Source organism: Listeria sp. Marseille-Q6474, assembly GCF_946902005.1.
GTDB classification, from domain to species: domain Bacteria; phylum Bacillota; class Bacilli; order Lactobacillales; family Listeriaceae; genus Listeria; species Listeria innocua.
Map to the genome: position 1 here is coordinate 1,095,757 of NZ_CAMPPS010000001.1, position 57,671 is coordinate 1,153,427.

Here is a 57,671-nt window from a genome sequence, read left to right on the forward strand (position 1 = left end):
CGCAACCATTTTTAACACAGTTTGGTTATATTCTCCTTCAAATTTACCGAAACCAAACTCGCGCATTTCAGCTAATTTTTCGAGTTTTAAATGATGGTTGTCGCTTTCTTTCATTACAATCCGAGCTGTTTCAATGGCACGTCCGCGGTCACTTGCGTAAGCGGCTACAAAATTAGTCCCTTTTAAACCACGACCTAAATCATGCGCAACAAGTGCTCCTTCTTCGGTGAGCGGCGAGTCAGCCCAGCCTTGCACCCGATCAAGTGTGTTTAAAATCGTCTTTCCATGTCGTGTTAAATAGATAACTACCCTGCTTGATGATTCCATGTATACACTCCTTTAAATTATCACTTCTCCCTTTAATAGTAGCAATCTTAAGAGTTAATGGCAAACTAATTTATTTTCCGCACACAAAAAACACTTCCTCTAAATAAAGAGAAAGTGTCTTTAAATCCTTTAATGAACGCCCTTCATGTATTTTTTCAAGAATGGCGCGAAAATGAATAATGCTATCGCAAAGCCTATAGCTACAAAACCAGTAATTCCAAAGTAAGCAATTTCAGTGTCAGCATTAAAGAATTGCGTTACTTGTGCGTTAAAAGCTTGTCCCATCGCATCTGACAAGAACCATAAGCTCATTGTTTGAGACGCAAAAGCTTTTGGTGCTAGTTTGGTTGTCGCGGATAGTCCTACTGGAGAGATAAACATTTCCCCGAAAATACAGATGAAGAAACTTAATACTAGCCAAAGCGGGCTTACAAGTGTAGTCGTATTTCCATGTAAAATACCAGGAAGCATCATTACAACAAATGATAAACCAGCAAAGAATAGTCCTAAAGCAAATTTCCGTGGTGTAGATGGTTGTCTATCGCCAAGTTTCGTCCAAATCCATGCAAAGATGGGCGATAAGGTAATTACAAATACGGGATTAAGTGATTGGAAATTCGCTGGGTTTAAATTGAAGCCCCAAATAGATAAATCCGTTCTTTCTGCTGCAAATAGCGCTAAAGTGGTTGATCCTTGTTCTTCAATCATCCAAAATAATACTGCGATTAAAAATAATGGTATGTATGCAGTTAAGCGTGATCTTTCGTCCGCCTCTGTTTTCTTGCTTGTCATCATCATAATAAAGTAAGCTAGCGGCACTCCAACTCCCATTACTGTTACAGCAAGGATAATTGTATTAATTGTTAAACTACCTGTAATAAGTGTTAACACAGCAATTAATAATCCGATTGCTAAAATAATACCGATAATTTTCATCGTAAAGATTTTAGCTTCTGATTTTTGAAGTGGATTTGGTGCTTTTTTGCCTGCTTCTTTTAAGTATCGTTTTCCTGTCAAAACGTAAACAACGAGTGCTATTGCCATCCCAACAGCTGCTACACCAAAACCAGCGTGGAAGCTTCCGGCATGGTCCGAAACATTCGAAACAATCGGTGGTGCGATAAATGCGCCTAAGTTAATCCCCATATAGAAAATACTAAAGCCAGCATCACGACGGTTGTCTCCAGCTGGGTACAAGTCCCCAACAACACTAGATACGTTTGGTTTAAGTAATCCAGTTCCTAAAATAATAAATGCCATAGAAACAAATAGCGCTGCTGCTCCCCCACTAGGAATCGCTAGTACTAAATGCCCTACCATAATTAATACGCCACCATAAAAAATGGTTTGTCTCGGTCCTAACACTCTATCAGCAAACCAGCCACCAATAACACCCGACATAAACACGAGTGAGCCATAAATAGACATAATGGCAGTGGCTGTAGATTGACTAAAACCAAGTCCACCTTTAGATACAGAATAATACATATAATATATTAATATTGCGCGCATTCCATAGTATGAGAATCGCTCCCAAAATTCTGTATTAAATAACGTAGCGAGTCCGCGCGGATGTCCAAAAAATGTCTTTTCCTTCTCGGTACTCAAGAAAATTCGCCTTCTTTCATATTTAAAAATTATTACTATAAAGCATTGGTATAGATTTTACGAGATATTTCTAAAGTTTGGTCACCGCGTTCAGAAATACTTGTTAAACCATGACGCTCTAATTGATCCACTAGTAAGTCTACCACTTCATCACCAAGACCATAATCGCTAAATCTAGTCCCTGCTCCTAAACTTTCAAAGAACTCACGTGTTTTAACAATTGCTGCATCTATTTTTTCATCATCAGTACCACTTGTAATTCCCCAAACACGTTCAGCATATTGTACTAATTTCTCATGTTTTTCCTCACGACGAACATTTAAAAGAGATGGTAATACAATCGCTAAAGTACGCGCATGATCTATTCCATATAATGCAGTAATTTCATGACCTAAACTGTGGCTTGCCCAATCTTGTGGGACGCCGCGAGATAGTGTGCCATTGAGCGCATTCGTAGCCGACCACATGAAAGTTGCCCGCGTATTGTAATCATGATTATCTTCCTCAATAACAGCTGGACCAATTTCAATTAACGTTTGTAATAAACTTTCAGCATAGCGATCTTGAAGTAACGCGCCTACTGGATAAGTCATATATTGTTCCATCACATGCACATACGCATCCATAATACCATTTGCTAGTTGACGTTTTGGCAAAGTATAGGTAAGCTCTGGGTCAAGTAAGGAGAAAACTGGATATGTAAACGCACTTCCAAAGCCAAGTTTTGCTTTCTTTTCAACAAAGGTAATAACCCCGCCACTATTCATTTCAGAACCTGTTGCCGGAAGAGTTAATACTGTTCCAAAAGGTAGTGCTTCTGTAATCGGACGTTTTTCGCCAATTCCGCTGCCAAAAATATCGATTGGATTTCCTTCAAATAAAGCGCCAGCAGCGACAAATTTCGTACCATCAATAACAGAACCGCCACCAACAGCTAGTAAAAAGTCATAGCCTTCTTCTTTCACAAGTTGAATTGCTTTGATTAACGTTTCATAGGTAGGGTTGGCTTCGATACCACCAAATTCACCAACTTCTCTAGATTTAAGGGCAGCTTTTACTTTATCAAGCGTTCCAAATCTTTTTACACTACCGCCGCCGTATAAAATCAATACTTTTTTATCTTGAGGAATAACTTCATTTAATTCTGCAAAACGGTCTTTACCAAAAATAATATGAGTAGGATTATAATAATCAAAATTCAAGATTTCTTTTTGCATTTTCATGTCCTTCTTTCTGTTTACAATTTTACATAGCATAGTTAATAATACACTTTTTCAAGAAAAATTAAACCTTTATACAAAAGTTTCCTTATATATATGATAAAAATTACACATTTTCATCCAAGTTATTGAGTTAACAGTGATTTTCTATACAAAAGACCTACTTTAAGTTAAAATGAAAGAGAAGAAGAATGGAGTGAATAACATGTTGATAAAAAACCTTTGTATCCCTAAAATAAATTTAACAACCGTTCCTGGAGATGCTACTTTACAAGAGGCTATCAATTTACTAGAAGAATCTGGTTATCGCTGTGTTCCTGTACTAGACGAAAAAGGCGAAAAATTCTTAGGTAATATTTATAAAATGCATATTTACAAACATGCAGCAAATGGTGGAAGCCTGAGCGATCCTGTAATGAGCTTAATCAAAAACGCAACGAAACACATTTGTGTGAATGCATCTTTCTTTGAAGTATTCTTTACAATTAAAGAACTACCATATATCGCTGTTTTAAACGAACAAGGTAATTTCTATGGTATTTTGACGCATGGTAAATTACTTGGTCTTTTACAAGACGGCTGGAACGTAAAAACTACTAGTTATGTACTTACGATTGCAACCGGTGAAGTACAAGGCGCCTTAACTAAAATCACTAAAATCATCGACCGTTATTCGAGCATCGCGAGTTTGATTACACTCGATAACCAAACGGAAGATTTCATTCGTCGTGTACTTGTTTCCTTACCAGTGGGAGTAACCGAAGATAAGAAAAACGAAATCATTTCTCACTTAGAGCGCAAAGGACTTCGTGTAGTAGAAACGGAGAAAATCGAAAAATAAAAATAAAGCTTGAAAACAAGAATCGAATCTCGTTTTCAAGCTTTTTTATTTTGCTTTTTACTGTGATTCCTCGTCTTTTTTCCTAGCTCGTTTTCCAATAAAATAAGCTGTTGCTATCACAAGGAATACGAGTAAAATACCACCTGTCACATACATCCAAGTGTAGTCTTTCTCAAGCCCTAGAGCCACCTTATTAGCCTTTTTAGCATCTTCCTCTGAAATGGTAAATTCTTTTACCCATTCCCACTTATCATCGGCTGTTTTAGCTACCAACTCCACTTTGTATTTACCGGGTTTTAATTCTTGATTTTCCCAGTCCACACTGTAATTAAAGTTGGAGTTTGGTGCCATAGAAAGGTCGGTTCGTTTTGATTCACGCAATACTTTCTTGCTACCGTCTTTATATATTTTTGCATCCACGGCCATCCCGCCAACTAAGGTCGCTTTTGTATTTTGCAAGTTTATTTCGACTACATTTCGGTAGTTTCGCGATGCCGGTTTAATTTCATTTAATTCCAAGTTCGGCTTTACGACCGTCGTTTTTTCTGTAAGCTTCACTCCGATTACATAGGCGTACTCATTTTTAATTTGGACTTCTTTTTTAGAGGTATCTTTTTCCTTTTCTTCATCTTTCTTTTCTTGGAAATGTAGCCCACCTAAAATAATGCCATCATAACTCTCTGCTGGCATATTAATATCGAGAGACCAAATTTTTGTTTCATTTGGTTTAAGCGTTACTTCTGATTCACTCGCTTTTACTATATCTGAAAATGGATACTTTAATGTTTTATCCGTTTTTGCTTTTGGAATCGAATAATCTACGTACCCCATTTCGTTAGTAACAGCTGTATTGGCCACACATTTAATCGTGATTTGTTCTTTCCCTTGGTTCATTAGTTCTACTTTTATAGTTTGTTTATCCTCTGGAGCCATTTGTAAATCAAAATAAGTAACACCAGACGCTTGGTTCTCAGGCAGGATTGCTTTGACAGAGAATTTCCCTTCCGCTTTCGCTGCTGCCACTGTTTGACCGTGAAAAAAAATAAAAGTAAAAAAACATACAAAGACAATAGCGAATATTTTTTTCAAGTCTAAATTTCCTCCTAATTCCTCAATTTAAAAAGAGAAAACAACATAAAAAGATGAAGTTTTCTCTTTTAAAAAATGTTAAATTGCTGGTGTGTCGCTTAACGTCCAAGTTAACTTACTTTGATAAGTTCCATCTTCAACAACGGTATTTTGCGGAATGGATAATTTAGGTTTTGTTGTTTGTGTTGCATTTTTTGCTGCTGAACCAAAACTATCTGTCCAAGTTCCCATACCTTCGTCATCGCTAAAGTTCGCCGGTGTCGCTGTTTGTTTATCTTTGGCTGCCATTACAGGAACCGTGCTGAGACCCGTCATCGGAATAGTTATATTATCATAACCAGTTGGGGCTTTCGCTGTCGAATTGACTGTTGCGACAGTAGATTTCGGAATCGTTAACTGAGCACCTTTAATTTTTTTAGCTGGGGTGGAATCATCTTTAAACTCACTAGCAGTAACAGAAAGCGTCCAACCAGTATTAGTACCACGTAAATCACTTATTTGTGCATACGGAGTGACTTTTTTTGATACGGATGCTTCTCCTGGTAAGTCTTGCTGTCCGTTGCCATTTGTATCTGTATAAGTAGAAAGAGTGTCATCTTCTGCATAAAAATCCAAAATTCCTGAAGATAAAGAAGCTACACTTTGAGTTCCGAAATCCCAGTTGGATATAGCAAGTATCCATAATCCGTCCGAACTCACGGGTGGATTGTCTGGACTTGGTACTACCGGGTCTGTTTCAGTTGGATCTGGAGTTACTGGTTCGGGAGTTGGTGTTGTGCTTTTATCAAATTTGATGGTTCCTTTTGTATCTTTATTGACTTTAGTTTCTGCAGACGCAAAATCTTCAGAAAGTACCGGTGTCACGATTAATCCTAGTGCTAATAAACTTGTTGAAATTACCTTTGTTGTTTTTCTTATCATTATTATTCTCCTTTTTCTGTTATGTTATTGTTTATTTAAGATTAGCTTTTTTTACTTCACCCCCTTAAATAAGTTCTTTTTGGCAATTAAAAGGAGGCTTACACCTAGTAAAATAAAGTAAACATCACTATTATCTCCGGTTTTAGGAAGCCGCTTAATTGGACCTTTGGAAGGAAAAGTACCGCTCCTGTCATCTGTTCCAAAAACCTGTGCAGGGCGGTTTTTATCTCTCACAAAAGTTACACCTGCCTTACTTATTGCTGTATCTGTATACGCGCTACTTTCTAATGGAAAAAGAAATAAAACAGTACAACCTATAACAATTAGAATATATTTTTTCACGCTTCGAAGTCTCCTTCTATTTGTTTTTTTATCTAGGTACATCCTCTAAAGTCCATGTGACCGTAGCTTCATAAATTCCCGTTACTAATGCATCATTTGGTAGAACTTCTAGAGTTAAGTTATTTTGCAAATTAAAAGTAGTTGTAATTTCTCCAGATTGGTCAGTTGGTTGTTTTATCTCAATTGGTTGATTAGTCGCATTCAAAAATATCGGACTACTTTCTGATGACTCTTTTTGATACTTAAGAGAAGTTTCTAATATGTCTCCTTTCTCGTTTTTAAAAGGGCTCATCATTCCAGTTATAGTCCATCCTTGTTTCGCCCTTCTTCTATCAAGGACTTCAATTTCAGCATCTCCCGCTTGAGCAAAACATTTTAGAGTTTGCTTATTATTAGAAATAGGAATGGGATCAGTATTTTCATCCACGTCCATCCGAAAATCATCTGAAATTTTCATCTCTAAGCCTTCCCTGACACGTACTAAAATTGTCACTGGTTTAGCAGCATCGGTTAACGGTGGCCAATCAGGGGTGGAAAGCTCGACGAAATAATCTCCTGCTTTATTTAAATCCACCTTCGAAGCAAAGTCATCTTTCAAATCATTAGGAACGCTCCCTGGGCCAGTTAAAGTCGCATTGATGTCTTGTCGAAATTGATTCGAGTCAACGTTTTCACCTACTAAATAAGTATATTCACTTTTTGCAGTGATGACTGGTTGCTTATTCTTAATAACAACCCTTATACCTATAGAAACTTCACCTTCTATATTAGACGCTGTGGCCGTTACAAAGTAGACACCAGCAACTGAAGTATTTTTTATTATCGAATTAAAGTTAGTAGTAATAGTTGTTTCCTGATCCGTAACAATCTTGGCATCTTCTAAAAATTTACTTTCCGTTAGCGGCGTATTTACTTCACATACAACGTCTTCTGATGAAATTATTTTTGGAGGACCGAGGTATTCAAGTGGTTGTTGAAAGGTCCCTGAGAAACCACTGCTCACACTGACAGTTCTTCCAAATGATATGTTATCCGGTTGCCAAACATACTCGACACCCTGAATAGATTTGTTGGTACGTGACTTTTTATCCCAAAAACTTATAGTAGGTTTTTTCAGCATTTCTTCTTTGGGCCAAGTGATGATTGATGTAGCTGCATTAAATGATGCCCTTGGTCGATAATACAAAATAGGAACAGTTCCACTCGTACCTATAAGAATAGTTTTATGGGTTAAAGAAAAAGGTTTTTTACTAGAAATGATTTTTTTAGGAAATACTATGCTCTGACCCTTTAAATCTATAATTTCAAGCCTTGGTTTAGAATTATCAGCTAAATTTTTTAAACTTGAAACGTCAGTAACCTTATTATTACTTAACCTTAAGTTCCAAATATACGGCATATTTATTTTTGGTATTACAGATACATCCGAGATATCATTCTGCTCAAGAAATAAACAGTCTAAAAGAGGAAAACCATTAGGCGCTTTTAAGAATGGCGATAAATCTTTAATATCATTACCATCTAAATCAATAGTATTTACCCCAGTAAGATATTGTATTCCTTCAATAGATTTAATTGTAGGGTTGTTAGGACTTCCTGCTTTAGGTTCGTATTTATTGTTATATATTAACCTATTTAACTTTTTCAACTCATCTTCAGTAACAATAGAATTCACACTGTAGTTATTAGAAGTATACTTGGTTAAACTAACAGCTACTGCATTAGCCATCCCCGGGTCTTTAAAAACATCCGAAATTTTGCTATTAGGCGGAATCGGCGGAAGGGTATTTTTTAGGTTTTTAAGTGGTGTTTGCACTTTTTTATTTGTTTGACTTTCTTTGGTTTTATTTTTGGTTTCTGAATTATTGTTTGCTTGTTTTTTTTCAGGGGTTAAGATTGTTTTATTTAAATTGTCGTTCGTTTTTGTTAATTCTGGCGTTTCAGTAGTTTTCGGTGCTAGTGCTTCTCTTGTTTCTTCCGCGAATGAATACACAGGAGAACAAAGCGCTAATAATAATATAAAAAGCAACAGTGGCTTCCAGTTCAGTTTCATCTTCTGTCTCCTTCTCGTTAGTTAGATTTCATAATAATTCGGCCATAATTCCATCTTGCACGATGAATGTCTTCCGGTTCCTTTTCAAAATATTCTTCTCTAGTAAAGACACTCTTTGCCGGTAAAATGCGGCTTTCGATAAAGTACTATATTCAATTAAGGCTTTTAAGGTTATTTCGGACGGTAAGGTAATATTTCCTTGTGCATCCTTGCTTCCGATAAGTTCACCCAAGTATTTTATTGCATAGTAAAGCTTATCCTTGTGCGCCTTATTGTTTAGTAAAGATCTATAAAATAAGTGGCGTTCAAATCTTTTTAAAAAGAAATACTGAAAACCAAAATTTTCCGGAAATAACGTGAGCGCATATTCAACATCTTGCTTCTTATATTCATAAATCTCACAAGTTTCTGATAATACAATGTGCTCTGTAGTTGGGGGAGATTCTTCCAAAATACAATATCTAAGAAAAATTCCAGGTTCAAAAATAGATAGTAATTTCTGAGGTGATTCCCGAGTATAGCTACTGATATATCCATCAATTAGTAAAATAACACTATCTAGTTTAGAAGACTCGCTTGTAATCTTTTCGCCGTGTTTGAATTTACGTTTTCTGTGTTTTATCCCATGTTTTTGCATCATGTTGATAAATTCTTTGTATGTAAATAATTCCTCCACTAAAAAAATTCACTCCTCTGTATTTATATAATTTATTTAGCGACACATGTTAGTCTTGGCGAGAACTAAACTTATATTACCATGCACAAACTGAATTATTTTCTCTATAGAGAAGGAATTTAGCACTTTTTTTGTTTTTTCTTTTTAAAAATTTTTTTAATCCTCCTGAAATTCATACAAAAGACGTTCGTTAATTTGTCACAACTAGTTAAAAGTCCCCTTGATTCATTCTCACATTAGACACTTGATTTTTTCATAAAAACACAGCGATATTTCAATCCAAATTACAAGCACAAAAAAAGCTTGAAAACAAGTGAGTTCCTCGTTTTCAAGCTTTTTATACATTTATTCTTCATCATCTTTTTTCTTTGCAGTACGTCTTCCAATTAAATAAGTGACAGTAATCAGAATTAGTAAGAGTAGAATTCCACCTGTGATGTACAACCAAGTGTAATCTTTCTCCAGTCCTAAAGCTTTGTCATTTGCTTTTTTAGCTTCATCTGATGTGATTGTAAAATCCTTTGTCCATTCCCATTTATCATCTTTATTTTTTGCGACTAAATGAAGTTTATACTTTCCTGGTTTTAACTCTTGGTTTTCCCAGTCCACACTGTAATTAAAATTGGAATTTGGTGCCATTGATAAGTCCGTTCGTTTTGCTTCATGTAGCACATTTTCGCTGCCTTGTTTATATATTTTGGCATCCACGGCCAGTCCACCAACTAAGGTCGCTTTTGTATTTTGCAAGTTTATTTCGACTACATTTCGGTAGTTCCTACTTCCTGCTTTAATTTGATTTAATGCTAGTTCCGGCTTTACTATAGTAGTTTTTTCGGTTAACTTTACACCAATTACATAAGCATATTCATTTTTAATTTGAACTTCTTTTTCTTGCTTTGTTTCTTTCTCTGTTTTTTCTTTAGTCTTTTCTTTAAAATGTAACCCGCCTAAAATAATTCCATCATAGCTTTCTTCAGGCATTTGGATATTTACCGACCAGATTTTAGTTTCATTAGGTTCAAGTGTAATCTCGGAGTCACTTACTTCTGTTATATCAGCAAATGGATATTTGAGCGTTTCATCCGGTTTTGTTTTTGGTATCGAGTAATCGACGTACCCCATCTCATTGGTAATAGCTGTGTTGGCGACGCAATTAATAGTCATTTGTTCTTTACTTTGATTGGTAATTTCGACATCTAATTTTTGCTTCTGCTTAGGTTCCATTTGTAAATCAAAATATGTCACGCTAGATGCCTGATTAGCTGGAAGAATTGCTTTTACGGAAAAACTATTACCTTCTGCTGCCTCGGCGTGTTGATTTGGCAAACAAATAATAGCAAATGTACAGGCAAAGATGATAGCGAATATTTTTTTCAAGTCTCTCTTTCCTCCTAATTACTCAATTTAAAAAGAGAAAACAACATCGAAAAATGCAGTTTTCTCTTTTTGAAAAATGTTAGACTGCTGGTGTATCGCTTAAAGTCCAAGTTAATGTACTTTGATAAGTGCCTTCTGCTACAGCCACGTTTTTAGGAATAGATAATTTCGGCTTAGATGTTTCTGTTGCAGATACTTCTGCTGAACCAAAGCTATCTGTCCAAGTTCCCATACCTTCATCATCACTGAAGTCTGTTGGTGTAGTAGCTTGCAAATCTTTAGCTGCCATTACAGGAACTGCTGCTCCGCCAGTCATAGAAATTGCTACGTTATCATATCCAGTTGGTGCTTTTGCGGTAGAATCTTTTGATTTAACTGTAGATTTTGGAATAGTTAACTCAGCACCAGCGATTTTTTTTGCAGGTGTAGAAGAATCTTTGAACTCACTACCTGTTACAGAAAGAGTCCAACCATTATTCGAACCACGTAAATCACTAACCTGAGCGAAAGGAGTTACATCTTTAGTTACAGAAACTTCTCCTGGTAAATCTTGCTTACCATTTCCGTTAGTATCTTCATACGTAGTAATTTTTCCATCTTTAGCATGGGCATTTATTGCACCTTTAGATAATTCGGATGAGTCAAGTGTACCAAAGTCCCAATTAGATACTGCTAAAATCCATAGACCATCACTACCTACTGGTGGATCAGTTGGATTTGGAACAACTGGATCTGGGTCAGTTGGATCTGGATCTACTGGAACTGGATCTGGAGTTGCGCTTTTATCAAATTTTACAATCCCTTTTGAATCTTGTGTTACGGAAGTTGCTGCTGAAGCAAAATCCCCAGAAAGTACTGGTGCTACAATCAGTCCTAGTGCTAATAAACTTGCTGTTGTTACTTTTACTGTTCTACTTGTCATTATTATTCTCCTCTTTCTGTTATCCTTTTTTTGTCGTGCTAAGCAATTAAATCTCTTCCCTCACCCCCTTAAAGTGTTTTTTACTTACAAATAAAATGAGGCTAATTCCGGCAATAATAAGTGGTAAATCGCCCGACTCCCCAGTTTTCGGAAGCTTTCTGGGGAACTTTGTAGGATACGTGCCTGTTCTATCATCTGTCCCACTTTTGGCCTTACGAGGGTCTTTCTTAATTACAACGCTTGCTTTACTAGTCGCTGTATCCGCCGTCTTTGCTTCTACATAAAATGGTGCTGCGAATAAGAATAAACAACAAAATATAATGAATCCTATTTTTTTCAAATCGAATAGCTCCTTTTAGTTAAGGCCTAGGCGCATCTTCTAGAGTCCATGTTACCTTAGATTCATAAGCATCCCCCACTAAAGCATCGTTAGGCTGGATTTCTATTGATAAACTATCCTCTAAGTCGAAAATAGTAGAGACAAAGCCTGTTTCTGTAGGAGTTGCTTGTTTTTGTTCAATAGGCTGATTTGCATTATTTAAGTAAACTGGGCTGCTACCTGATGATTTACTTTGATACTTTAGCGAACTTTGAATGATGTCACCGCTGCTATTTGTAAATGTTGTCATTGCTCCAGTTAGCGTCCAGCCTTGCTTTGATCTCCTTCTATCTGTCACCTTTAAATCTACTTTTCCGTCAGCCCCATAACATTTCAGGGTTTGTTTTCTATTTAATATCGGCACCGATTCTGAATTTTCATCTATACCCATCCGAAAATCATTAGGAATTTGGAGCTCCATACTTTCTCTGACGTGAACAACTACGGTTACAGGAATAGCTGTTTGAGAAGCTGGTGGATTTCCTGGAGACGACAGCGTTACAACATAATCACCAGCTTTCGTTAGGTCTACTACTGACTCAAAATCATCCACTAGCGAACCAACACCAGTCAAAGTCGCATTCACATCTAATCTAAATTGATTAGCATCAATAGCTTCACCAACTAAATAAGTATATTCTTCATCCGCAGTTATGATAGGTGGCTTTGGTTGAAATATAACATCCACATTTACCGACTCACCTCCATCTATATTAGAAGCTTCGATTGTCACTACATACTTAGTGGGATCTGGTGAACTCGGTATTTTGTCTTTAAAATTAGTTGTGATTTTTGATGGTTGGTCTGTTACGATTTTTGCATCTTTTAACAATTGTTCCTCTGTGAGTGGCGTGTCAATATCATAAATAAGTTGTTTTTCATATGATGTGATTTTTGGAGCCACTATATATACTAATGGTTGAAGAAATGTCCCAGTAAAGATTACCTTACCAACATTATCCTTAAGCGGAGTAGTTTCATCCCATCCATATTTAACGCCTTCTTGAAATAATCCACTTTTTTCTAAATATATTGTTGGTTTCTTTTCTATGACATTTTGCTTCCAAGTAATCATGGAAGTTGTATTATCAATTGTCGCAATTGGATCGAACACAGTTATAGGAATTGATTTGTTTACACCTTTAGCCTCTGCTGCCTTTAAAGTAAAATCATATTTTGCTGAAAGATCCATTGGTTCTAAATAAATTTGTTGGTAAGTACAAGTAATTTCTATTAACTTTGGCATAGAATTATTTTTAAAGCTCGATAAATCAGAGATATAATTGTTATCAAGAGCAAGAAACCTTAAACTAGCACTAGCATATTTAGTTAAGGGCTCTACATTTGAAATATTGTTAGACATAAGCATTATTTCCTCTATCTCAGGAAAATTGTTCGGCAGATTAGCAAATGGAGATAGATCACTAATCTCATTCTGGGATAAGTTTAGGAATGCTAACTTTGGTGCATTTATTTTTAGGATCGGTGAAATATCCGTAATTCCTCCTCTAAAAATAGTTAACTCCTGCAAGTTAGGATATCCATTTGGTGCTTTTAATAAAGCTGATATACCTTCTAAATTACCATCTGATCTGCAATTTATAGTCTTTAGATTAGTCATATACTGTATACCTTCCAGATTTTTTATAATTACTGTAGACAAATCAGTAAAAGAGTATAGTTTATCTAAATCTGCTTGTGTAATAACATCCGTCACAACCCAATCCTTTTTATATTGGATTTGATAATTTAAGTTTCGAACTACTGATTCTGCCATTACCGGATCCGGAAATAAATCTGCTATCGTACTATTCTCGGGTATTGATGAAGGGTTAGCTTTCAGTTTGCTAGGTTCGGTCGACGGTTTTTTTGGTTCAATCTCTTCTTTTTTTGGTGGCTCTGGCTCTTTCTTTGGTTCTGGTTCCGTTTCTTTTTTTTCTGGAGTTTCCTTTATAGCTTCCTCTACTACCGGCTCCACTGGTTGTTCTGGCGATATGCTTTGTTCCGTCTCTATAGCTTTCGAGTAAACAGGACTGATAAGCGCCAAAATCAAAACAAAAACCAGAACTTTCTTCCAATTTATTTTCATTGTTTTTTAAGCTCTCCTTTTTAAATACTAGTTAACTGTTCTTCATAGTGATTTATTACCTTCTTCGGGACTAAGAAAGTTTTTTTATGTGGCTTTAAAATTTCTTCTTCTATTAGACGGATACGCTGTCTATAAAAAGCCGCTTTTGATAATGTGCTATATTCAATTAAGATTTTGATTGTAATTTCTGATGGTAAGACTATATTGCCTTTTCCATCCTTTTCACCAATAAGTTTTCCTAAATACTTAATCGTATAATATAGTTTTTCTTGATGATCTTTGGCATTAAGTAAAGCCTTATAGTATAAATGACGTCCAATCTTTTTTAAAAAGAAATATTGAAAGCCAAAGTTTTCTGGAAAGAGCGATAATGCATATTCGATGTCTTCTTTTTCATACTCATACACGATGCACTCTTCTGAAAGTGCAATATTCGTTACAAGCGGTGGTAAATCTTCCAAAATCGAATAACTTAAAAATACACCTGGCTCAAAAACAGATAATAGTGTTTCAGGCGACTCGCATGTGTAACTGCATATATAGCCTTTTATTAATAAAATGACACTATTCGGACTTGAAGAATTGGTCATTACATCTTCATTACGTCTTAATTTGCGTTTTTTATGTCTAATTCCATAATTTTGCATCATTTTGATAAATTCTTTGTATGTAAATAATTCTTCCACTAAAATCCACTCCTCTTCTAAGATGAACTGTTTAATTAGCTTATTGTTGGGCTCGTTAAGAACTAAATTTATACTACCACCCATCAAATAATGGTGTTTCTCTATGGAGAACAAATTACACGCTTTCCACTCAAAAATTATTAAAAACGCTTGCAAAATTCCTCGTAAATCTCAAAATAAAATTGTTTGTTATTTTGTCACAAATTAGCAAAAACCATATAAAAATTCATTTTCTCTTTACTAAAGCACTATATATCCCTCCGATATCTTTCCAGACGGGCAATTCTATGATACTATTAGCATAAAAACATTTGTGACTACAGATAACTTTTGTTCCATTATTATGTAGAATGGAGGTAATAAAGATGAAATGGGAAGAAAAAAGAGATATGGTGAAAATCGCTACATGGTACTATCATTATGGTTGGACTCAAGCGCAAATCGCCAAAAAAATCGGGATTTCAAGATCAATTATTTCTAAAACTTTGCAACGTGCAAAAGACTTAGGTATTGTAGAAATTTTTATTAAAGATGAAACATACTATACGGTCGATTTAGAACAAAAACTAGAAGAAAAGTTTGGTTTAGAAGAAGCGATTGTCGTTGCAACACATGATATGTCCGAAGAAGAAGCCCTTAATTTTCTAGCCAAAGAAGCAGCATATACGCTTAGTAAAAGAATTGCCAAAGTGAATACGCTTGGGATTTCATGGGGGAAAACAATTCGTAAATTTGCCAATGAATTCCCGTATATCCCTCATAAAGACTTAACTATTATTCCGTTAATCGGCGGTATGGGATCAAGCGATATTGACCTCCATTCCAACCAAATTTGCTACGATTTAAAGAAAAAAATGCAGTGCCATAGTAAATATTTATATGCCCCTGCCCTTGTAGAAGATACGGAAATGAAAGCCGATCTCTCTAAAAACAAATACATTAATGAGGTCCTTGAAGAAGGTAAAACGGTTGATATGGCTATTGTTGGGGTATCAAGCCCTTATAATCAAAGTACAATGGAAGAAATTGGTTATATCACCCCCGAAGATATTGAAGAACTGCGATACAAAGATGTTGTCGGCGATATTAATTCACGGTTTTTCACGGCAAATGGCGAAGAAGCAAATACACAGATAAATACACATGTCATCGGGCTCAGTTTAGAAGAACTCAAAAAAATCCCAACAGTCGTAGCTTTAGCAAATGGACTACAAAAAAAAGACGCACTTGTTTCAGCACTTAATGCCGGATTGATAGATGTGATTGTGATTACTGATAGAATGGCTGAATACATCCTACAAAAAAACGATTAAGAAATATTCCACCACAAAAAATATAAAACCCCAAAAGCACTCTCCACCAATGGATTGGGCTTTTTTTATTTCTTTAAAATAAAAAACATTTAATATTTCATTGACGAAAAAAAGTTAAAATGTTATATTTGATTTGTGAAATACGACATTTGTCACTAGTGGTGACAAATGTTACACGATTCATTTATTAAGGTAAAATAGCTTTATCCGGAGTTTTATTTTTAATAAATGAAAACGATTACTAGGAGGAACTTGAAATGACTTTATATAGACAGTTACTTGCCCGTGAGAAAGAAAATAATCCTATTCGCGTCGGCGTTATTGGCGCAGGTCAAATGGGATTCGGCATGATTTCGCAAATTGCCGCTATTCCTGGAATGAGTGTAGTTGGTATAAGTGACATTCATGTGGACGCCGCAAAAAAAGCCGCAGATGCATACAACGCCACAGCAACAAAAAAAGAAAAAATTCTATTATCAAATGACTTTAAAGAAATTATTCATTCTGATCTTGTAGAAGTGATTGTCGATGCCACTGGCGTTCCAGAAGTCGGCGCTAAAATTTCCCTAGAAACTTTACTTGCAAAAAAACAACTTGTTTTACTAAATGTAGAAATTGATATTACTATCGGACCATTAATGAAAAAATTATATGATAGCGCTGGCCTCGTTTATACCGGATCTGATGGAGACGAACCTGCTGCGATAACTGAACTTTACGAATTTTCCAAATCAATGGGTATGGAAGTACTTGTTGCCGGTAAAGGAAAAAACAACAAACTAAAAATTAGCGCTAATCCAGATAGTTGCCAAGTAGAAGCAGACGGAAAAAATATGGCTTCTCACATGCTAGCAGCTTTCCAAGATGGAACGAAAACAATGGCAGAAATGAACTTACTTTCAAACGCTATTGGATATGTTCCCGATGTCGTTGGAATGCATGGTATCTCGGGTGACGTAGATTCCGTCATTAAAGACCTCGATTTAAAAGAGCAAGGCGGTATTTTAAACCAATTTGGTGTCGTAGAATATGTAGATGGCTTGGCGCCAGGTGTTTTCGTAATTGTTAAAGGCCAAAATGAAGGTGTTAGTCATGAACTTAGCTACTTAATGAAAAAAGGTGAACGCGATCATCATATTCTGTATCGTCCTTATCATTTAGCGAGCCTAGAAACTCCACTAACTATTGCGAAAGCTGTTCTGAATCACGATCACGCTATTGTTCCTATGGGAGCTCCCGTTTCCGAAACAGTTGCAGTTGCTAAAAAAGATATAGATGCTGGAGAAAGATTAGATGGGATTGGCGGTTTCTGTGTCCGCGGTGTGCTCGAAACTCACGTAGATATGGCGGCAGAAGGTCATATTCCAATCGGGCTAATTAGCGGTGAAGTAGTTGCACGCAGAAACATTAAAGCTGGCACATTTATTACCGACGAAGATGTTTCACTCGACGAATCAACTACTGTTTGGAAACTTAGAAAACTACAAGACGAAACATTTAGCAATTAAAGGTAACATGGTGGGAAGCTAGCCCTTCCCACCTATTATAAGGAGGAAAAGTGAATGAAAATTGTCCTTATTGCTTCCGTTATTTTCATCGCTCAGACATTTCTTGCTTTTTTTCAAGTGAGGTATTACCAACATCACATGAATAAAGTTGCAAATAAATATGCTGGAAAAATCGGTTACCATCTTTATTCTGAAATGGAGCGATTAAAGTTTCGAACAAGTGCCGTAGCTATCTTAGTTGTAAACGAAGAGCATATTGTTCATGAATGCCAAATTTTAACAGGAAAAACGATTTTTGCGAAGTTTAAAACATTCACTGACTATCACCAGAAAGATTTATCCGAAATACTACAAGAATTACATGAAAAGAAAAAGCATTCCATACAAGAAAAAGCCATTATCAAAACCGTCAACAGTTGTATGAAAGCGCTTTAAATAATTAAAAAGGAGTGTTTCCTAGTGAATTATATTGAATGGTTTGGAACCAACTTTATCGGTCTTTTTGAGGCTGGTGGAAAACAGTTCGTGAGCTTTATGACGGGAATTGTCCCGCTTTTAATTGTCCTTTTAACCTTTACGTACTCGATTATTGCATTTATCGGGGAAGAACGAGTCAATCGTGCAATTCAATTTTCAGCTAAAAACATGATTTTACGTTATTCACTTATGCCGATTTTATCTGTCTTAATGCTAACAAATCCAATGGCGTACACATTTGGACGATTCGTTAAAGAACATCAAAAACCTGCTTTTTATGATTCGGTTGTTTCATTTTTACATCCAGTCACAGGGTTGTTCCCTTATGCGAATGCTGGAGAATTATTTGTTTATTTAGGAATCGCTAATGGGGTTGTCGAAGCTGGTTATAGTATGTCTAGTCTTGCAGTTCGTTACTTCTTAGCAGGTATTGTTATCATTTTAATGCGCGGTGTGATTACGGAAACCATTACAAAATTCTTAATGCGAAAAGAAAAAGTCTGAAATAGATAGGAGGCAAATAAAATGTATCAATCAATTCATGTGAATAAAGGCCAAGGCGGTTGGGGAACTGGGCTAGACCTTACTCCAAGCGAACCAAGAACAAAAGTTGTTTCTATTACTGGCGGCGGTATCCACCCCGTAGCTTTGAAAATTGCTGAATTATCCGGTGCAGAAGCCGTCGATGGTTTTAAAAACTCCATTCCCGAAGAAGAAATGATGTGTGTTGTCATTGACTGCGGTGGTACAGCTCGAATTGGCGTCTATCCAATGAAACGTATTCCAACTGTTGATATTCTCCCTTCTTCTCCATCAGGTCCACTAGCAAAACATATTACAGAAGATATTTTTGTTTCGGGAGTGAAGCCAGAAGATATTATGGTTACCTCATCAGAAGCAGACCCCGGAAAACCTTTTGACAGAGAAAAATTTAAAGAAGATTATGCCAAGATTAAAGAAGATCAACAAGAAGCGAGTGATTTAAAAGAAGGCTATCTTGTGAAATTTTCTCGCGGTATTGGTAAGGCAATGGGCGTATTCTATCAAGCTGGTCGTGATTCTGTTGATATGCTCATTAAAAACATTATTCCTTTTATGGCTTTTATTAGTATGATTATCGGTATTATTAACTACACTGGGATTGGAAAATTAATTGCGAATACACTCTCCCCGCTCGCTGGTTCCATTTGGGGAATGCTTTTAATTGCTTTTATTTGTAGTCTACCTTTCCTATCACCGATTCTTGGTCCTGGCGCAGTTATCGCCCAAGTTATTGGTGTCTTAATTGGTTCACAAATTGCGATTGGCGCCATCCCGGTAACTTACGCCTTACCTGCTTTATTCGCTATTAACGCACAAGCCGGATGTGACTTTATTCCAGTCGGGCTATCTCTTGCAGAAGCTAAGCCAAAAACGGTTCAATTCGGCGTTCCGGCCATTTTGTATAGCCGTATGATTACAGGTGTCCTTGCTGTTGTTATCGCTTGGGTATTCAGTATCGGCATGTATTAATTTTTAGGAGGAATTTGCTATGACTAAAAGTAAAATCATTGAAATCGGGCCACTTGTCCCAGCTTTTGAAGAAGAAAAGATTGTCATTTTATTTGGACCAACAGCCACCAATGAATTACGAGAAATCTCCGTTATTCATGAGTTCGAAGCAGCACCCACAAATGCCCTCGCTAAAGGGAATACACTACAAATTGGAGATCAAGTCTATATAATAGAAGAAGTCGGCACAGAAGCAAATAAAAATCTGGAAGAACTTGGACACATTTCTGTTTATTTCCGCTCTGGTCAAAATGAAGTATTACCTGGCGCAATCGTTGTCTCCCCAGAGGTATTTCCTACCATGGCTATAGGTGACACGATTCAATTTTAAAAAATAAAAATAATTTGTGTTATGTTTCACCTTGTCAATCCTCCCTCTTTTCGATATAATTACTTTTGTAACGATAATGAAAATCATTTTCAATTAGGGAGGAAATACACAATGTACCAAAAGCATAAATGGGCTGCTATTTTAATGACTGTACTTTTAGCAGTAGTACTAACCGCTTGTGGCAACTCTTCGGATAAAGATTCAAGCAAAGAAAAAGAAGCTGCGACAAAAACAGTAACTGATACAATGGATCGTAAAGTAGAAGTACCAACAACACCAAAAAGAATTGTAGCACTTCAAAACGTAAGTGAAATGGAAATTCTAGGCGTAAAACCTGTTGGTACAACGGATTATTACATCACTACATATCCCAAAGCAACAAAAGGGACAGAAAGTGTTGGTAATGATAAACCAAGTATTGAGAAAATCGCTAATTTAAAACCAGATTTAATTATTATTAGTGATTATCAAAAAGACCTTTTAGAGAATTTAGAAAAAGTTGCGCCAGTTTACATCTCACATTTCGGTGATACTCCTGACAAACAACTTTCTAATATCGCAAATCTCTTAAATAAAAAATCAGAAAAAGAAAAATGGGACAAAGATTACGCTCAAAGTTCTAAAGAAGCTAAGGCAACGTTAAAAGATGCTGGCGTGGAGAACGAAAAAGCTGCTGTGATTCAATTCTACGGCAAAGAAATCTATGTTCATGATGCGAAAGTATTTGACGGCTTATTCTCTGGAGCTGGTTTTACTCCAACTGATGGTGCTAAAGCAAACAAAGAAACAAAAGCAATTTCAAGTGAAGCTATTCCTGAATATGCAGCCGGAGCGGATCGATTATTTATCTTAATGCCTACTGATGGTAATGAAGATTTTGTTAACGAAATGCTTAACGGGGTTTGGAAAGATATTCCAGCTGTGAAGAAAAACCAAGTATATAAAGTAGATAACACCAAATGGAGTGACTACAGTGCCGCTGCTCAACTTTATCAAATGGAAGATGCGGTAAAACAAATTACTGGTAAATAAATAAAAACTCGATTCTGTTAACAGAATCGAGTTTCTTTATTTGTTTAATAAACTATAAACATGATTGTTCACTTTTCCAAAAGAGGCAATCTTATTTTGGACATTAGAGAATAAAATCACATAGGTTCTACCAGTGTGGCTCATGCTATTAGAAACATCCCAACCAGTTACAACCCCGTGGCTATTATAGCTCCCAGGATCTACATAAAATCCCATTCCATAATTAGATTTACTACCTGGTGTGAACATTTTTTTAAAGCTTGCTTCAGAAATTATTTTTTTATCCATCAAAGCTTTATCAAATAAATACATATCCGTAGTAGACATACTAATATCCCCTGCTCCATATAATTTAGTTAGGTCTACTAACTTCGGACTTTGATAAACTCCATTTTCATCTATTTTGTAGCCTGTTGATATGTTTTTTCCCCCATCAACATCTTTTTGAAAGTATCCAGTATGTTTCATTCCTGCTGGTTCGAATATATTCTCTTGCAAATAAGTAGCGAGTGGTTGTCCGCTAACTTTTTCTACGATATATCCTGCAATTGTATAATTTGCATCCATATAATCCCATTTCCCAGGCTGTGATTTAATTCCCCGCTTCTCAATACCTGTAACTAATTGTTCTGGCGTTACAGTCCCAGAGAACTCTGGCCGTCCGACAATTCCAGAGGTATGATTCAAAAAGTTTTTAATCAATATTTTATTACCATTAGGAAAATTAGGTAAATACTTCGATACTGGATCGTTTGTATTTATTTTACCTTTTTCTTCTAATTGTAATAAAGCTGCTGCTATTATCGCCTTTTGAGAAGAACCGATATAATATAGCGTATCAGGCGTATTCAATACCTTTGCATCACGATTTGCATATAAATACCCTTTTTGTATAACAATTTGTCCATCACGAACAACAAGTGCCGAGCCGCTAAATCCGATTTCTTTTAAATAAGCATCAATTTCTTTGTTATTTACTATCGTTTCTTTTGGCTTTTCTTCAACTTGTTCCGGCTCTTTTGGCTTTTCAGCTTTTTTGGTAGTCGGTTTTTCCTTTGGCTTAGTGGCTGTAGTTGCTTTTTTCTTTGTTGGTGCGGATACTGTTTGCTGTTCTTTACTTTTAAATTCATAGATTATCCAGCTAGTGGCCATAAAAAAAAGTATAAGTACAGTACTCAACACGATAAATACGTTCTTGCGTCTTTTATGTTTTAGTCTTTCGCGTCGATTCATTTCATCACTCCTGGTCTAGTCTAATCGCTAACTGACTTTCCCAAAAGAGAATGTATTAAAAGAAATTATCCCGAATTTCTTTTAATACCTAACACTCCACATATATCGTAATTTATTATCCAGGATAAATCAATACGGAAATATACCTATGTTTTAAAAAAAGTTATAAGTGGTATACTAATGATGGACAAATTGATAAAAGCAACGACAAATTGCTATAAAGGAGACTAGATAAAAATGGTACAAATAACAAAAGGTAAATTTGATGGTTTACAAAGACTCTCCAACGATAAAGGCGTCATTGCAGCACTTGCCATTGACCAACGCGGTTCACTCAAAAAAATGATTCAACAAGCAAAAGGAACAGAAAACAAAAAAGATGTGGAAGACTTCAAACAACTTGTTTCTGAAGAACTTACACCTTATGCTTCTGCAATTTTGCTTGATTTAGAATATGGTACTCCAGCAATCAAAGCTCGTCACGAAGGTAGCGGACTTTTAACTTCTTATGAAAAAACAGGTTATGACGCAACTACTCCTGGTAAACTTCCTGATTTAATTGAAGATTTATCGGCACTTCGTATTAAAGAAAATGGCGGAGATGCTGTTAAAATTCTTGTTTATTATGATCCAGATGAACCTGCTGAAATCAATGAAATTAAATATGCCTTTTTAGAAAGAATTGGTGCAGAATGTCGCGCAGTTGATATTCCATTTTTCTTAGAACCAATTACTTACGATGCAAAAGTTACTGATTCTGGTTCTTTAGAGTATGCAAAATTAAAACCAGCGAAAGTAAAAGCATCTATTAAAGAATTCTCTAAACCTCGTTATGGTGTAGATGTACTTAAACTAGAGGTTCCAGTAAACTTCAAATATGTGGAAGGTTTTGCTGAAGGTGAAGTAGCTTATACGCAAGATGAAGCAGCTCGTCATTTTGAAGAATGCTCTGACTTAAGCCCACTTCCATTTATTTATCTAAGTGCTGGCGTAACTTCTGAAATGTTCCATAAAACAATCCAATTTGCTAATCAACATAACGTGCAATATAGTGGTGTACTTTGTGGCCGTGCAACTTGGGCTGATGGTATCGAAGTTTATGGTAAACAAGGCGATGATGCTTTACGCGAATGGCTTCGTACTCAAGGGAAAGAAAATATTACTTCTCTTGATAAATTACTTGATGAAGGTGCTGTTCCTTGGTGGACAAAATACGGTTCTTTTGAAGACGTACATGTAGTAGAAAAACAATAGTCGATATATAAACAGCCTCAAGCGAGTTCATTCGCTTGAGGCTGTTTTTTTGTTTAAATCTCATCTTGGTTTAAATAATTATAGGCGAACTGGGCGTATAGCTCTGCGCCGTTTTTCATGACACTTTCATCAATATTAAAACGTCCATGATGGTGGGCCCATTCGGTATCTTTTTCGGGATTTCCGGAGCCAACCAACGCAAAACTCCCGGGAGCTTCGTCTTGAAAATAGCTGAAGTCTTCGCCGCCGGTTGTTGGGCGTTCAAAGTAAAGCATTTCTTCACCGAATGATTCAGTGATTGTTTTCTGGACGAGTAATGCGCTTTTTTCATCATTGATAACTGGTTGTGTGCCTTGTTTATAAACCATTTCAGCTGTGCCTCCGTAGATAGCGGCTGTTTGTTTCGCGTAGTGTTCAATTGTTTTTGCCACTTTGGCGCGGGTTGTGTTGTTAAAGCAACGTAGCGTTCCTTCTAATCGGGCATTTTCAGCGATAACGTTATAGCGTGTGCCGACTTCCATTTTTCCAATTGTTACGACGACCGGATCAAGCGGGTCTGTTTCACGGGCTACAATAGCTTGGAGGTTCATGACAAACGAAGAAGCCATAACTGCAGCATCGATTGTATCATGCGGCATTGCTCCGTGACCGCCTTGACCTTTGAAATCAATTTGGATGATGTCCGCAGAAGCAAAGGTGGAGCCAACTACGCAAGATATTTTATTGCTTGGGGTTTGGGACCAGATATGAATACCAAAGACGTGATCCACGCCCTCCATCGCTCCTTGGGCAATCATTTCTTTCGCGCCTTCAGCAATTTCTTCGGATGGTTGAAAAATGAAGCGGACTGTTCCGCGTAGCTCACTTTTAATTTCCACGAGTGCTTTTGCTGCGGTTAATAGCATGGCTGTGTGGGCATCGTGACCGCATGCGTGCATTTTGCCGTCTTCTGTAGATTTATAAGGAAGATCTTGGTTTAATTCTTGGACTGGGAGTGCATCCATATCCGCTCGTAAAGCAATCGTTTTGCCTGCTTTATCGCCTTTTAAATCTGCAATTAGTCCGGTGGGATTGGTACGTCGGTAAGGGATTCCGAGCTGATCTAGTTCTTTTGCAACTTGATCGGTTGTTCGAAATTCCTGCCATTGCAGTTCTGGATGCATGTGCAAATCGCGGCGGAAGGCTATCATATTTTCTTCATTATTTAAGACTATTTGTTTTATTTTATTATTCATGTTCGCTTTCCCCTGTCCATTTTTTAACTGTTTCAAGTACGACTTCGATGCCTTTTTGGAGCTTGTCATAATCGGTCCATTCTTCTGGCGCATGGCTTATACCTTTGTGGCTTGGTACAAAAATAAGTCCTACTTCGGTTAAACTCGCAAAGATCATTGCATCGTGTCCTGCACCGCTAACCATTGTTCGATATTTAAGACCAAGTTTATCGGCACTTTCGGTTAATGCTTGATGAATTTCTTTTGATAAATGTGTTGGTTTTTCATAGAGCATATCTTCTATTTCACACGTAATACCGTTTTTTTCGAAAGCTTGAATAACTTTTTTTGTTTGTTCTAATGTATTTTGGACGTGGATTTCGTCTTTTGCTCGAATATCTACTGTGAAAACGACTTTGTTTGGTATTACATTGGCGCCGTTCGGGTAGACATTAAGTTTGCCAATTGTTAAGACAGTTCCGCCGCCTTCTTGGATAGCTAGTTCAGGAAGCTTATTAAGAATTTCGACAGTTGCACTTAGAGCATCTTTTCGTTCTAGCATTGGGGTTGTTCCGGCGTGACCTGCTTGACCCTTTACGGTAACTTTTATTTCTGTTAAACCAACGACCGTGTCAACGAGCGCAACATCTTCATTCGCATTTTCTAGGACTGGGCCTTGTTCGATGTGTAGTTCAATGAAAGCTTTGACGGAATCTTTGGACCGAATGGCTGTATGTACTTGATTTGCGTCAAATCCTAGGTTTGCCATAGCTTCTGCGGCAGTAACACCATTTATATCTTTCATTTCATGTAGCATTTCTTTTGTCACTTTGCCTGTAATTGTTCGGGAGGCAAGTAGTCCCGCTCCGAAACGAGATCCCTCTTCTTCCACCATTGCGATGATTTCAAGTGGAAAATGGGGTTTTATTTGCTGTTCATGAAAAACGCTAGCTACTTCAAGCCCAGTTATAACACCTGCTGGACCGTCAAAAGCACCACCATTTGGTACCGAGTCAAAATGAGAACCGACGATTACTGCTGGTAAGTTTGGAGTGTCGCCTTCTAATCGTCCGTATATATTTCCAATCGCATCTTCTGAAACAGTGAGGCCTACTTTAGTCATTTCTTCTTTTAAATAATTGCGCGCGTCGAGGTCTTCTTTACTATATGTAAGCCTAGTTGTTCCCTGACCCGGAGTCGCTGTAAATCTATCTAAATTTTCTATGTGTTTTTTTATTCTTTCAAGATTTGTTTGCATGAAGCATACCTCCTTTTTTCTATTTTACAGGAAACTTGAAAAAATGCTCGCTAAAACAACTCACAAAAAAAGTGATCCCTAGAAAATAGGGATCACTTGCGAATTATTTAGCGAATTGTGGTAAGAACTCTTTGTGCGCTTCTAGCATTTCATCTAGAATTGTTTTTGCTAAGTCGCCGCTAGGAACAAGTGGGTTAGAAGTAAAGGCTTGAAGTGCAGTTGCGTAATCACCTGTTACTGCTGCTTCAATTGTTAATTCTTCCATTGATTTCATTACTTGTAGTAAGCCGCGTTGTGCTGGTGGGAATTTACCGAAGTTGATTGGTTCCGCACCGTGCGCGCGAATAACACTTGTGATTTCTACTGCACTATCATAAGGAACGTCATCAATTGCGCCATTATTACGAGTAGATACTACCATTACGGTACCTTTGTTGTTGTAAATGGAGTTGATGATTTCACATGCTGCATCACTGTAGTGTGCGCCGCCGCGTTTAGATAATTCTTCTGGTTTGTAATCAAGATTTGGATCTTTATATAATTCGAATAAGCTGTCTTCTAATTTTTTCACGACTTCTCCGCGAGTACCTTCGTTTTTGAAAGATGCCAGTTCTTCTTCAAGCATTGCATCAGTCATGTAGTAGTAACGGTGGTACGGACATGGAAGCATTTTTAGATGTTTAACTTGCTCATATAAGAAGCGCATGTTTTTAATGTTTTCAACAACTTTTCCAGGATTCGCATCTGGCGCGTAAAGACCATCAATCACTTTTTCTGTTAATTCTGTACCGTCTTTGTCAAATACGCGGTGCCAGTGCAAGTGGTTGATTCCTGCAAATTTGAAGAATAAATCTTCTTCTGGTTTTTCTAAAACGTCTGAAGCGCTTTTCACTGCTCCGATTGGCACGTTACAAAGACCGATAACTTTATCCCAGTTTCCGTAACGAAGAACTGCTTCTGTTACCATTCCTGCTGGGTTAGTGAAGTTGATTAACCAAGCATCTGGGCATAGTTCGCGCATATCTTCGACGATACCAAGAATAACAGGAATTGTACGGAATGCTTTGAACATCCCACCTGCTCCGTTTGTTTCTTGACCAATGATGCCGTGGCTAAGTGGAATTCTTTCATCTTTAATACGAGCGTCTAATAAACCAACGCGGAATTGTGTTGTAACAAAATCAGCATCTTTTAAAGCTTCACGACGGTCGAGTGTTAAATGTACTTCGCAGTCAATGTTTGCTGCTTTGACCATACGTTTTGCCATATTACCAACGATTTCTAATTTTTCACGACCAGCTTCAATATCTACTAGCCAAAGTTCTCTGATTGGAAGTTCATGATAGCGTTTAATAAATCCTTCAACAAGTTCTGGTGTGTAACTGGAACCCCCACCAATTGTAACGATTTTTACACCTTTTTTCATAATATACTTACCTCCTAGAATTTTAAAGCGTTTTCTTTTCTTCTCATTCATCATAATTCATGTAATGCATTACAGGTCAAGCACTTATTTTAAATTTATCTAAACTGGCTATTTGGCGGGCTTTTTTGGTATACTAAATACAGAGCTACGAGAAATCGAGGTGTTTTGCAATTGGCAAATATACAAGAAATCGCGAAACTAGCGGGTGTTTCATCAGCAACAGTTTCCCGAGTAATTAATAATCGCGACTATGTGAGTGAAGAAACAAGAAAACGCGTCCAGGCAATTATTGACAAGTTAGATTACGTTCCAAATATTAACGCTGTATCACTGAAAAAAGGCGCAACTAAGTTAATTGGTATGGTCATTCCTAGTTTTACAGATTCACTGAATGTATTTTTAAAAAGTTTTACGATGATGGCTCAGGAGCATGGTTATAACGTTACTTTGTTTATGACTAGAATTGATCCAGATAAAGAATTAGAAGCCCTTGAGATGCTACGGCAAAAACAAATCGATGCGCTCGTTCTTGTGATTCGGTCAAATGATTGGAAAACAATTGAACACTATACAAAATACGGCCCGATTGTCACTTGGCAACGTGTCGAAAGTGAAAAAATCCCTTCTGTATTTATGAATCAATATGATGGATATACGCTTGCACTAGAACATTTATATGCAAAAGGTTACCGGAAATTTGTGAATGTTTACGGGAATACGACCGGACTCAATACGCAAAGTCGCATGCTTGCTTTCAAAGATTTTTGTGCGCGTTATGAGCTTGATCCTCATGAATTTAGACAGTTTTATGGGCAAGGTAGTCGGCAAGACGGGGAAAAGATTGCGCATTGGTGGAGTGAAACTGAGCATAAACCAGATGCATTTTTGACGCCAAACGATTATTTTGCGGCGGGGTTACTTACGGAGGCTAGACGGCTTGGTTACAGTGTCCCGGAAGATTTTGCGATTTGTGGATTTGATAATATGGAAGTGGCGCATTTGCTTGATATTACAACGATTCATTACCCTGTAAATTTACAAGCTGAAAATGCTTTTACGCTCATTATGAATCAATTATTTGGAAGCAACTTGCCGCTGCTTGATTTAGATTTCCATTTAGTAGAGAGAAAAACGACATAAAAAAAGGTTTCCTCGTAAATTTACGAGGAAACCTTTTTGTTAATTTTTAAATGAATGAATTGGTGCTGGGATTCGACCACCGCGCGCAATAAAACTAGCGGAGGATTTACCGTTTACTGGCATTACTGGCGCCGTTCCAAGTAAACCACCGAATTCGACCATATCGCCCACTTTGGTGCCGCTCGCCGGAATTACTCGGACAGCGGTTGTTTTATTGTTAATCACGCCGATTGCAGCTTCATCAGCAATCATCGCAGCTAATGTTTCGGCGGTTGTGTCACCTGGTACGGCGATCATATCAAGTCCAACTGAGCAAATTGCCGTCATCGCTTCTAGTTTTTCAAGATTAAGTGCGCCTTGTTGTACGGCTTCAATCATCCCCGCATCCTCAGAAACCGGAATAAATGCACCTGATAATCCGCCAACGTGACCGCAAGCCATGACGCCGCCTTTTTTCACCGCATCATTTAATAGTGCTAAAGCAGCCGTTGTACCGTGTGTTCCAACCATTTCTAGACCCATCTCTTCTAAAATATGTGCGACTGAATCACCAATCGCTGGTGTTGGTGCTAAAGATAAATCAACAATTCCAAAAGGAACACCGAGTTTTTCAGAAGCAACTTGACCAACGAGTTGACCCATTCTAGTAATTTTGAAAGCTGTTTGTTTCACTGTTTCGGCAACAATATCAAATGGTTCGCCTTTTACTTTTTCGATAGCGCGCTTCACAACACCAGGACCACTGACGCCAACATTGATAACACAGTCAGCTTCACCAACACCGTGAAATGCTCCTGCCATAAAAGGATTATCCTCGACTGCGTTGGCGAATACAACGAGTTTCGCACAACCGAGTCCTTGAGTGTCTGCTGTTAAATCAGCTGTTTCTTTAATTACTTCACCCATTTGACGAACTGCATCCATGTTGATTCCTGTTCTAGTCGAGCCGACGTTAACGGAAGAGCAAACTCGTTCTGTTTGAGCTAAAGCTTGCGGAATGGAGCGAATGAGAATCTCGTCACCTTTTGTGTAACCTTTTTGGACAAGAGCGGAATAACCACCGATAAAATTCACGCCAACTTCTTTTGCGGCTGCATCGAGTGTTTTAGCAAATTCTACGTAGTCAGTGTCAGCGCTTGAGCCAGCTATAATCGCAATTGGCGTGACAGAAATCCGTTTATTTATAATCGGAATACCAAACTCGGATTCAATCGCTTCACCAACAGCCACTAGATTGCGCGCTTTTGTCACGATTTTTTGGTAGATTTTCTTTCTTGCTACTTCACCGTCGCCGTCCATACAATCTAGCAAAGAAATCCCCATGGTAATTGTTCGGATGTCTAGCTTCTCTTCTTCAATCATACGTATTGTTTCTAAAATTTGGTTTGTTTCCATACTAGAATCGCCTCCATCCTAAAGTTTATGCATTGCGTTGAAAATTTCTTCACGTTGAATATGTATTTTTACTTGGAGTTCTTCACCTTTTCCAGTTAATTCTGTTTTTACTTCATCAAATTCTTTCGTAATCTGGCTAATATCGCACATCATCATCATCGTAAAATATCCATCCATAATCGTTTGAGATACGTCGACAATATTAATGTTCAGTTCAGCTAATTTATTACTAACTCCAGCGACAATTCCCACATTATCTTTTCCAATTACAGTAAGTACAGCTCTCACATTCAACACTCCTTTAGTTCGTTAATACGTTCCATTATAGCATAAAAAATCGCAATCTTGTGAAAAAGAAAGCAAAATTACTCCGCATGCCAAAAAGTGCAATACGACGCCATTGGCAAACTATTTTCTAGTGTAATTAAATTGCTTTGGCTCAGTAAAAATGCTTTGAATTTTTCTGGTAAACCTATATCTGCAGCTAATTCTTTCGTTATAAAATCTTTCACATAACTGATTTCCCAGCGGCTATCTTGCATTTTTTCTGAGAAAATACTTGTTTCCGCGCCTATCTTCCAATGTTGGGCTTGAATAATTTCTTGTATGTCTACTGGCGTGATAAAAGTTCGGATATTCGACTGGGTTTCTTGTTTGAACGCCTCGTAGGAAGCTTGTGTCAGTACAGCTAACATGTGAGATGTTTGTTTCACATCTGTAATTCTCGTATCCCATTCCGCGTAACAAACCCGTTTCGCCCACTTGCTAAGTAAAATGAGCATTTCGACTAGCTCTTCTTTAGAACTGAAATACCAAGAAGCATGTGATAATACCGCCACATCAAAAGCTTTATCCGAAAAAGTAATATCGCCATTTAAAAGATCTGTCCCTAGTTTAAAATCAATTTGTGCACCTAGTTTAGATTTTTTCAAGTGGGCCGTTGCATCGCCAATCGTAAACGGTGCCCCGTACGTGCTCGGGGCAATGTCAACTGCTTGAACAAAGCCATCTGCGCCAACTGCACTCGCAAGCACTGCCGTCGTATCGCCTTGCCCACAGCCAACTTCAAGGACACGTTCTCCTTTTTTAATTTGCCAAAAGTCGACCAACTTCATACGATGCTCCGTTTGTGTTCGCTGAATTTCTTTGTCATTTTCATTTAATAACATACATGCGACTATTTCTTCTAAGTTCATCAAGCGCCTCCTATCAAAAAAGTAAAGTTACCTCCTATTATAGAAGGTAACTCTCTATTTTACACGTCATATTCTAATTCTTTTGTCGCTAAATCAATAAAATCTAGTGGTGTCTTCACTTTTTCGCTGTCAAATTGGCTTGTTCCAATGCGAAGTTCTAGCTTCACTCGGTACTTCGCGGCAAATTCTTCGGTGTTGGCCTCAGCTATGCGACTTTTAATTCGGTCAGCAACTAATTTCCCGCCTGGCTCATCTGTTAAAAGCAAGAGCCCCCATGTCGCATCGTCCTTATCTAGCAAATAAAGAACATCACTCGTACGGATACAAGTCTCTAAAACTGCCGAAATATCTTGCAGTGCCAGGCGCATTTCATCTTCGCTTTGGAATCGTTTCAACTCGCGCCAGTGGCGAACTTTGATAACCATCAGTGATAAAGGTAAATCATAACGACGCGAAATGCTGGAAAAATGCGCTCATCATTTTGGAAAGAAACGATATTTTTAAGCAAAGTTTCTTGATCGATGGTTCCTAAATATAAGTTTTGCTGTTTGATTTTCGTATTTTCTTCTTGCAGTCTGGAGGTATTTCTTGTAAACATCGCACTCGCTACCGTAAAAAGTGGCGTAATAATAAGCCAGTAGTAGCTGCCAATCCCATATGCCATTTGATTTGCAACAATTTCATAAATAATGTAAGTCGCATAAATGAAAATATAGAGGACATTTAAAATCAAACCAAGCGTTAAATTCGTAAAATAGGTGATAATCACAAGTAAAAAAGTGATATTTAATAAAATAATGTTTCGCAAATATTCATCTGGCGTATTAATCATAAAGCCAATCGTGATGAAACAAAGCAAGATGAAAAATAAAAAGCCAATATCTGCAAATAAGTTATTCGTTATTTTTTTCATGTTTATTTCTCCCTCACTTCCGGCTCCGGCGATATTTACGCAAGATTAGTAGGACAGCGACAACTAGGATAACGATTGTAAGAAGCGCGAATGCTCCAAACACGGTTACTTCTTTGTTATTACTAATTTTTGTCCCAAAACTTTCTTCTTTTGCATCTGCTGCTTTTTTGAACCTATAAGAGTGGATCGTGTTGTCATTATCAACAATGGCGCCGTCCCCGTAGATTTTAGCTAAATTAGCTTTTGTGGAGATTAAATCAGAACCAAGCTCTGTTTGTTTAGCGCCCGGACCAGTTACTGCGAGCACGGGTACGCCACCAGAAGTAATCAGTTGCACACTACCGAGTTGTTTGCCGTAATTTTTTTCAATCGAGATTTTTTCGTTGGAAAGGAAATAACTACCTGATTTGTTGTACTGGAAATATAGGTCATCATTGGCATTTTTTATGACTGGATTGTTGTTCATTGTGCCCACTGCGATAATGTTCGAGCCTTCTTTTGGCTTTTTCCAGTTTGTCGCATGTACGGCAGTTAGATTGCCTCTGTTTCCATCATGGAAGCGACCCAATAGATTGAAAATATTTGCTAACGAATCCGTATCTTCTGTCGTTAATTCGTCGGGAACAACGACAACTGCATTGTTAAAATCTCCACCAGCAACGAATGGATATGGATATTGTTCAAATAACAAGTCTGTTTCTTCGCTTGTATTCAGGTTAATGGTAGATTCTGGTGTGATATACGCCCAAGGAATTTCGGAATCTGCAATAAAACCACAATAATTATTTGTTAAAACTAAATCAAAGGCAACTGTCACAGAAAAATCACCTTTAACATTTAAATCGCTTGGAATTTGGAACGTTACTTTATCACTATTTGCTTTTTTGGCGGATAGTTTTTGGCTACCGATTGGCTTTCCATTGACTAAAACTGTTACTAAGGAATGCTCAAAATCTAAGTTTTGGGCGTATCTGAAATCAAGCGATACCTCTGTTCCTGTTGAGGCGCTTCGGTTTGCAGGCATACTGATGAAATAATCTTGCGTGATGTGACCGATTCCTTTTAGTTTATCACCAGTTGTTGTGAGTTTGGTATTTTTATCAATATTGTTGGCTGGCGTGTCAATTTGTTCATCCGTTGTTAGCCATTTAGTATTTGCTCCGAGTTGACTTAAGTAATTTTGGTTGGCAATTAATTTCCCTGCTTTTTTAAGGGCATCATTTGATTTAGAAGTGATTACGAGTGTGTTTGTGTTTCCTACTTTCACAACTTGGAAAAGTGCTTGCTTTTCTAGTTTTTGATCGTCTTTAATTTGTGTTTTTATGTCATTTGGTAAATTGTCATAGCTGGAAAAAAGGACGATATAGTTTTTGCCATCGCGCGTTTTTGCCTCTTCGTACTGACCAAAAGTGATATTTTTATCTTCTAACGTATTCGCTGCTGAAAATCCAGAAAGCCCTTCAAGTGCTGCGCCAAGTTCTGCGTCACCTGCTTTTTTGAGGACAGCTACCGCGCCTTGCCCACTTTTCACAGTATCAATTCCAGTGAAGCGTTCGCCAAAATCAGCGACCGTATTTTGAAAAGCTTTATCAGAATAAGAAACGTTTACCGCGCTGGTTTTGTCGAATTGTAGCCAATTGGCAGGCGTATCATCAATCGTACAACGACCATCTGGTAAATCTGTGTAGACAAAACTTTCAATGGATAGAACGTTCACGCCTTTTTTTAGTTTATCTTTTGGAATTTCAACTTCGATTTGTTTCGTTCCTTTGTCGGTTTTATCAGGTTTAAATGAGTAAAAGGCAACATCGTTAATTTTTAATGTCATTGTTGAAACTTCTCTTTCGCTCAGTTGGGTAATCGTGTATACAAGTTTCACGTTTGCGTTTGACACGTCCCAATAATTCTCCACAGTGAAGTTTTGTTTCGTTGTCGTGAATTTCCCCTGAGCGGTTTTATCTGTTCCAAAAACCGTTTGATAATTTTTATCTGCTGCGAAAACGTCTGGCCTATACAGAAATAGTACGGCGAAAACAAGCAGCCCCATAACAGCTAATTTTTTCATTAGGCACTCTCCTTTTTAGAAACGCTCGGTTTTATACCATTTGGTTTCTCTCTTTAGTACAGTATCTTTTAAGAAAATAAAGAACCCATATGCGGCGACCACCATCCAAAGTTGGCAATAAGTCACATACATTAACATAATAAATAATAGATTTGAAAAACTAATTTCCCCTTTTTCAGTGGTGAGCGTAATAAAAGTACCAGCGACAAAAAGTAAAATAGCAAGCAACCAAAGCGCCCCGCTAAGGCCAGCAAGCGTCGTATGTACAAGTCCAAGCGCATATAATACAAGTAAAACATCACTAACAATCAAGGAAGTTAATAATAAAAAGTAAATGGATAAAAAGTACAAAATATCAAAGCGAACGCGTCTACCTTCTCGTTTGAAAAGAAGTGGAACATTTTTTAAAATCACATAAATATTACCTTTCGCCCACCTTGAGCGCTGTTTAAACCAGACTGGCAATGTTTGTGGTTCTTGCTCCCAAGTAACTGCCTTCGCTTGAAATTTGATGCGGTATCCCATCATATAAATCCGAAAACTAATTTCGGTATCTTCAGCGACAGCTTTCACATCCCAACCACCAATTTCTTCTAGGAGCGACCTTCTCACAATAAAATTGGTACCGGGAATGGTGCACAGTTTGAATAGCGCCCATCGACCAGCCTGAGCCATCCACTGAAAGCTTAATGTTTCGATATTGATAAATCTCGTTAACCAGCTCGCGTTTCGATTCCGCGTTCTGAATTTACCAATGACCGCACCGAGTTTTGCATCATTGGTAATCTCGCCGACAAGAATTCGTAGCGCTTGTCGTTCTGGCGTATTATCGGCATCATAAATTGCCACCAGTTCGCCGCGACTTTCCGCAAATCCGATATTGAGGGCGTTCGATTTTCCTTTTCCGCCTGTAATATTATCGGTATTAATTATTTTTAACTGACGGGTTGGATTTTTTGCTTGAATAGCTGCTAGAAGTTCTGCGCTATTATCAGATGAATTATCATTAATGACAATAATTTCGTAGCGATCGACCGGATAATCAAAGGCCAATAGCGATTCTACGGTCTTCACGATTACTTTTCCTTCATTATGGGCCGGCACCATGACAGAAACAAATGGTACTTCCGCTGGTATTTCTGGCACTTTACGCGCTTCGTTTTTCAAATAATAGATATATCCCGCAACGATTAACACAATATTAATTAGTAAAAGTCCCCAGATACAAACCACCGCGAATAATGCTAAATAATCTGCAACAACCATTTATTTCACCTCATTTCATATATTTTTTCATATAAAGCCGGTATCCAAAGATGAATAAAACACCAATAATTCCAAGAGAAAGTACAATAATTATCGTGAAAAATGTATTTTGATAGCCGAAAAATCCTTCTAAACTACCAGCTTGTTTTTTAGTTTTATCTTTATTTGTTTTAATATACTTTAAATCACCATCTAGCGTTACGGACTGATTATTGATATAAAGCGAGCCAGCATTTGATTCGATTGTGTCTTTATTTGTTTTTACTTGATGATCTTTATACCGGAAGTCACTTATGTTTTCATTTGCCAGATTGTTCGCAGCAGCCTTTAACTCCTTCTCATTCTGGAAAAATGAATAAGTCACCGCTATATCAACAGGGAAGTTTTTTCCGCTTGTCGTCGTTTCATAAAAATCATTCGCTACACTATAAGGTGACTTTTCAAAAGCGCTACCGTTGTTCTTTTTCGTTGTATGAATAATTTTTTGGTTCGGTAGTAAAATTCCAGTGTTAAATGGTTCAAAGCCTTCAGTACCATATACTTTATCAAAATTCCAATATAGTTCTGCTGTCACACCGAGTGCCGCTATATCATGGTCTGCAAAAAAATGTAACGATTTTTGGATAATGTTTTCAAGGTCCCCCGGCGGACTATCTCCATACGTAACGACTGGAACATCCATCATAATAGTGCCATTTTTTGCTTGCACATATCGTAAAATTTCCGCATAATTTTTTGCTGCTTGAAAATCTTGATTATAGAAAACCGGCCCAGCGCTTATAATAAATGGAATTCCTTTTTCATAAAATGTGTCTGCCGTTTTTTTAAGTAAATCAAAACCAACAAACGGGTTTACATCGGTTATAAGCGCATATTGATTCGTCGTAGTTTTAATTTCAAATACTGCTTTGAGTAAGTCCATCAACGCAAATTCACTCGTATTATTTGCTTGAAATATTGGCGTATATGCATAATTTCCAGCTCGAATACCGTATGCTGCTTTGCCATTTTCCGCAGCATCCATTTCGCCTAACGCTTCTCCTTTATAGGAAGTAATTAAATTCGTTTCGTTCACTAACTGAGGTTTTCCCGCTAGTCCTGCCTCGGTTTTAATAGTGATGGAAGTATCTGTAATCGCTTTTGTTTGCAACTGCAATTTATTCGCTAAGAAAGTTGGCGGATTTGCACCTATATATGCGATTTTCGCCTTACTTTCAGCTAATTTCTCGGTCCATTTGTCTGTTAATTGATCCTTTTTATTTTGCAGTACGATAATTTCGCTTGCTTGACTTAGATCCGGATTTTCTTCCCAAGAGTAGACCGTCACCCGTTTTCCCAAACTGTTTAACATTCGAAGTAGCGAGTCCATATTCCCTTCGTTATCCGTCCCTTTTGCCAAACTATCATAAAAAACGACCACATCACTATCTGCTTTTGCTGTTTGAGGATGGGCAGTTACTACGAGAGCGACGCAGGCAAAGAGAATACTTATAATGATTTTTTTACGCATTCCGCTCACCTCGTTTCTTCAAATAAAATTCGAGTAATGAAGCCGCGCCAATCAACATCGTTAAGTCAAAACAAACATTAAACAGGAAATTATGCTTCGTTAAATCCGCTTCTCCGTCACCAACAATTGTCACTAAAATCACTGCAAATCCTGAGCCAATCAGTAAAACGACTAAATCAAACAGTAGCGTTCCCCGAATGTTCTTCTCGCGGAAATGTTTAAACGCGCTCACACCATATCCAATCAGAAAAACAAGCGCCCATAAAATCAAAAACGTGAATTTCTCCGGAGCAAGTTTTTCTTTCACATCACTGTAAGCCGAGAAAAAATGCGTTTTCTCTTTAAATTTATATCCTGTCGCTTTTTCAAAATTACCCATTTCAAATGGTCGAATTGAAAAACTATTTTGCGCGGATAAATCAAGCATTTTCCCAAATTGTTTCGGATTTTCCAAATAATAACTTAAAACCGTGACAAAATTATAATTTGGATAAAATTCCTGTTCCATTAATTTTGAATCTAAATCAATCATTTTATATTTTTGATAAAAGTTGGTTCCTTTAAGTAAAGCGAATTCAGAGTTCATTCCCATTTCCTCAAGTGATTTCTCCGGATTTTCCGAATCAAGCAACACACCGCGAGTCATTGTTTGATACTGATTTATCGTGACAAATTCTCCCGGAATGAATGCGTACATCACTACACCACTCATGAAAATAACAAAAAAAGTAGCCGCAGCCGAAATCCGAAACGCGCGATTTTTCCGGATGAAAAACACGAGTATACCGCAAACTGCAATCACAACCGCAATTGGCGCATTTTGCTGCTTGGCCGTAATTAAAATAAGGGACGCTACAAAAATCAAACCTAACATCGCATAATCATTATATTTATGGTTATATAAAAGTAAAAATCCCGCTGAAATATACAGCATCATAATCAAAATAAGTCCTTCACTAAAAAACGAATTAAAATAAGCTGTATAAGCGGTATCTGCGAAAATAAATACAGTTAGCGCAGCAATAACGTAACCAGACCAACCTTTCATTTTTGCCGTTAAACCAGCCACTAATAAGTAAATCGCTGGCAAAAGAAGCACTAATTGTAAAGCACCTAAAAAACGCACATCAAAAACAGTAGTTGACCAAAAAATTTTATTTAAAAGAAGCGCAATTTGAATAAAAATACTTTGCGAGGAGTAAATCGCAACTTGGTTTTCATTAAAATATTGATAAATCCCGAACTCCTTCACAAAATGTCCAAATTGTAACGCGTCATAATTAGCATTATTTACAAATAAACCATTGCTTGAGAATATTCTAAAAAAGTCTCCATTATCAGCCATACCAATATACGGTGGCACAAAAAGCGCAATAATAGTTATAATAAAAACACAAATAACCGCAAATATTTGCGGTGTTAGATGATGCCATAGCCACGTACTAATGGATTTTATTTTCCCCGTCATGATGCTATCCCCTTTTTATTCTCGCTAATTCCATTCACAAATTAGACACATTTACACTCCATTATACGAGAATGTCATAAGTTTTTCCATGGTTTTATTTATTTTATTACAATTAATGCGAACAACTTATTTACTAGCAACACTTTTCCACTAAAAGAGTTATAATAAACAAAAAAACTTTCTTGACTACTACGTCGCGTCATACTTTATAGTTGAAATCAGAAGGAGGAATCATTCATGCAAACAAAAGAATTAGCTGAACTCACTGGTGTAAGTGTGCGCACGCTTCATCACTACGATAAAATCGGCCTACTCGTCCCGCAAAAAGACGACTGGAACGGCTATCGTATTTATTCAGAAAAAGATGTCGACAAATTACAACAAATTCTTTTCTTTAAAGAACTCGATTTCCCTTTGAAAAAAATAAAGCAAATTCTTGATGATCCTAGTTTTGATAAAGAAGTCGCTTTATCCTTGCAGCGCCATTTATTAATAGAGAAAAAAACACGAATTGAAGCGATGCTCGAAACCTTAGATCAAACCATCAAGAACGAAAAAGGAGAAGTAATTATGACGAATGAAGAAAAATTTACTGGCTTTGACTTTTCAACTAATCCATATGAAGAAGAAGCACGAAAACTTTGGGGAGATAAAGTTGTAAATCAAGCAAATGAAAAAATCACTAATATGAATGAAAAAGAACAAATGGCTATAAAAGAAAGTTTTGATGCAGAATTTCGCCAATTGGCCGCTGTTAGAAAATCCGCCCCAGAATCAAATGAAGCCCAACAAGCAGTCCACCAGTTTTTCCAATATTTAAATGATACTCACGGGAATTTATACTCGCTTGAAGCATTTGCAGGACTCGGAGAAATGTACGTGGCAGATGAACGTTTCACTAAAAATATCGACCAGTTTGGCGATGGCCTTTCTGCTTTTCTGAAAGAAGCTATGGCGATTTATGCCAAAAATAATTAAAAAAACCGCGATTTTCTTTTAAAGGAAATCGCGGTTTTTTTAAAATTAATGCGCCAAAATAGGGTTGGTATGACTTATAACAGGGTAAATAGTATAAGATTTAAATAATATTGTAGAAGAAGAAAATTACTATGTTTTAAAGGGAGGAACTTATGTTTAAACACATCTTGCTTTCATTAAATGGGTATAAAGCATCCTATTTACGAAATGATGTTATTTCAGGTGTTGGGGTTGCTGCACTGACAATTCCTGTTGCAATGGGATACGCGCAAGTAGCAGGACTTCCACCCATCTATGGTTTATATGCATCATTTTTACCGGTTATTGCTTATGTTATTTTTGCCAGTTCGCCGCAATTGATTTTTGGGATTGATGCGACAGCTAGCGCCATTACTGGATCAATTATCTTAGGAACAGCTGGACTTGCAGCAGGATCCAAAGAAGCCATCGCGCTCGCCCCGATTCTAGCATTCTTTTGTGCAGTCTTTTTAGTACTTTTCTCCGTCTTAAAATTAGGTCGTTTTGCAAAATACATATCTGCTCCAGTTCTAAGTGGATTCATTTCAGGACTTAGTGTTTCCATTATTATGGGGCAAATTCCAAAAATAATGGGACTTAAAGAAAGCGGAGATAGTTTCTTTTCTAGTTTAGGTATTATTTTCGGTCAATTTTTCCAGTCTAATTGGATTTCATTTGCAATGGGTATCGTTACAATCATCATTGTCATAACTTGTAAAAAAGTAATTCCAAAGATCCCGATGTCACTTGTTGTCTTAGTACTTGGAACAATGGCAGCTTATTTCTTCAAACTCGACCAATATAATGTAGATATTGTTGGTAAAATCCCGGTTGGTTTCCCTTCCCTTGCCCTTCCTGATTTTGGAGCAAGTTCATGGGCACTTGCGATTGGTGGCGGTTTAGTTTGTGCTATCGCTACCTTTGCCGGTTCACTATTACCAAGTGAAAGTTTTGCAATGAGAAACAAATATACGATTGATGATAATCGTGAGTTATTCGCTTACGGGATTTCTAATTTCGTCGCTGCGTTTTCTGGTTGTTCTCCAGCGAGTGCCAGCGTATCAAGAACAGCTGCAAACGAGCAATTTCGTGGTAAAACACAAATGGTTTCGATTGTTGCCGCAACCATTATCGCACTGATTGTTGCCTTCTTAAGTGGCTTACTTTACTATATGCCACAACCAGTTCTTTCAGGTATCGTATTCGCCGCTCTTGTGGGCATTATTGATGTGGATGTTTTAAAAGGTTTATTCAGAGTTTCTCGTCGTGAAGCAACCGTTTGGATTGTTGCCGCTCTCGGAACACTTTTAGTAGGTGTAATTTTCGGGGTACTACTTGGAATTTTCTTATCGTTCATCAATGTAGTCAGTCGCTCAATGAAATCACCAATTGCGATTCTTGGCGTGATTGACGGACGCCACGGTTACTTTGATTTAAAACGTAAACCAGAAGCAAAACCTATTCCAAATGTAGTTATTTATCGTTATAGCGCTTCCCTTTTCTTTGGGAACTTTAACAAATTCGCAGATGGCTTAAAAGAAGCTGTCCAAGATGATACAAAACTAGTCATTTTTGAAGCGAGTGCGATTATTAATATCGATACAACCGCTACCGAATCTATGAAAGACTTGCTCAAATGGCTTGATGACAAAGGCATTGAATATTACTTCGCTGACCTAATCGACCATTTGAAAACCAGCTTTAGAAAACATGATCTTGGCTATATTATCGATAACGGCTACACGAAGAAAACCGTGGAAGACGTGCTCGATGCTTATTATGCCGAACATAAATAACAAAACGCTTAGCCGGGTCTAAACTCGACTAAGCGTTTTTTTCATTTTTACAAAAGGGCAAAAATCCGCGGACTAATTAATCGCACAAACGGAGAAACGACAACGATTTGCAAAAATAAAGCAACAAAATAATTGCGTAAAATAAGAATACCTAAGTGACTCCATTCGCCTTGGTTTACAATCAGGCTAAGGGTCGACATAAGCACACACATAAACGTAACCATTAACAATTGCATCATGATGATCTTTTTAAATTTCGAAGCATCTTCACTAACCAAAAGGGCGTGCAGACGAGACGCGATTTTTCCTACTACAAAAAAGTCTAATAAAAATCCAATAAAAAGAAACGGAACAAACGCTTTTAGAATAATCATAAAAGAATTCGCGCCAATACCATTTTCAAGAAAGATATTATAAGAGCTCATGCATAAAATCATTAAAGAACACATAATAAGTGTAAAAACGACCTTCTCTTTCATATTACTGTACATAATTTCACCTCCAAAGAACTATCGTAGCAAAATAAAAAATTCTTCGTAAGTGACAATTTTGTTACAAAAAAAGTTTTGCTCGGAAATCCAAGCAAAACTTAGCTTTTTACATTTTTTCTTTGTCAATTTGCGTTCTTATTTCCCGGGCAATATTTTCAATTGTATATAGTGCCGGCAACTGGGACGTGATATTGGCTTCCTGATACATTTCCTTATTAATATAATAAGCGATGTTCGCATCAGATAGCCTCGCGATGGTCGATTTCGCGCTATTTGTAATCGAAATCACTTTACAATTTTGCGCCTTCAATTGGTGAATATATCTGATGATGTCTTCATTTTCCCCTTCCACCGAAATCGCAATCATGCAGATTTTATCGGATAATTTGCTCGATAAATGGTAAAACGGGTGGTTGAGCGGATCTTCAATATGTAGCGCCAGCGTGAATAATGACGAAAAATAAATCGCGCCATATTCAGCGATTACGCCCGATGAACCAACTCCAGCAAATAAAACAAGTTCGCGGTCACGGAGAATTTCTACTGCATTTTGAATTTGCGCTTTAAATTCTGGTTGCGCCGTCCGTTTCAGAAAATCGATATAAGTCGTTTCATCCGCCATATCGATTTGCGCCAACTTCTGCTCTTCCAAATAAAGCTGTAATTTCACCCGAAACTCCGAAAAACCATTACAACCAAATTTCCGGCAAAAACGCAGAATCGTCGTCGTACTCACGTGCGCTTCCGTCGCCAAATCGCGAATCCGCATATAAACAACTTTCTCTAAATTTGCCACTATATAATTATAAATATCTAATTCCGTATCATTTAATTCCAAATTTTTATCCAAAAAAAGCATTTCCGCACCTCTTTTCGCTTTATTTTACCATGTAACACCTCGTTACTCAAATGTGACAAGTTCCTACTTAGAAAATCCTTACCTAAAGCTCGTCAAATACTAGCTATTTTTTCATAAAATTCCTATACTATAACTGTGAGAAGAAAAGGCAACTAACAATTAAGTAAGCCTTTTCAAAAAAATATCCTTGGAGGTATAAATAATGACTAAAGGTATTAAAATCGCGACTATTGGTGGCGGATCAAGTTATACACCCGAACTAATCGAAGGATTTATTAAACGTCAAGACGAATTACCAGTTCGTGAACTATGGTTAGTAGACGTAGAAGCTGGCCGTGAAAAATTAGAAATCGTTGGTAATTTAGCAAAACGTATGGTAGAAAAAGCTGGCGTTGACATGGAAGTACATTTAACATTAGACCGTGAAGAAGCTTTAAAAGACGCAGATTTCGTAACAACACAATTACGTGTAGGTTTACTAGACGCACGTGTGAAAGATGAGCGCATCCCGAATTCATATGGCGTAGTTGGTCAAGAAACAAACGGACCAGGCGGCATGTTCAAAGGACTTCGCACAATCCCAGTTATTTTAGATATTTGTAAAGACATGGAACGCCTTTGCCCAGATGCTTGGTTAATCAACTTTGCTAACCCAGCTGGAATGGTAACAGAAGCAGTTCTTCGTTACAGTAACCAAAAGAAAGTTGTCGGCTTATGTAACGGTCCTATCGGCATCGAACGTAACATCGCTGAAACTCTTGGCGTAGACGTTTCTGAAATTTACGTAGAATTCGTTGGTCTAAACCACATGGTATTCGCGAAAACTGTTTATCATAATGGCAAAGACGTAACAAAAGATGTTGTTTTCAAAATGACAGAAGATGAAGCTGGCTCAAGCCTTAAAAATATCAATGCAACTGGTTGGGACAAAACGTTCTTACGTACACTTAATATGATTCCAATCGACTACTTGCGCTACTACTGGCAAACAAAACAACAACTGGAAGACCAAGCTCGCGCATACGCAGAACATGGTACTCGTGCAGAAGTTGTTAAAAAAGTAGAAGCGGAACTTTTCGAGCTTTACAAACAAGAAGAACTTGCTGAAAAACCAAAACAATTAGAACAACGCGGCGGCGCTTACTACAGTGAAGCAGCATGTAACCTAATTAACTCTATCTATAACGACAAACGCGACATTCAAATCGTTAATACTCGTAACAATGGTGCCATCCTTGATATCGACCCTGATTCCGCAGTAGAAACAAACTGTGTCATCACTCGCCAAGGCCCAATTCCACTAGCAAGCGGACGCCTTCCAATCGCTATCAACGGCATCATCCAAGAAATCAAAACTTTCGAGCGCCTAACAGCCGAAGCAGCAGTTACTGGAGATTACGACAAAGCACTACTTGCAATGACAATCAACCCACTGACTCCAAGCGAATCTGTAGCCCGCGAAATGCTGGATGAACTTTTAGAAGCGCATAAAGAGTATTTACCGAATTTCTTTAAATAAGTAAAAAAGAGCCTGTCAAAGGGCTCTTTTTTTATATCCGCCAATCCGTCATATTATTCTCCAAATAATCAATCCCAAACGCCAAAAGCCCAATCCGATAATCCGTCGTAAACTTACGCGACAACACAATCTCCGGCAAAACCGCATATGGATAAACTTGCTTTAATTCTTCCGTCAGTTCCTCGGTGAAGTCCTTCTGCCCAAAATAAAAATTTGTATAGAGCACAATCGTTTCCGGATCATAAAAACTCATCGTTAGCAGCACCATTTTACGAATGTGCGCTTTAATTTCATCGACCGAAAAGTCAAAGTTATCCCAGTTCACTTGAAGCGGCATATGCTTAATCTCCCCAGCCAGTCCGTTCTGACCTTTCAAAATCTCTCCGTTCATCAAAAGCCCCGCACCCGGTGGAAAACGCTCCGGATAATAAAGTCCAACGATATTCTCCTCTTTCACCGGTCGATTTTTATACCCTAAAATCGCCGCATTCGTATCCGTCTCAACCAACACCGGCAAATTCACTTCCGCCTCCAAAGTCTCCCGCAATTGCACATTTAAAAGTAGCGGAAAGTCCATCGCGCGCAGCTTACCACCAATTTCAATCCCTGGCACCCCAATTACAACGCAAGAAATCTTCGGAAAAGCGCAAACAAGATCTTTCGTATTCCGTTTCAGCGCAGTAATGTCCAAATCCTCCCCAGACATATCCTCCACAAACTCCGGCTCACCAAGCAAATTATAGACCGAAAAAGAATAAGTAATTTTCTTCCACTTTTCTTGCAAACTAATAACTAACACCTGCTGAAAATTAGGATTAATTTTATACGAAACAGCTCTTCTTCCGCCAGTCGCAACTGAATTATCTTGTTCTAAAATCTCTTCATTTTCCACTAAATCACGAATCAACTTATTCACTGTAACTACACTAAGCCCAGTCACTTCGGCGATTTCTGCTTTCGTCATCGCACCTTGTTGCCGTAAAATCGACTTGATATTTTTCTTATTCAACTCTTTTAAATCACGAGGAATTGCCATCATCACCGCTCCATTCGTAAAGTTATTAAACAAACTTTATAAACTATATTTACTATCATTTTAACCACTCAGAACCCATTTGTCAAAACAAAAAAGAACCCCTCATTACGAGAAGTTCTCTTCACTTTATTATTTAGCTTTTCGAATAAAGAGCGAACACAGCAGACCAATACAAGCCATAATCAGTCCAAAAACAAAAGCATTTTGAATTCCGGCTGTCAGTGAAGCGACCATTTGTTCAGGTCCCATCCCTTGCGCCGTTTCCATATACGCTTTTTGTCCAGCAGACATGATTGTAATCGCAACAGCTGTCCCGATTGCGCCGGAAACTTGTTGTAATGTGTTCATAATCGCTGTGCCATCAGGATATAATTTTGGCGGCAATTGGTTTAATCCGTTTGTTTGTGCCGGCATCATGACCATTGAAATCCCAATCATTAACACTGAATGAAGCACGATGATAGTTAATGCAGATGTTCCAACTTCTATTCTCGTTAAGAAAAATAGTGCAATAACCGCTACGATAAACCCTGGGATAACAAGTGCGCGTGGACCGTATGCATCGAACAAACGCCCAGTAAATGGTGACATTAAACCATTCAGCACCCCACCCGGAAGTAAAACTAGTCCCGCTGAAAACGCCGCGAGTGCTAAACTATTTTGCAAGTATAGCGGTAGTAAAATCATCGTCGAAAGAATCATCATAAAGCTGATAAATACTAAAATAAGTCCTAAAGTGAACATTGGGTATTTAAATACTTTCAAGTCCATCAAAGGTTTTTCCATTGTTAGTTGGCGCCAAACAAAGAGTCCAAGCGCAATTCCACCAACGATAATTGAAACTAATACCGTCGCGCTTCCCCAACCATTTTCTCCCGCGCTACTAAAGGCAAATACGACTCCACCAAAACCTAGCGTCGAAAGAATAATCGATAAAATATCAATTTTCGGCTTCGTAACAACCGAAACATTTTGCATAAATTTCATTCCGAATAATAACGCAATAATAAGGAATGGCAAGGAAATCCAGAAAATCCAGTTCCAAGTCAAGTTTTCTAAAATAAGTCCTGAGATTGTCGGACCAACTGCTGGTGCAAACATAATTACCAGCCCAATCATACCCATTGCCGAGCCACGTTTATGCTCTGGGAAAATCAGTAAAATCGTGTTAAACATTAACGGTAGTAATAGCGCCGTACCTACTGCTTGCACTACGCGTCCAATCATTAACATCGCAAACGTTGGCGAAAGCGCCGCGATCAGCGTACCTGCAATCGAAAAACTCACTGCTGTAAAAAATAATCCTCGTGTTGTAAACCATTGTAAAAGCAATCCCGAAATCGGCACTAATATTCCAAGCGTTAGCAAATAACCTGTCGTAAGCCACTGCACTGTCGCTGAACTAATATCAAACACCTGTATCAAATCACTAAGCGCCATATTAAGAGCAGTTTCACTGAATAGTCCAATAAAACCAGCCATCAAAAATGAGGCAATAATCGGTATTGGGCGAATCTTCTGCCCACCTGTTGCTTCTTGCTGCATATAATTTCCCCCTTCTCAGACTAAAAATAAGTAGTCTACGTTTGATATTACGGAGATTTTGCCAATAAGTCAACGTTTCAAGCTTTATTTTTACGAAAAATTTACAAGCTATGCTATACTTCGAAGTAGAAAAGAGGGATTTTTTATGGCCATTTTAGCATTTATTTTAACCTTCATCGTAATGATCGAGCATATTTATATAATGATTTTAGAAATGTTTTTCGCCAATACCAAACTCGCAGCCAAGACATTTGGTGTGGAGAAAGAACTCCTTGCGAATAAGAAAGTACAGACGCTATTTGCGAATCAAGGGCTTTATAATGGCTTTCTTGCGGCAGGGCTTGTGTGGGGATTGTTTTTCGCGGGAGCAGGATTTGCGGAAACTGTGCAGATTTTCTTTTTGAGTTGTGTCGTTGTGGCGGCGCTGTTTGGCGGGGCGACTTCTTCTAAGGGGATTTTGGTGAAACAGGGCTTGCCGGCCGTTTTGGCGTTGGTTACGGTTTTGTTGGTTTAGAAGAGTTTTGAAAAGACTGGGATTTGTATCCTGGTCTTTTTTTATGTCTCATGATAGTTAATTCTTAATACCTTTAGCAAATAAACACAACGCAAACCGTACTAAATAAAGCATCAAAAGTAATACTTCAGACATCTTTAAAATGTAAAATACAGTAAATTTTCCAACTAATTAACACGTTAAACCACTAGCATTTAAGCCACTTTATCCACCAAAGATTCATTTATTTTTTAAAATTTACTAAAAACAGACTTGTAAACGCTTTCTGTTCATGCTAAAATCGAGCTATAAATAAATATCCTTATTCAGGAATGTTACCAACTTGGGCATAACCTAGATAAATGGAGAATTGGCTTTTTGGGCTATTTTTCGATTTATCTAGGTTTTTATTTTGCTAAATACTAACAAAAAGGAGAATAAGATGAAGAAAAATATTTTGAAATTAATGATGGTGTTTTGTGCATTACTACTAATTGCGGGTTGTGGAAATAACTCAAACGCAGACAAAGCATCCAAAGAAACTAAAAAAGATGGTACTGTGACTTTTTATGTTGTACGTCACGGTAAAACAATGTTAAATACAACTGACCGTGTACAAGGTTGGTCAGATGCAGTTCTTACTCCAGCTGGGGAAGACGTTGTAAAAAGTGCTGGTAAAGGCTTGAAAGACGTTGACTTCTCTGCTGCATATAGTAGTGATAGCGGTCGTGCCATCCAAACTGCAAACTTAATTTTGAAAGAAAGTGCTAAATCTGCGGATAAAAAAGTAGAAACAGATGAACGTTTCCGCGAATTTAATTTTGGTTCTTATGAAGGCGATTTAAATGAAAATATGTGGACTGATATTGCGAAAAGCCAAGGTAAAACTTTAGAAGAATGGCAAAAAGCTGGTATCTCTCCAAAAGGATTTGCGGATAGTGTAGCTGCTCTTGATAAAACTCGCGTAAAAGAAGGCGAAAACTGGCCTGCAGAAGATTACGCAACTATCCAAGCTCGACTAAAAGATGGTTTAACAGAAGTTGCTAAGAAAGAAAGCAAAAATGGAGACAGCAATGTATTACTAGTTTCCCATGGCTTAAGTATTGGCGCGCTTCTTGATACAATTGAACCTGGATATAAACTTCCACCAGCTGGAATTAAAAATGCAAGTGTTACAAAAATCACTTACAAAGATGGTAAATTCACTATTGGCGATGTAAATGATTTAAGCTATGTAGAAAAAGGTTCTAAATAAAATCACTGTAAAAGCCCAAATTATTTTGGGCTTTTACTTTAAAAAGAATCTTGTATTTCTAAATAACTATAGATATACTTAGAGAAAATGGAACCTTGGAGGACATCTAGTTGAAGAAACTTACTTTTATTATCATTGGTTTTGCATTTATCTTTATAGCAGGAGTTTTTTGGATTACTAATTCCAGTCACAAACCCGAACAAAATAATACCCAAACCACCACTCAAAAAAAAATAACCCCTGCTAATCTCAAAACAATCTCAGCAAAAACGAAGAAAACCTTGAGTTCCCTAGCAAATTCAGGAGCCGATAAAGCTTCCCTTTCTGAGTTGAATCAATTAATTAAAGAGCTGAACAACTATTCTACCGAAAAAAATGAATCTAGTGACTATATCAAAAACCTGCAAGCATGCTTAGAAGCCGTAAAATCATATAGCACTGGGAAAGCTGATGAAAAAGCGCTTGGAAAAGTATATCCTAACTTTCTTTTAAGCGAACAAAAATTAACTGAAATAGAAAAAACAAGCCAATATGATTGGTTTTATGCAGCAGCAGCGGCTAACGAGCAAGGATTAAAAGAAAACGGCGTCGTTACGTTAACAATGGTTGGTGATAATTCATTTGGCACCTATCCAGAAACACCAGAAAACCTAAAATTTGATAATGTATTCAAAAAAAATAATGGTACTAATACGTATGTTTTTAAAAATTGTCTTCCCTGGTTTAAATCTGATGACTTTACAGTAATTAATGCCGAAAGTGCTTTTACAAATGCTACAAAAGCTGAAAATAAAAAGTGGCGCATTAAAAGCGATCCAGCCCATGTAGCCTTTTTACCAGCGAGTGGCGTGGACGCAGCGAATCTTGCAAATAATCATACTAAAGACTACTTTCAAGTTGGTTATGATGATACTTTAAAAGCTTTCAAAGATAATAATATTCCTGTTTTTAATTCCGATGCACCGCTTGAAACAACGATTAAAGGAATGAAAACTGTGATGCTTGGTTACGATTGCCGAATGAGTCAGCAGTCTCCAGCCTATCTTGAAAGAATTGTAAAAGACGTTAAAAAATATAAAAAAGAAGATACGCTCGTTATTGTTAATATGCACTGGGGCGTCGAATATCGTGAAACTCCAACAAACTACCAAACTCAATTTGGACATGCTATTTTAGATGCTGGTGCTGATATAATTATGGGAGCTCATCCCCACCGCCTGGAAAGTGTCGAAAAATATAAAGATAAATATATTGTATATAGTATGGGCGATTTTGCTTTTGGCGCGGACCCAACTCTCCTTTCAAGGATGACCTCGATGTTCCAATTGCGTTTTACAAAAGAAGCTAATAAAATTGTTTTAAAAAATATTTCTATTGTTCCTACTTACGAAAATTCCGATGGTAGCACAACAGAAAACAACTATCAGCCTCTTCCAGTATTTGGTGAAGATGCTAAGAAAATAGTTGATGAACTAACTCGTATCAGTAAACCCGTTCCAGGTGGAGTAACGGAATATACGTACTTTGATCCGTTTTGATAAAACAAAAAGAGTAGATACCTTGAAAGTATCTACTCTTTTCTTATCTTGCTATTAAAGTGTCACAAATCGCATGGGCCATAATATAAGAAGATACGCTACCAAGCACAAGTTTTTCAACCCGGTTCATTCCGGTAGCTCCACAAATAATTAAATCTGCTTGAAATTCTGCGGGAATATCAGTCGATAGTAAGATTTTAGGATTTCCTTTAGCTACAAAAGTTTCTACTTTCGCCACTCCAGCTCTCCTTGCAATGTCGGCAAATTCATTTACGCTCGTTTTTAGTTCTAATTCCGCTTTTTCTTCTAAACTTCCATCATAAGAAACATTTGGAGAAAAAGCTCGTAAATCAACAATACTTGCAATACCAAGAACACCATCTAATTTCAGAGCTAATTCTAATCCTTTTTCAAAGGCTAACTTCGCTGGTTCCGAGCCATCTACAGCTACAAGAATACGATGATATTTTTCCATAATTATAACCTCCTACAACTTTTCTTATAGTATTCAATACCCTATAAAAATAATTTTAGGCTTCTATTCAGATGTTTAAGATTTGCGTTTTCTGAAAAGAACGAGAGCCGTCAAACTAAGCATTGCTCCTGCTGAAACTAACGGAAGAGTGCCGAATCCTGCATCTCCGGTTTTTGGAAGTGCTTTAGTTTTTGGCTGGTTTGTTTTTGTTCTTACATTTTCATTAGTTGTTAATGTAGTATTATTTGCTTTTTCTTGCACAGTAACTTGTTCTTCTGTGTTTTCACTTTGTATGTCTGGGTTTTTTGTAGGTTCTGAAGGTGATTTTTCATTTTGCGTTGAGGGTTTTTCTTCGGGTGTTGGGGTCTTTTCTTCAGGTGTAGGTGGTGTCGGGTCAACTGTTTCGCCGTCCGCATCAGTGACTGTCACAATAACTGTTACAGGATCTGCTTTTTGGCCGCGCTCATTTTCAGCATTTAATGTTACGGTGTATTTTCCTGGTGTGGTTAAATCTACTACTTTATTAAAATCGCTTGTAAGTGTCGCGTTTCCTGTTACAGCTGAATGAATCTCGGTTAAAAATTCGTCGACTGATTTAGTTGTTGCTTTTTTATAAGAAATGGTAGGATCTGCTGTGATAACAGGTTTTTCATGTACAGTTACTTTTACTGTCACAGGGGTTGCTTTGAGCCCTGCTGCATTTTCTGCGTTTAATGTGACCGTGTATTCGCCCGGTACATCTAGTTTTACGACTTGGTTAAAGTCACTTTGGACAAGAGTGCCATCGTCCGTTTTAGCATGAACATCTTTTAAAAATTGCTCTTCGGTTGTTGCATCGTATTGGTTATAGTCAAAACTTTCATCGGCTGTTAAATCTAAAGTGTGGCTAATATCAAAATACTGATCGTATGTTCCGCTGGAGATTGTATATGAAGTCATGCTTGGTGGTGTCGGATAGCTGCCAGTTGGAAAGTCATAGCGTGCATTATATTCAATTTCGTCAAGGTTATCAAATTCTTCTTTCGTTACGCCACTTACTGTAATGCCATCATCTGTAATTGTAAGACGTGAACTTGGAAGTGCCACATCGTTAAAACCTAAATACGTGTTACTTGCAGAGGTTGACTTAGAAAAAGGAGCAACTGTCCCATCAAAGCTAGTTAATGGCTTTGGCATCATCGAAAATGGTAAATATAACGTTTGGTTTGCTTCGTTAAAATCAAGTTTGCCTGATTTAAGCGTGATGCGCAGATTTGTCCGCCCGGTATTTTGTCCAAATGCTGCTAAAGCTTTTAAGTTACCATTTTTAAAACTCTCAAAATTATTTAAAGGTCGAAAATCATCAATTCCATCAAATTGCACAAAAAGCGTTGTTAATGCTGGCAAAGAGGCTAATGCAGAAATATCCGTGATTTTCATTGAATTTTGTGCGTACAGATAGGTTAGTTTCGGTAATTTATTAAAATTGTTAAAAATATTATGTGTTACTTCGCTGCCACTGATACTTAAGCTCTGTAAATTAACTAGCCCGTTTAAATCTACAAAAAGGCTATCTTTCACATTGTCACCACTAACCGTTATGTAAGTCAAAGATGTTTGGTTTTTAATTGGCTCTAGGGTTTGAATGTTTGTATTGTTAAGTGTAAGTGTTGTAAGATTTTCCGCTTCTTCTATACCGGTAAGATCAGTATAATTACTTCCAGAAAGAGTAACGGTTTTGATTGTTGCTAGTTGGCTTTTAGTGATTGGAGCATTCGTCGTTTGTTTGAGTAGTCCATTCAGATATGCTCTTAAGTTTGTATCAGGAATATTAACGACATCTGATGTTTCATCTGCATGAACTGCCGTTGTAGGATAGATCATTATAAACATACAAATAGTTACGAGAAACAATTTTAGAACTTTTTTCATTTATAATCTCCTTAATGGTTGATTTCTTTCCAAAGTATAACGTCATAAAAATTAACTCTCAATACGTTTTCGTAAAATATTTCACGTTTGATTTGCTTTAATATTCATATTATTCAGTTTATAATATTGATAAATCGCTTTAAATCAACAAAGAAAGCGTTTTATTTCCCAAAAATAAAAAGATTGAAAATTCTATTAACGTAACATTTTGTACACAAATACGGGTTTGCAAATACTAATATTACACTTTCTGTTTCCAATTTATTTAAAAACTTATCAAATTCAGCTTAAAAAACAAGCTCTTTTATTGGAAAAAAGTAGTACGCTTACCATCATTCCTTCGCCCTATTTATGCTATACTGTTGATATTGACAGAAAAAGGGGTATATTTATGAACAATGAGCAAAACATGAATCAACAAATCGCTTTATTTTACTTCGGCTATAAAGCATTTACAGAGACCGCTGATTTAATTATTGCCAAACATTCACTAAAAAGATTACATCATCGCATTTTGTTCTTTACTGCACGGATGCCTGGACTTACGATTAACGAACTTTTAACCTTTTTAGAAATATCGAAACAAGCCTTACACCAGCCACTTGCAGAGTTAAAAGATCGCGAACTTCTTACAATTGAACAAGGCACTCGCGACAAACGCCAACGCTGTATTTTTTTGACCACAGCGGGTAAAGAATTAGAAAACGAACTCGGTGCTGCACAGCGAAAACAGATGGCAGAAATATTCGCTAATTCCTCTGATACTGATGGGTTACATTTTACCGAAGTGATGGAAGGCTACGCAAAAAACCGACCTGGTGCAGCTTTAATAAAAGACTTTAAGGAGTGACCAATGATGGAACAAATTTTATTCATTCAAACGGGCTTTGGTGTAGATGTCCACGGCCAAAATATAACAAAAGCGGCTGAACGCGCTGTAAGAAATGCGATTTTCACTAATTCAATGCCCGGGATTCAAGGGCTCCTTCCAGAGGGTGATTTACAAAACATGGTAGTGAATATCAAACTAGCTTTACCATGCGATGCTGATAAATTAGACGAAGATACTATTCGCGCAATTATCCCTTATGGTACGGTAACAATCGAAAAAATGGCTGGCGGCATGATGACAACAAGCGGCATTTTCTTGGAAGATAAAGAAGACAAGAACGATTTAATGTATATTGTCAACGCTTCTGTTGAAACTGGATATTAAGAAAAAACCATCTGATTTTTAGTCAGATGGTTTTACTTTTATCAAATAGTCCAAAATAGCTTCTAACATTTGCTTATTATCCCGAGGAACACTTTTAGCTCGCATTAATTCGATGCATTGAACGTATTTACCTGGTGTGATAAATTCCTCATCAATTTGCAAAATAGTCTCTATTCCAGCCTTTTCCATTTCAAAATGAAATTGTAAACCGATAATATTTTCTCCGTATATAAAGCCTTGGTTTAAGCAGCCTTCGCTAGCAAACAAACGAGTAGCACCATCCGGCAACGAAAATGTATCTTGATGCCAGTGAAATACGTCGAGCGATTCGGGAAAGAACGCTAATTTTTCCGATGTTCGCTTAATAGGAAACCAGCCGACTTCCTTTTCTTTATTTACCGTAATCTCACTGCCAAAAGTCGCTGCAATTTGCTGAGCACCAAGACATACGCCAAATACCGGTTTATTTTGCTCACTTAATCGTCTTATCAAGGCCCTCTCTTCCACTAACCAGGGAAATTCAGCTGTATCATTTATCCCCATCGGTCCCCCAAGCACAATTAAAAAATCCGAGTCTTTTGGAACATGTTCATTTTCTTCAAATAACGTATGTATCTTTAACTGATGCTGATTTTCTCTCGCCCAATTCGCTATAAGTCCAGGTCCTTCGTGCGGCACATGTTGCAATACATCAATAATCAATTTATCAGCTCCCGTCATTTTTTTCTATTATGACGGAATTTTAAGTTTTCCGCAACTAGGCTAAATCTTTTGCCATTTTTACTTTGAATCTTGATATTTTTCGAAAACTTGTTGTTTGATTGCTCGGTAATTCTTTACTTCATCCTTACTTTCGGAAATAAAATCGTATTTTTGAACTTCGCCAAGTTTGTCAAAATCTGCCAGAGCGCCTTGTTTTTCTTGGAGCTTTTCACTGAATTTACCATAACCCATGCTAACTATAGAACTTATTTTATCGTCACCCTCGTTTAGAAACAAGGTATATTCTTCATTTTTTTCAAGTGCAATATAGTTTTCAACCGCGACATATTTATCATCACTTAAATACCACGGTTCCGAAATATTTACTTTTTCGCCTTTTTTAAAATTACCTTTGTAGTTTTTTAAAATCTCTACTTCACTAATCGTACTTCCATTTTTACCGATGTCTTTATTCTGTAGAAATTTCACTTTAACAATAGAATCACTGTTGGCTGCTAGTTCATCCAAATTTGCTGGAATAGTGTAGTCCGCCCGTATAGAAATCGTCTTCGAAATGGCAGTTTCTTTCGTTACTTCTTCGTTTTGTGATGAACACCCATATAATAAAACTGCGAGTAGCATAAGTGGCATTAGAACTTTTTTCATGTTGATGTCCTCCAGATTATGTTTGAGTTTTTGAGAGAGTTGGTAAAAGCAATATTTTAATGGATATAAATTGAAAATGTGATTTTTAAATGTGAGCAAAGATTATATATTGGGCTTTTATTTCATGATGAGTAACTAAAACTCAGTTATAGCTCAATCAATACCTTTATTTGCAATAAAATTTACATTTCACAATAAGTAACTAAAACCTATAAGCTCATTTGATGAATGGGCTTCAACCTTATTTACATTTCACAATAAGTAACTAAAACCCGTGCGCTTTTCTTCTTACTCCCATCTTACCTCAAAAGGCTGTTTCTGTCGACCTGTTCAAAATCAGATAAAATCTACTTTTGCCAGCATACTTTTTCAAAGCAAATATCTCTAAACTCCGCTTCCTCCAAGCATTCACAACTTTCTGTCGGTCTTCAGTGTTTTTTACGTTACTGCTGGTCGATAGTTTACTAAAAACAAAAAACAGCAACTCTATTAGTTACTGTTTTCTACTTATCCTTTAAAATAACGGATGCAATGAACGGTTTTCTTGGACGCCTTCGATTGCGCGACCTAAGATTCGTCCGATGGAAATCGTTGTTAGTTTTTCGAATTGTTTTTCTTCTGGAAGGTCGATAGAGTCGGATGTAATGACTTCTTTGATTCTTGAGTTTTGCAAACGTTCAGTCGCGTCTCCAGCCATGACTGAATGGGTTGCGCACGCGATTACTTCTACTGCCCCTTTTTCAAGTAAAATGTCAGCTGAAGTTGTGGCACGTACACCGGTATCGATAATATCATCGACAACGATTGCGACTTTGCCTTTCACGTCGCCGATAACGCTCATAATCTCATCTTCGTGCGGTCTTGGTTTACGATTTAAAATGGCGATTGGCGCATTTAATCGATCAGCAATTCTACGTGCACGAACAACGCCACTATGGTCTGGTGCGACTACAACAACGTCCTCTTCACCGTATTTTTCAATCAAATAATCACCGATAAGTGGAACTGCTGAAAGATGATCGATTGGGATATTGAAAAAGCCTTGAATTTGAGCTGCATGCAAATCAACAGTGATTAAACGATTTGCTCCCGCACGTTGGATTAAGTTTGCCATTAATTTGGCAGTAATAGGTTCTCTTGAGCGTGCTTTTCTGTCCTGACGAGCATAGCCATAATAAGGCATAATTATATTAATTGAGTGCACGGAAGCGCGTTTTAAGGCATCTACCATGATTAAAAGTTCCATTAAGCGTTCATTTACGTTTGCATTCATTGATTGAACAACATACGCGTTAGTTCCGCGGATACTTTCCTCAATATTAATTTTCACTTCTCCATCACTGAACTTCTGGAGCTCCACCTCACATAAAGGTATATCTAGATAATCTGCAATTTTTGTCGCAAGTGGTCTCTCACTCGTCACAGAAAAAAGTTTCATTTTGCCTGTCATTGCTATCTCCTTCCGCCGTACTAATTTCTTCTCCTTATTATTATATAGAACTGTCTGAGGGTTGTCTACTAGCTAAAAATTCTTCCCGGAAATAAAACAAGCATTAGCGCGAACTAATGCTTGTTTCACTATATTGCAATTAAAGAATGTCGCCGAACCAATGAAGTCCGTAATATACAATCCAAGTATACCACTGAGTCCCTACAGCTAGTGAAGTTACTTCTACAGCATCTTTTGGTATATTATAGCCGATTTGACCAGCAAGTTCCGTCATCAGTGGTGCCGCTGCGCCTGATAGGTAGAGGGTAATAATGACGATAACGATACCTGTGAAAATCCCTCTAAACAAATTACCTTTTGAAGGAACAATGGCAAAAATCATATAGAATGGTAATGCCGTTAAATCAGCTAAAGGTAATACTTTATTGCCTGGTAAAATGAACGCTAAGATTAAAGTAATTGGAATCATTAACAGTCCAAGTGAAAGTACAAATGGGTGTCCAATCCCAACCGCTGAATCTAGTCCGATGAATAGTTCGCGACCCGGAAACCTTTTTTCCATGAATTCATGGGCAGCTTCTGAAATAACTGTAAGACCGTCCATTAAAAGCGAAACCATCCGTGGAATAAGTACTAAACTAGCTGCAATCGTTACTCCGGTTTGCAGTACTTGGCTTAGTGGCATTTGCGCAATTGCTGCAAGTCCACCACCGATAATTAAGCCCATCAGCATTGGTTCGCCGAAAATACCTAAACGGGTTTGAACTTTCTCTGTGGACCAATTGATTTTTCTAACGCCAGGAATTTTTCCAAGTAACCAGTTCATCGGATAACCAACAAGAGCCCACCCAGAAGTTTGAATTTGTGGTAAGGAAATTCCATCCAAACCTAATACATCCTCTACATCTTTTTGCGTCCAGTCAGCGATTTTGAAAATAATTGCCATATTAATAATCGAACTAAGAATCGCAATAATCATACTACCAGTTGTTAAGTAAAGTGCACTCGCGATAAAAAGCGGCTGCCAGTAGTTCCAAATATCAACATCCATTGTTTTCGTCCATTTAAAGGCAATCATTAAAATATTAGTTGCAATAATTGCTACAAAAACAAATGGCACTACTTCAGTCCCCCATGCGAGTGACGAGCCAACTCCCCAACCAATATCCGTCGCGGTTAATTTAAAATTATAGTTCTCTACCAGTGCTTTCGTTACTGGTGTAATGGTCGTTAACATAAGTGAAGTAATAACGCCTAGCCCAACAAAACCAACACCAACCGTTAATCCCGCTTTAAAAGCTACACTAATTTTCTTGCGGAAAATCACACCTAGAATGGTAATGATAATTGGCATCATAACTGTTACACCAAGCCCAATAATATACTTAAAGAAATCTAGAATAATATCCATTTTGTGCCCTCCCTTTAATCTTGAAGTATCGCGAGTATTTCATCGATTGTTTCTTGTTTTTTAAGGCCTGTTAAAAATGATCTTCCAATGACAACTGGTACATCACCAACATCGCCTGTAACAGTCGTTGAGCTAACAATAATGTCTGGCTTGGATGTGCTTACTTTTGAAGCTACTTCTTGAACCGTGCATTGACTAATTTCATATGGAATGCGCTTTTCATCTAATACCG

The 57,671-nt window shown here is 37.4% G+C and carries 53 protein-coding genes and 1 pseudogene (2 of these 54 only partly in view); 18 read left to right on the forward strand and 36 right to left on the reverse strand.

Annotated elements, in window-relative coordinates; genetic code table 11:
* The 3 genes from OC533_RS05530 to OC533_RS05540 all read right to left on the reverse strand — a co-directional run.
* A protein-coding gene (locus tag OC533_RS05530) for a histidine phosphatase family protein (protein ID WP_045554402.1) crosses the window boundary here: on the reverse strand, window positions 1-327 show its beginning. It extends 381 nt beyond the left edge of the window; only the first 327 of its 708 coding nucleotides appear in the window; the start codon lies at window positions 325-327; its stop codon lies beyond the left edge, outside the window.
* A 129-nt stretch (window positions 328-456) separates the two neighbouring features.
* Complete coding sequence (locus OC533_RS05535; RefSeq protein ID WP_262265238.1) at window positions 457-1,935, reverse strand: peptide MFS transporter; 1,479 nt, start codon at window positions 1,933-1,935, stop codon at window positions 457-459.
* A 35-nt stretch (window positions 1,936-1,970) separates the two neighbouring features.
* Window positions 1,971-3,152: an iron-containing alcohol dehydrogenase gene (locus OC533_RS05540; RefSeq protein ID WP_160464180.1), complete on the reverse strand. Its 1,182-nt coding sequence runs from the start codon at window positions 3,150-3,152 to the stop codon at window positions 1,971-1,973.
* Between the two features lie 208 nt (window positions 3,153-3,360).
* On the opposite strand from OC533_RS05540, the gene cbpA reads away from it, so the two are divergent.
* Window positions 3,361-3,996 carry a cyclic di-AMP binding protein CbpA gene (gene cbpA / locus OC533_RS05545; RefSeq protein ID WP_003760686.1) on the forward strand — a complete coding sequence of 212 codons (636 nt, stop codon included), beginning with the start codon at window positions 3,361-3,363 and terminating at the stop codon, window positions 3,994-3,996.
* Between the two features lie 57 nt (window positions 3,997-4,053).
* Here cbpA and OC533_RS05550 read toward each other — a convergent pair whose 3' ends face one another.
* The 10 genes from OC533_RS05550 to OC533_RS05595 form a co-directional block, all read right to left on the reverse strand.
* Window positions 4,054-5,085, reverse strand: a complete 1,032-nt coding sequence (locus OC533_RS05550) for a DUF916 and DUF3324 domain-containing protein (RefSeq protein WP_185510495.1) — start codon at window positions 5,083-5,085, stop codon at window positions 4,054-4,056.
* Between the two features lie 78 nt (window positions 5,086-5,163).
* Window positions 5,164-6,006, reverse strand: a complete 843-nt coding sequence (locus tag OC533_RS05555; protein ID WP_194323237.1) for a WxL domain-containing protein — start codon at window positions 6,004-6,006, stop codon at window positions 5,164-5,166.
* Window positions 6,007-6,057: 51 nt separating this feature from the next.
* A complete protein-coding gene (locus OC533_RS05560; RefSeq protein ID WP_010990486.1) occupies window positions 6,058-6,348 on the reverse strand; it encodes an LPXTG cell wall anchor domain-containing protein in 291 nt (96 codons plus the stop codon).
* A gap of 28 nt (window positions 6,349-6,376) precedes the next feature.
* Window positions 6,377-8,401 carry a LapB repeat-containing protein gene (locus OC533_RS05565; protein WP_194323236.1) on the reverse strand — a complete coding sequence of 675 codons (2,025 nt, stop codon included), beginning with the start codon at window positions 8,399-8,401 and terminating at the stop codon, window positions 6,377-6,379.
* A gap of 28 nt (window positions 8,402-8,429) precedes the next feature.
* On the reverse strand, window positions 8,430-9,077 hold the full coding sequence (locus OC533_RS05570; RefSeq protein ID WP_194323235.1) for a Crp/Fnr family transcriptional regulator: 648 nt from the start codon (window positions 9,075-9,077) through the stop codon (window positions 8,430-8,432).
* A gap of 345 nt (window positions 9,078-9,422) precedes the next feature.
* Complete coding sequence (locus tag OC533_RS05575; protein ID WP_194323234.1) at window positions 9,423-10,454, reverse strand: DUF916 and DUF3324 domain-containing protein; 1,032 nt, start codon at window positions 10,452-10,454, stop codon at window positions 9,423-9,425.
* 79 nt (window positions 10,455-10,533) lie between these two features.
* On the reverse strand, window positions 10,534-11,376 hold the full coding sequence (locus tag OC533_RS05580; protein WP_010990483.1) for a WxL domain-containing protein: 843 nt from the start codon (window positions 11,374-11,376) through the stop codon (window positions 10,534-10,536).
* Window positions 11,377-11,422: 46 nt separating this feature from the next.
* Window positions 11,423-11,716, reverse strand: a complete 294-nt coding sequence (locus OC533_RS05585) for an LPXTG cell wall anchor domain-containing protein (RefSeq protein WP_003760665.1) — start codon at window positions 11,714-11,716, stop codon at window positions 11,423-11,425.
* Window positions 11,717-11,735: 19 nt separating this feature from the next.
* Window positions 11,736-13,844 carry a LapB repeat-containing protein gene (locus OC533_RS05590; RefSeq protein WP_194323233.1) on the reverse strand — a complete coding sequence of 703 codons (2,109 nt, stop codon included), beginning with the start codon at window positions 13,842-13,844 and terminating at the stop codon, window positions 11,736-11,738.
* Between the two features lie 20 nt (window positions 13,845-13,864).
* Window positions 13,865-14,530 carry a Crp/Fnr family transcriptional regulator gene (locus OC533_RS05595; protein ID WP_194323232.1) on the reverse strand — a complete coding sequence of 222 codons (666 nt, stop codon included), beginning with the start codon at window positions 14,528-14,530 and terminating at the stop codon, window positions 13,865-13,867.
* A 365-nt stretch (window positions 14,531-14,895) separates the two neighbouring features.
* On the opposite strand from OC533_RS05595, the gene OC533_RS05600 reads away from it, so the two are divergent.
* The 7 genes from OC533_RS05600 (at window position 14,896) to OC533_RS05630 (ending at window position 20,742) form a co-directional block, all read left to right on the forward strand.
* The gene (locus OC533_RS05600) at window positions 14,896-15,843 is read left to right on the forward strand and encodes a sugar-binding transcriptional regulator (protein WP_003760660.1); all 948 of its coding nucleotides are present in this window, start codon (window positions 14,896-14,898) and stop codon (window positions 15,841-15,843) included.
* A gap of 257 nt (window positions 15,844-16,100) precedes the next feature.
* Window positions 16,101-17,351 carry an NAD(P)H-dependent oxidoreductase gene (locus OC533_RS05605; RefSeq protein ID WP_194323231.1) on the forward strand — a complete coding sequence of 417 codons (1,251 nt, stop codon included), beginning with the start codon at window positions 16,101-16,103 and terminating at the stop codon, window positions 17,349-17,351.
* A 54-nt stretch (window positions 17,352-17,405) separates the two neighbouring features.
* Complete coding sequence (locus tag OC533_RS05610; RefSeq protein ID WP_194323230.1) at window positions 17,406-17,786, forward strand: transcriptional regulator GutM; 381 nt, start codon at window positions 17,406-17,408, stop codon at window positions 17,784-17,786.
* A gap of 24 nt (window positions 17,787-17,810) precedes the next feature.
* Window positions 17,811-18,332 (forward strand): PTS glucitol/sorbitol transporter subunit IIC, encoded by a 522-nt coding sequence (locus tag OC533_RS05615; protein ID WP_003760655.1) that lies wholly within the window; start codon window positions 17,811-17,813, stop codon window positions 18,330-18,332.
* A 21-nt stretch (window positions 18,333-18,353) separates the two neighbouring features.
* A complete protein-coding gene (locus OC533_RS05620; RefSeq protein ID WP_003765622.1) occupies window positions 18,354-19,340 on the forward strand; it encodes a PTS glucitol/sorbitol transporter subunit IIB in 987 nt (328 codons plus the stop codon).
* Window positions 19,341-19,359: 19 nt separating this feature from the next.
* The gene (locus OC533_RS05625) at window positions 19,360-19,710 is read left to right on the forward strand and encodes a PTS glucitol/sorbitol transporter subunit IIA (RefSeq protein WP_185500795.1); all 351 of its coding nucleotides are present in this window, start codon (window positions 19,360-19,362) and stop codon (window positions 19,708-19,710) included.
* 111 nt (window positions 19,711-19,821) lie between these two features.
* Entirely contained in the window at window positions 19,822-20,742 is a 921-nt protein-coding gene (locus OC533_RS05630) for an ABC transporter substrate-binding protein (protein WP_194323229.1), read from the forward strand.
* A gap of 36 nt (window positions 20,743-20,778) precedes the next feature.
* Here OC533_RS05630 and OC533_RS05635 read toward each other — a convergent pair whose 3' ends face one another.
* Window positions 20,779-21,975 carry a serine hydrolase domain-containing protein gene (locus OC533_RS05635; RefSeq protein WP_045554394.1) on the reverse strand — a complete coding sequence of 399 codons (1,197 nt, stop codon included), beginning with the start codon at window positions 21,973-21,975 and terminating at the stop codon, window positions 20,779-20,781.
* A gap of 237 nt (window positions 21,976-22,212) precedes the next feature.
* Between OC533_RS05635 and OC533_RS05640 the strand changes: the two genes are divergently transcribed.
* Window positions 22,213-23,229, forward strand: coding sequence for a tagatose-bisphosphate aldolase (locus OC533_RS05640; protein WP_003770662.1), 1,017 nt, complete (start codon window positions 22,213-22,215; stop codon window positions 23,227-23,229).
* 53 nt (window positions 23,230-23,282) lie between these two features.
* Here the strand turns inward: OC533_RS05640 and OC533_RS05645 are convergent, their stop codons facing one another.
* The 3 genes from OC533_RS05645 to OC533_RS05655 all read right to left on the reverse strand — a co-directional run bounded on the left by OC533_RS05645 (window position 23,283) and on the right by OC533_RS05655 (window position 27,127).
* Window positions 23,283-24,464 carry a M20 family metallopeptidase gene (locus OC533_RS05645; protein ID WP_194323228.1) on the reverse strand — a complete coding sequence of 394 codons (1,182 nt, stop codon included), beginning with the start codon at window positions 24,462-24,464 and terminating at the stop codon, window positions 23,283-23,285.
* Complete coding sequence (locus OC533_RS05650; RefSeq protein WP_194323227.1) at window positions 24,457-25,701, reverse strand: Zn-dependent hydrolase; 1,245 nt, start codon at window positions 25,699-25,701, stop codon at window positions 24,457-24,459. The genes OC533_RS05645 and OC533_RS05650 overlap by 8 nt, the downstream gene beginning before the upstream one ends.
* 103 nt (window positions 25,702-25,804) lie before the next feature.
* Window positions 25,805-27,127 carry a 6-phospho-beta-glucosidase gene (locus OC533_RS05655; RefSeq protein ID WP_003721330.1) on the reverse strand — a complete coding sequence of 441 codons (1,323 nt, stop codon included), beginning with the start codon at window positions 27,125-27,127 and terminating at the stop codon, window positions 25,805-25,807.
* A gap of 171 nt (window positions 27,128-27,298) precedes the next feature.
* Between OC533_RS05655 and OC533_RS05660 the strand changes: the two genes are divergently transcribed.
* Window positions 27,299-28,267 (forward strand): LacI family DNA-binding transcriptional regulator, encoded by a 969-nt coding sequence (locus OC533_RS05660; RefSeq protein WP_070753580.1) that lies wholly within the window; start codon window positions 27,299-27,301, stop codon window positions 28,265-28,267.
* Window positions 28,268-28,306: 39 nt separating this feature from the next.
* Here the strand turns inward: OC533_RS05660 and OC533_RS05665 are convergent, their stop codons facing one another.
* The 8 genes and pseudogenes from OC533_RS05665 to OC533_RS05700 form a co-directional block, all read right to left on the reverse strand.
* On the reverse strand, window positions 28,307-29,662 hold the full coding sequence (locus OC533_RS05665) for a PFL family protein (RefSeq protein WP_010990473.1): 1,356 nt from the start codon (window positions 29,660-29,662) through the stop codon (window positions 28,307-28,309).
* Window positions 29,663-29,680: 18 nt separating this feature from the next.
* Window positions 29,681-29,950 carry an ACT domain-containing protein gene (locus OC533_RS05670; protein ID WP_003760632.1) on the reverse strand — a complete coding sequence of 90 codons (270 nt, stop codon included), beginning with the start codon at window positions 29,948-29,950 and terminating at the stop codon, window positions 29,681-29,683.
* A gap of 77 nt (window positions 29,951-30,027) precedes the next feature.
* Window positions 30,028-30,858, reverse strand: a complete 831-nt coding sequence (locus OC533_RS05675) for a class I SAM-dependent methyltransferase (protein ID WP_194323226.1) — start codon at window positions 30,856-30,858, stop codon at window positions 30,028-30,030.
* Window positions 30,859-30,917: 59 nt separating this feature from the next.
* Window positions 30,918-31,771, reverse strand: a pseudogene (locus OC533_RS05680) (diguanylate cyclase domain-containing protein).
* A 13-nt stretch (window positions 31,772-31,784) separates the two neighbouring features.
* Entirely contained in the window at window positions 31,785-33,836 is a 2,052-nt protein-coding gene (locus OC533_RS05685; RefSeq protein WP_194323225.1) for a cellulose biosynthesis cyclic di-GMP-binding regulatory protein BcsB, read from the reverse strand.
* Between the two features lie 15 nt (window positions 33,837-33,851).
* Window positions 33,852-35,102 (reverse strand): glycosyltransferase family 2 protein, encoded by a 1,251-nt coding sequence (locus OC533_RS05690; RefSeq protein ID WP_003760625.1) that lies wholly within the window; start codon window positions 35,100-35,102, stop codon window positions 33,852-33,854.
* 10 nt (window positions 35,103-35,112) lie between these two features.
* Window positions 35,113-36,612, reverse strand: coding sequence for a DUF2334 domain-containing protein (locus OC533_RS05695; protein WP_194330318.1), 1,500 nt, complete (start codon window positions 36,610-36,612; stop codon window positions 35,113-35,115).
* Complete coding sequence (locus tag OC533_RS05700) at window positions 36,605-38,080, reverse strand: hypothetical protein (RefSeq protein WP_194323224.1); 1,476 nt, start codon at window positions 38,078-38,080, stop codon at window positions 36,605-36,607. Before OC533_RS05700 ends, OC533_RS05695 begins: the two co-directional genes overlap by 8 nt.
* A gap of 237 nt (window positions 38,081-38,317) precedes the next feature.
* On the opposite strand from OC533_RS05700, the gene OC533_RS05705 reads away from it, so the two are divergent.
* Together OC533_RS05705 and OC533_RS05710 are read left to right on the forward strand one after the other, a co-directional pair.
* The gene (locus OC533_RS05705) at window positions 38,318-39,058 is read left to right on the forward strand and encodes a MerR family transcriptional regulator (protein WP_185481837.1); all 741 of its coding nucleotides are present in this window, start codon (window positions 38,318-38,320) and stop codon (window positions 39,056-39,058) included.
* A 152-nt stretch (window positions 39,059-39,210) separates the two neighbouring features.
* Entirely contained in the window at window positions 39,211-40,872 is a 1,662-nt protein-coding gene (locus OC533_RS05710) for a SulP family inorganic anion transporter (RefSeq protein WP_194322473.1), read from the forward strand.
* 47 nt (window positions 40,873-40,919) lie between these two features.
* Here the strand turns inward: OC533_RS05710 and OC533_RS05715 are convergent, their stop codons facing one another.
* Window positions 40,920-41,363 (reverse strand): hypothetical protein, encoded by a 444-nt coding sequence (locus OC533_RS05715; RefSeq protein ID WP_112120125.1) that lies wholly within the window; start codon window positions 41,361-41,363, stop codon window positions 40,920-40,922.
* A gap of 106 nt (window positions 41,364-41,469) precedes the next feature.
* Entirely contained in the window at window positions 41,470-42,222 is a 753-nt protein-coding gene (locus OC533_RS05720; RefSeq protein ID WP_003760613.1) for a MurR/RpiR family transcriptional regulator, read from the reverse strand.
* Window positions 42,223-42,424: 202 nt separating this feature from the next.
* Between OC533_RS05720 and OC533_RS05725 the strand changes: the two genes are divergently transcribed.
* Window positions 42,425-43,741: a 6-phospho-beta-glucosidase gene (locus tag OC533_RS05725; protein WP_003726689.1), complete on the forward strand. Its 1,317-nt coding sequence runs from the start codon at window positions 42,425-42,427 to the stop codon at window positions 43,739-43,741.
* A gap of 31 nt (window positions 43,742-43,772) precedes the next feature.
* Here the strand turns inward: OC533_RS05725 and OC533_RS05730 are convergent, their stop codons facing one another.
* Both OC533_RS05730 and OC533_RS05735 read right to left on the reverse strand, forming a co-directional pair.
* Complete coding sequence (locus OC533_RS05730) at window positions 43,773-44,777, reverse strand: ROK family transcriptional regulator (RefSeq protein WP_194323223.1); 1,005 nt, start codon at window positions 44,775-44,777, stop codon at window positions 43,773-43,775.
* Window positions 44,778-44,906: 129 nt separating this feature from the next.
* Window positions 44,907-46,322: a DHA2 family efflux MFS transporter permease subunit gene (locus OC533_RS05735; protein WP_003770629.1), complete on the reverse strand. Its 1,416-nt coding sequence runs from the start codon at window positions 46,320-46,322 to the stop codon at window positions 44,907-44,909.
* 145 nt (window positions 46,323-46,467) lie between these two features.
* Between OC533_RS05735 and OC533_RS05740 the strand changes: the two genes are divergently transcribed.
* The 3 genes from OC533_RS05740 (at window position 46,468) to OC533_RS05750 (ending at window position 49,608) form a co-directional block, all read left to right on the forward strand.
* Window positions 46,468-46,836: a DUF1304 domain-containing protein gene (locus OC533_RS05740; RefSeq protein WP_194323222.1), complete on the forward strand. Its 369-nt coding sequence runs from the start codon at window positions 46,468-46,470 to the stop codon at window positions 46,834-46,836.
* A gap of 421 nt (window positions 46,837-47,257) precedes the next feature.
* Entirely contained in the window at window positions 47,258-48,070 is an 813-nt protein-coding gene (locus OC533_RS05745) for a histidine phosphatase family protein (RefSeq protein WP_003760599.1), read from the forward strand.
* A 110-nt stretch (window positions 48,071-48,180) separates the two neighbouring features.
* A complete protein-coding gene (locus OC533_RS05750) occupies window positions 48,181-49,608 on the forward strand; it encodes a CapA family protein (RefSeq protein WP_194323221.1) in 1,428 nt (475 codons plus the stop codon).
* Between the two features lie 43 nt (window positions 49,609-49,651).
* Here the strand turns inward: OC533_RS05750 and OC533_RS05755 are convergent, their stop codons facing one another.
* Window positions 49,652-50,083, reverse strand: coding sequence for a universal stress protein (locus OC533_RS05755; RefSeq protein ID WP_194323220.1), 432 nt, complete (start codon window positions 50,081-50,083; stop codon window positions 49,652-49,654).
* Window positions 50,084-50,158: 75 nt separating this feature from the next.
* Window positions 50,159-51,994 carry a LapB repeat-containing protein gene (locus tag OC533_RS05760; RefSeq protein ID WP_194323219.1) on the reverse strand — a complete coding sequence of 612 codons (1,836 nt, stop codon included), beginning with the start codon at window positions 51,992-51,994 and terminating at the stop codon, window positions 50,159-50,161.
* A 391-nt stretch (window positions 51,995-52,385) separates the two neighbouring features.
* Here OC533_RS05760 and OC533_RS05765 point away from each other — a divergent pair, with 391 nt between their 5' ends.
* Window positions 52,386-52,844 (forward strand): MarR family transcriptional regulator, encoded by a 459-nt coding sequence (locus tag OC533_RS05765; RefSeq protein WP_003770608.1) that lies wholly within the window; start codon window positions 52,386-52,388, stop codon window positions 52,842-52,844.
* A gap of 6 nt (window positions 52,845-52,850) precedes the next feature.
* Window positions 52,851-53,210, forward strand: coding sequence for a Lin0512 family protein (locus OC533_RS05770; RefSeq protein WP_003770606.1), 360 nt, complete (start codon window positions 52,851-52,853; stop codon window positions 53,208-53,210).
* A gap of 18 nt (window positions 53,211-53,228) precedes the next feature.
* Here the strand turns inward: OC533_RS05770 and OC533_RS05775 are convergent, their stop codons facing one another.
* The 5 genes from OC533_RS05775 to OC533_RS05795 form a co-directional block, all read right to left on the reverse strand.
* The gene (locus tag OC533_RS05775; protein WP_185500780.1) at window positions 53,229-53,912 is read right to left on the reverse strand and encodes a type 1 glutamine amidotransferase; all 684 of its coding nucleotides are present in this window, start codon (window positions 53,910-53,912) and stop codon (window positions 53,229-53,231) included.
* A gap of 78 nt (window positions 53,913-53,990) precedes the next feature.
* A complete protein-coding gene (locus tag OC533_RS05780; RefSeq protein ID WP_262265239.1) occupies window positions 53,991-54,578 on the reverse strand; it encodes a hypothetical protein in 588 nt (195 codons plus the stop codon).
* A 514-nt stretch (window positions 54,579-55,092) separates the two neighbouring features.
* Window positions 55,093-56,028, reverse strand: coding sequence for a ribose-phosphate diphosphokinase (locus OC533_RS05785; protein WP_003765526.1), 936 nt, complete (start codon window positions 56,026-56,028; stop codon window positions 55,093-55,095).
* A 139-nt stretch (window positions 56,029-56,167) separates the two neighbouring features.
* Entirely contained in the window at window positions 56,168-57,439 is a 1,272-nt protein-coding gene (locus tag OC533_RS05790; protein WP_194323218.1) for a PTS galactitol transporter subunit IIC, read from the reverse strand.
* A 14-nt stretch (window positions 57,440-57,453) separates the two neighbouring features.
* Window positions 57,454-57,671 carry the 3' portion of a PTS sugar transporter subunit IIB gene (locus OC533_RS05795; RefSeq protein ID WP_003721293.1) on the reverse strand. 76 nt of this gene lie beyond the right edge of the window, so the window shows 218 of its 294 coding nt (coding positions 77-294); its start codon lies beyond the right edge, outside the window; its stop codon occupies window positions 57,454-57,456.

What these genes read in the sequence shown, in the direction of transcription:
- OC533_RS05540 (WP_160464180.1), bottom strand. Translation starts at nt 3,152, where the DNA reads ATGCAAAAAGAAATCTTGAATTTTGATTATTATAATCCTACTCATATT.
- cbpA (WP_003760686.1), top strand. Translation starts at nt 3,361, where the DNA reads ATGTTGATAAAAAACCTTTGTATCCCTAAAATAAATTTAACAACCGTT.
- OC533_RS05555 (WP_194323237.1), bottom strand. Translation starts at nt 6,006, where the DNA reads ATGATAAGAAAAACAACAAAGGTAATTTCAACAAGTTTATTAGCACTA.
- OC533_RS05565 (WP_194323236.1), bottom strand. Translation starts at nt 8,401, where the DNA reads ATGAAACTGAACTGGAAGCCACTGTTGCTTTTTATATTATTATTAGCG.
- OC533_RS05580 (WP_010990483.1), bottom strand. Translation starts at nt 11,376, where the DNA reads ATGACAAGTAGAACAGTAAAAGTAACAACAGCAAGTTTATTAGCACTA.
- OC533_RS05590 (WP_194323233.1), bottom strand. Translation starts at nt 13,844, where the DNA reads ATGAAAATAAATTGGAAGAAAGTTCTGGTTTTTGTTTTGATTTTGGCG.
- OC533_RS05600 (WP_003760660.1), top strand. Translation starts at nt 14,896, where the DNA reads ATGAAATGGGAAGAAAAAAGAGATATGGTGAAAATCGCTACATGGTAC.
- OC533_RS05605 (WP_194323231.1), top strand. Translation starts at nt 16,101, where the DNA reads ATGACTTTATATAGACAGTTACTTGCCCGTGAGAAAGAAAATAATCCT.
- OC533_RS05610 (WP_194323230.1), top strand. Translation starts at nt 17,406, where the DNA reads ATGAAAATTGTCCTTATTGCTTCCGTTATTTTCATCGCTCAGACATTT.
- OC533_RS05620 (WP_003765622.1), top strand. Translation starts at nt 18,354, where the DNA reads ATGTATCAATCAATTCATGTGAATAAAGGCCAAGGCGGTTGGGGAACT.
- OC533_RS05625 (WP_185500795.1), top strand. Translation starts at nt 19,360, where the DNA reads ATGACTAAAAGTAAAATCATTGAAATCGGGCCACTTGTCCCAGCTTTT.
- OC533_RS05630 (WP_194323229.1), top strand. Translation starts at nt 19,822, where the DNA reads ATGTACCAAAAGCATAAATGGGCTGCTATTTTAATGACTGTACTTTTA.
- OC533_RS05635 (WP_045554394.1), bottom strand. Translation starts at nt 21,975, where the DNA reads ATGAATCGACGCGAAAGACTAAAACATAAAAGACGCAAGAACGTATTT.
- OC533_RS05640 (WP_003770662.1), top strand. Translation starts at nt 22,213, where the DNA reads ATGGTACAAATAACAAAAGGTAAATTTGATGGTTTACAAAGACTCTCC.
- OC533_RS05645 (WP_194323228.1), bottom strand. Translation starts at nt 24,464, where the DNA reads ATGAATAATAAAATAAAACAAATAGTCTTAAATAATGAAGAAAATATG.
- OC533_RS05650 (WP_194323227.1), bottom strand. Translation starts at nt 25,701, where the DNA reads ATGCAAACAAATCTTGAAAGAATAAAAAAACACATAGAAAATTTAGAT.
- OC533_RS05655 (WP_003721330.1), bottom strand. Translation starts at nt 27,127, where the DNA reads ATGAAAAAAGGTGTAAAAATCGTTACAATTGGTGGGGGTTCCAGTTAC.
- OC533_RS05665 (WP_010990473.1), bottom strand. Translation starts at nt 29,662, where the DNA reads ATGGAAACAAACCAAATTTTAGAAACAATACGTATGATTGAAGAAGAG.
- OC533_RS05675 (WP_194323226.1), bottom strand. Translation starts at nt 30,858, where the DNA reads ATGAACTTAGAAGAAATAGTCGCATGTATGTTATTAAATGAAAATGAC.
- OC533_RS05685 (WP_194323225.1), bottom strand. Translation starts at nt 33,836, where the DNA reads ATGAAAAAATTAGCTGTTATGGGGCTGCTTGTTTTCGCCGTACTATTT.
- OC533_RS05690 (WP_003760625.1), bottom strand. Translation starts at nt 35,102, where the DNA reads ATGGTTGTTGCAGATTATTTAGCATTATTCGCGGTGGTTTGTATCTGG.
- OC533_RS05695 (WP_194330318.1), bottom strand. Translation starts at nt 36,612, where the DNA reads ATGCGTAAAAAAATCATTATAAGTATTCTCTTTGCCTGCGTCGCTCTC.
- OC533_RS05700 (WP_194323224.1), bottom strand. Translation starts at nt 38,080, where the DNA reads ATGACGGGGAAAATAAAATCCATTAGTACGTGGCTATGGCATCATCTA.
- OC533_RS05705 (WP_185481837.1), top strand. Translation starts at nt 38,318, where the DNA reads ATGCAAACAAAAGAATTAGCTGAACTCACTGGTGTAAGTGTGCGCACG.
- OC533_RS05710 (WP_194322473.1), top strand. Translation starts at nt 39,211, where the DNA reads ATGTTTAAACACATCTTGCTTTCATTAAATGGGTATAAAGCATCCTAT.
- OC533_RS05715 (WP_112120125.1), bottom strand. Translation starts at nt 41,363, where the DNA reads ATGTACAGTAATATGAAAGAGAAGGTCGTTTTTACACTTATTATGTGT.
- OC533_RS05720 (WP_003760613.1), bottom strand. Translation starts at nt 42,222, where the DNA reads ATGCTTTTTTTGGATAAAAATTTGGAATTAAATGATACGGAATTAGAT.
- OC533_RS05725 (WP_003726689.1), top strand. Translation starts at nt 42,425, where the DNA reads ATGACTAAAGGTATTAAAATCGCGACTATTGGTGGCGGATCAAGTTAT.
- OC533_RS05730 (WP_194323223.1), bottom strand. Translation starts at nt 44,777, where the DNA reads ATGGCAATTCCTCGTGATTTAAAAGAGTTGAATAAGAAAAATATCAAG.
- OC533_RS05735 (WP_003770629.1), bottom strand. Translation starts at nt 46,322, where the DNA reads ATGCAGCAAGAAGCAACAGGTGGGCAGAAGATTCGCCCAATACCGATT.
- OC533_RS05740 (WP_194323222.1), top strand. Translation starts at nt 46,468, where the DNA reads ATGGCCATTTTAGCATTTATTTTAACCTTCATCGTAATGATCGAGCAT.
- OC533_RS05745 (WP_003760599.1), top strand. Translation starts at nt 47,258, where the DNA reads ATGAAGAAAAATATTTTGAAATTAATGATGGTGTTTTGTGCATTACTA.
- OC533_RS05755 (WP_194323220.1), bottom strand. Translation starts at nt 50,083, where the DNA reads ATGGAAAAATATCATCGTATTCTTGTAGCTGTAGATGGCTCGGAACCA.
- OC533_RS05760 (WP_194323219.1), bottom strand. Translation starts at nt 51,994, where the DNA reads ATGAAAAAAGTTCTAAAATTGTTTCTCGTAACTATTTGTATGTTTATA.
- OC533_RS05765 (WP_003770608.1), top strand. Translation starts at nt 52,386, where the DNA reads ATGAACAATGAGCAAAACATGAATCAACAAATCGCTTTATTTTACTTC.
- OC533_RS05770 (WP_003770606.1), top strand. Translation starts at nt 52,851, where the DNA reads ATGGAACAAATTTTATTCATTCAAACGGGCTTTGGTGTAGATGTCCAC.
- OC533_RS05780 (WP_262265239.1), bottom strand. Translation starts at nt 54,578, where the DNA reads ATGAAAAAAGTTCTAATGCCACTTATGCTACTCGCAGTTTTATTATAT.
- OC533_RS05785 (WP_003765526.1), bottom strand. Translation starts at nt 56,028, where the DNA reads ATGACAGGCAAAATGAAACTTTTTTCTGTGACGAGTGAGAGACCACTT.
- OC533_RS05790 (WP_194323218.1), bottom strand. Translation starts at nt 57,439, where the DNA reads ATGGATATTATTCTAGATTTCTTTAAGTATATTATTGGGCTTGGTGTA.